This is a genomic window from Acidovorax sp. IB03 (assembly GCF_016406015.1).
In the GTDB taxonomy this organism is placed as follows: Bacteria; Pseudomonadota; Gammaproteobacteria; order Burkholderiales; family Burkholderiaceae_C; genus Acidovorax; species Acidovorax temperans.
The window spans coordinates 1-57,671 of sequence record NZ_JAEFCH010000013.1 but is presented as its reverse complement, the minus strand read 5'-3'; the positions used below and the strand labels follow the sequence as shown (position 1 = coordinate 57,671).

Here is a 57,671-nt window from a genome sequence, read left to right as displayed (position 1 = left end):
CCGTGGGCGGCAAGGGCGAGGAATTTCCACGTTTTACCGAGTTCTGGCTGGTGCGCCCGCAACCCGGCGACACGCAGGCCACCGTGTACGCGCTCATGGATTCGCCCCGCGCCACCGGGGCTTACCGCTTCGACATTCAGCCGGGTGCGCAGACGGTGACCACTGTGCGTGCGCGCATCTTTGTGCGCGGCGGCAGTGCAGGCCCCATCAAGACGCTGGGCATTGCGCCGCTGACCAGCATGTTCCTGTTTGGTGAAAACCAGCCGCGCAAGGACGACTTCCGCCCCGAGGTACATGACTCCGACGGCCTGATGGTGGCCACGGGCGAAGGCGAATGGCTGTGGCGCCCGCTGCAAAACCCCCGGCAGGTGCTGGTCACGTCGTTCGCCACCACCAACCCCAAGGGTTTCGGGCTGATGCAGCGGGACCGGCAGTGGAGCAGCTACGAAGACGTGGAAGCCCGCTACGAACGCCGCCCCAGCGCCTGGGTGCGCCCCCTGCACCACTGGGGCCCCGGCCGTGTGGAACTGGTGCAACTGCCCACGCCCGACGAAACCCATGACAACGTGGTTGCCTACTGGGTGCCGCAGCAGTTACCCGCCCCCGGCACGCCGCTGGAAGTCAGCTACGAGCTGGCATGGCAAGGCGATGAGCAGCAACGCCCCCCCAGCGCCTGGGCCACACAGTCGCGCAAAGGCGTGGGCTACACGCAGCAAAGCGCCGAAGCGCTGCGCACGCAGGTGCAGTACGTGGTCGATTTCACCGGCCCGGCATTGCACGACCTGAAGGCCGACGCACCCGTCAAAGCAGTGGTGACCAGCGACGCCAACGGCCGCGTGCTGGAAAGCGGCGTGTACCGCAACCCAGCCACCGGCCAGTGGCGCATGACGCTGCGCGTGGAGCGCCTGCGCAAAGACCAGCCCATTGAATTGCGAGCCTTTCTTCAACACCTCCAACACGCTGTGAGCGAAACATGGACCCACGTCATTCTTCCCGAGTAGGCCCGAGTGCACCCCGTTTGCAGACACAGGAGCCGCCGATGCATCACCCCCACACAGCTCCCCGCAGCCTTGACCCGCACGCCACCGCTGCGCGCAGCCCCGTGCGCGAAGTGCGCCACCCCAACAGCGTGACGGCGCCCCCGGTGCACCGCGGATCGATGCCTGCGCTGCCGTGGCAGGGTTTCTGGAAAAGCGTGGCACGCGCGCTGACAGGCCGCACACCCCGAGTAGAAGGCGCAGAACCCGCCGCCCCGGCCCAGCCCTGGCAGGCCGCCGCCCAGCGCCGCCGCTGGACCTTTGTCCTGCTGGTGCTGTGCAGCACGGTGCTGGCCAGCGTGCTGTTTGCCCAGGTGCAGCCCGCGTATGAAAGTGCATGGCTGGGCTGGGGGCAGATCGCCCTGTTTGCCCTGCTCTCGGCCTGGGTGGTGTCCGGCTTCATGACCGGGATGATGGGTTTTTGGGTCATGCTGCGCGGCGACAAGCATTCGCTCTCGGCCCGCAGCGTGGCGGACCACGCACTGTCGCCCGAGGCGCGCACCGCCATCATCATGCCCATCTGCAACGAAGACGTGGCCACCGTGTTTGCCGGGCTGCGCGCCACCTGCGAATCGGTGGCGGCCACCGGCCACGGGCAGACGTTTGACGTGTTCGTGCTGTCCGACAGCTACGACAGCGACATTGCCCGCGCAGAACGCGCCGCCTGGGAAGACCTGCGCATGGCACTGGCTGCCAACCCGCAGCAGCCGCAGGTGCAGGTGTACTACCGCCTGCGCAAGCGCCGCACCCACCGCAAGGCAGGCAATGTGGCCGACTTCTGCCGCCGCTGGGGCAAGGACTACCGCTACATGGTGGTGCTGGACGCAGACAGCGTGATGAGCGGCGACTGCATCGTCTCCATGGCCAAGCTCATGGAAGCCAACCCTACGGCAGGCATCATCCAGACGGCTACGCAGGCCATTGGCCACGTCACGCTGCACGCGCGTGCGCAGCAGTTCGCCTCGCGCGTCACCGGCCGCCTGTTCACGCTGGGCATGCAGTACTGGCAACTGGGTGAATCGCATTACTGGGGGCACAACGCCATCATCCGCGTGGAACCCTTCATGCAGCACTGCGCGCTCGCGCCCATCCCCGGCAAAGGGGGCCTGGCGGGCGGCATCATGAGCCACGACTTTGTGGAAGCCGCCCTCATGCGCCGCGCGGGCTACCACGTGTGGCTGGTGGCCGACCTGGTGGGCAGCTACGAGCAGCAACCGCCCGACCTGCTGGCCGAACTGCAGCGCGACCGCCGCTGGTGCCAGGGCAACCTGCAAAACGCACGCCTGATGGCCGAGCCCGGCATCCACCCCGTGCACCGCTCCATGTTCGTGACGGGCGCCATGGCCTACCTGTCCGCCCCGCTGTGGCTGGCCTTCATGACGCTGGGCACCGCCCTGTGGGTGTCTGACGCGCCAGTGCTGACCGACTGGCACATCCTGCCCACCGAACTGCTGGCGCTGTGGGCCTGGACGCTGAGCATGCTGTTCCTGCCCCGCGTGCTGGGGGTGCTGGCCGTCTTCATGCGGCGTGAGCAGCAGCAGTATGGCGGCGGCTGGAGCCTGCTGAAAAGCGCCTTACTCGAAAGCATGCTGGCACTGCTGCAGGCCCCTGTGCGCATGCTGGCCCATTCGCTGTTTGTGCTGGTGGCGCTGACGGGCATTGCGCTGGACTGGAAGTCTCCGCCCCGCGAGGCGCAAGCCGTTCCATGGCGCCACGCCATGGCGCAGCTGGCCCCCATGACCGGCGTGATTGCCTTGCTGGCGGCGGGCATTGGCGCCATCGACAGCGGTGCCCTGCTGTGGCTGGCGCCCGTGGGGGTGCCGCTGGCCCTGGCCATTCCCATGGCCGTCATCACCAGCCAGATCGCCCTGGGCCGGTCGATGCGGGCGCAGCGCTTCTTGCTTATTCCCGAAGAGGCGTGGTCGCCCCCGGTGTTGCGCCGGGCCTGGCGCCATGCCCAAAGGCTGGCGCAGCCGGGGCCTGGCCTGGCACCCGCAGGGGCCATGGCCTGATCCAAGCCGTGAGCGAGGCCAAGAACATCCGTTCTATGCGCCCTCGCCTCCCTCCCGTTGGTGGTTTTGTGACAAATGCCACACATCCTTGAAGCCGGTGCATGCACCGGCTTTTTTGCTTTCTGCTATTTATTTGATAGCTTGCTGCGCCTACCCCGCATGCCTCAAACGCCTAAAAGGCTTGTAAGAACGCCTGTGACTGGGAACTCAGCGCCTTGTGCCCGTCACGTACGATACGGCCCCGACAGCCCGCACGGCCTGCCACTGGCCACCGCAGCCAGCCCTGCAGGGCTCAGGGCAACGCCGGGCCAGATCAACCGAATGCCACCGCACCGGCAACCCTGCAGGCCCTGCCTCCATTCACCATTCTTCGCAAAACCACCACCATGTTCTCCACTGCCACAGCATCCTCCCGGCGGGGCCTTCTTTCTGCTGGAGCCTTGTGGGCCGCCCTGCTGGCTGCGGGCTGCGCCACCGCCCCCGAGCCTGCACCAGAGCCCATGGCACCGCCGCCACCAGCGCCTGTGGCCGAAGCGCCCGCCCCCGTGCCCCCACCCCGGCTGATCTTCGCGGGCTTTGCCTTGCACTCGCAGGCCAAGGCTTTCCGCAACGATGTGCTGGCCGCCGAAAAACTGGCCAGAAAGATGGACCCCAACGCCCTCATCCTGAAGCTGGCCAACCCCGCGCGCGACCAGCCCAGTGACTGGCCCCAAGCCACGCTGGAAAACTTTGAACTGGTGATGACCAAGATGGCCGAAGTGGCCCGGCCGCAAGACCGGGTGATGTTGCTGATCTCCACCCACTCCAACCCCGGCACGCTGAACATCAACATCGCAGGCAAAAACGCCGCGCCCATCACCGCCCGGGGCTTGAGCGATGCGCTGGCCCCGCTGGCCAAGACGCCCACGCTGGTCGTGCTGTCTGCCTGCTACAGCGGCGCCTTTCTGGAGCCCCTGCGCGCGCCCAACCGCGTTGTGCTGACGGCCACCGATGTGCACAAGGCTTCTTTCAAATGCCAGTACCCCGGCGAATACACCTTCTTTGCCGACGCTCTGTTCAACCAGGCAGGCGCCGAGCAGTTGTCGATCACGGACTGGATGGGCGCAGCCCAGAAGTCCATCCAGGCGCAGGAAAAGCGCAAGCGCCTGGCGTCATCGGCGCCCAAGATGTTTGTGGGGGACGAAGCCAAGGCCTGGGCCAGCCAGCCGCTCAAGAGCTGGCTGCAAGCCCGCTGAGCCGGGGTCGAAACAGCCCCAACGGTCGGCGCACAAACTGACAGGGCTTTGCTCAATGCGCAATAGCCCTGCGCGCCTGCCCATCAGCCCATCAACTCATTCAAGCTCGTCACATCCTTGAACTGCAAGTCGTTTGCCAGCGCGAAGTGCTCCCGCGCGCAGTCGATTTTCAGATTCTCCGCCGGTCGCCGGTTAGCGCGCACGGTGGTGGATTTGGTTTCTGCCACGAAGTACACCCGCTCGTCGTTCTCCAGCACCACCGCCCAATCGGGGTTGTAGCTGCCCAAAGGGGTAGCAACCTTGAAGCGGCTGGGCAGCTTGAAGAAGAACTTCACACGTTCATCCACCGTGCAGTCATGGGCGAACTGGCTTTCGGTGTCGCTCTCGCTCAGCACACAGGTAAATGCATCACCCACAGGTGCTTTTTGTTCATCCACGGGCTGAGCCTGCAACAAGGTTTTATCCACTGGCGTGGTCAGGTCGTCATTGGCGGGCGGGTACACGCTGCTCAAGTACGTTTCCAACTCTTCGTCAAACAGGCTCATTTCATACTGGCGCCCGTTGATAGTTTTGTACTTGATGCCCTTGACCATCAGCGCCTGCAAACAAGTGGTCATGGCCGCAATGGCAGTATCCAGAAATGCCTGTGGGTTGACCAGCAATTCGCCCAAGCGCCCTGAGCCGTCCAAAATGGCAAAGATGCTGGACCGCGACAGGTGCACCCGGTTCTGGATGTACGCGTACACATCAGGCACCGTGGTGCCATACACCTTGGCGTCGGTGTCGCCGGTACCAATGTGCAGCCCCTCCACCCCTTCGCTGCGCATGATGATCTTTGCTTTGTCAGCACGTATCTTGGGCGGCCGCACTTTGGGGTATTGCTTCAAGTCACCCAGGGCTTTGACGCACTCCGCAATCAGCGCTGGGGTATCCAGCGTCACGCTATAGGAGGTCTGGTAGTTGATCTTTTTCCAAATGGCCTGAAACAGCGCTTCCTCCTCGGCGGACAAGGCTTTGCGCTTGATGCGCGCCTTGGCGCGGGCATTTTTCACCCGCCCGCTAAAGCTCACACCAGTTTCGTCCTCAATCTCCTGCTGCAGCGCCTTGGCGAAGGCTTCGTAGCTCTCGTTGGGTATGACCGTCAACACGTTCACCCGCTTGTCCTGCACACGTTCACCATCCTTGTTCACACACAGGCGCAGACCACGCCCGATTTCCTGGCGCTTCTTCATGGCGCTCTTGGTCTCGTTCAGCGTGCAAATCTGGAACACATTGGGGTTGTCCCAGCCCTCGCGCAGCGCCGAGTGGCTGAAGATGAACTGCAAGGGCACATCCGCGCTCAGCAGGCGCTCTTTGTCTTTCATGATGAGCTGGTAGGTGCTGTCGTCCTTGGCTACCGTGCCCGATGTATCCACCCACACCGTTTTGGCCTTCACACCCTTGCCCTTCTTGTCGCCCGAAAAATAGCCGTTGTGTACCTCGCTGGCACTGTGCGCAATGAGCCCACGGTATTTGGGCATGCTGGCGTACTTGTTGAACGCCTCTTCAAACCACACACCAAACTTGCCCAAGGTGGCATTGCCATCCTCGTCATACGCCCGGTAGTTGGCTACCTTGTCGATAAAAAACAGGCTCAACACCTTCACACCAATGGGCTGCACGTTCTTGAGCTTGGAAAAGTGCGCCGCCACCGTGCGCTCAATCTGGAAGCGCATCACATCGTCAGCCAGCCCCCCGTGGGCTTGGTGGATGCGAATCACCCGCCCACCAGAGAACTCAATCTCCCCGTCGTCTGCCCGGATTTCGTTCAGGATGTAACCGTCCTCATAAACATCGCGCTGCTTAGACTTGGCATACAGGTCATCGCCCAGCTTCAGGGTCAACTCGGAACGCTTGGGGCCCGTCTTGCCATTCACATCAATAATGACCTTGACCTTGACAGAAGCAGGGCGAGCCTCAATGCCCACCAGCTCCACAAAGGCCTGGTTGTGGTCTTCATCGGCCAGCACGCCGTCCACCTCAATCTGCTTCACCAGCCCCAGGTCATACGCCTGCACGGGGTTGAGCGAATACAGCAGGTTGTAGGGGTTCTTGTGCGTAGCCGAGTAGCGCAGCGTGCACAGCGGGTTCAAGTCAAACAGCGCGCGGCGGCGTACATCGGTCTCAAAGTTTTGCGGTTCGTCCACGATGACGATGGGGTTCACCGCCCGGATGTATTCAATGGGCGCAAACGCCTTTTCGCCCTTCTGGTTGATCTTATTGTTGTCTTTGGTAAAGCTGTCAATGTTGATGACCAGCACGCTCAGCGCATCGCTCTGCGCAAAGTGGCGCAAGTCTGTCAGCTTGGTACTGTCGTACAAAATCGGCACGCAGGGTACATTGGCATAGTCCGCTGCAAAGTGGCTGCGGGTGATCTGCAGGTTCTTCATGGTGCCTTCGCGTATGGCCACACTGGGCACCACCACCACAAACTTCTTGAACCCGTACACCTTGTTCAGCTCATACATCGTCTTGATGAAGCTGTAGGTCTTGCCCGTGCCGGTTTCCATCTCAATGGTGAAATTCAGCGGGCAAAACACCTCTTTGCCATTGTCTGAGCGAGACTCGGCCAAAGTGGCAGATGGCTCCAAGCCATTGTCCTTTTGCACCGCCTGCACATTGGCCAGCAGTTGCTCGTCCGAGAGCTTCAGCGCGTTGCCAATGCTGCCGTCCCCCGCATAGGCCACGCTGCCTTGCTGCACAGCCAGAGCAAAGTCGCCTTTGGCTAGTGGCTGGCCATCAAACACTTTCACCACCGCATCGACTGCCTTCTTTTGGTAGTCCTGGTGGGCAAATTGCAACTTCATCGTCATGTCTCATCCTTGTTATCGGGCGGGGCCAGCCGGGCCTGCCGCTCGCGCGCCAGTTGCACCACGCGGTGCAGCTGCGCTTGCAGTACCTGCACATCGGGCAAGGCGTGCAGGTACTGCGCCACGCGGATGTTGGCGCTGTCCAAATCCATCAGCTCCACCTGCTCGCGGTCGGCGCTGGCGCACAAAATCAAACCAATGGGCGAAGCCTCGCCCTCGGCACGGTCGTTCTGGTCCAGCCAGCGCAAGTACAGCTCCATCTGCCCCTTGTGCGCAGGGGAAAACTTCTCCAGCTTCAGCTCCACCGCCACCAAGCGGCGCAGGTGCCGGTGGTAGAACAGCAAGTCCAGATAAAAGTCGTCCGCCCCCACGCTGATGCGCTTTTGCCGCGCCACAAACGTAAAACCTGCCCCCAGCTCCAGCAAAAAGCGCTCCATCTCACGCAGGATGGCGCTCTCCAGGTCGCGCTCGCTGTAGCCATCGGGCAGGCCCAAAAAGTCCAGCATGTAGGGGTCGCGAAACACCAAATCAGGGGTTATCTGCCCGCCTTCGCGCAGGTGGCTTAGCTCTTTGGCAATCACGCCCTCTGGCTTTTTGGCAACGGCCGAGCGCAGGTACAACTGGCTGCCAATGCGCTCGCGCAGGGTGCGCACGCTCCAGCGCTCAATGCGGCACATCTCGGCATAAAACTCGCGCTCCAGCGGCTGCTTGAGCGGCAAGATTTCAATGAAATGGCTCCAGCTCAATTCTCGCGACAGTGTCGCGACAATTTGTGCATCAGCAAACACCTCTGCGAACTGAATCATGCGCCGAAGGCTTTTTTCAGAAAACCCTCTGCCATACGCCTGCACCAATTGTGTCGACAGCGTCGACACAATCTGTTCACCATAGTCGGCGCGGGCCTCGCCCAACACTTCACGGCGGATGCGCTCACCCACCTGCCAATACAGCAAGGTCTGCGCACTGTTGGCCGCGCTGGCCACATGCGCGCGCGCCTGCTCAATGAGCTGGCGCACATCGTTCAACAAAGCAGGGGCGGCGTCACCGGATGCATGCATGGGCTTCATCATGGCCCCTTTCAAATCACCGTCAGGCCAATACCCCGCCCAGGCGCACCCAGCTCCAACTGCAAATTGGACAACTGCTCATCCGCTTTGTCACCCACAAAGCACGAGTTGAGCATCACCACCTGCGCGGGTTGGGCTTTGACTATTTCGTCCTTCAGCGCATCGGTGTACGTGTCAAAACACAGCCACATGGCTTTGTCGTCTGGCATGAGCACGCGGTGTACCGTCACCCCCGCCACCTGCTTAGGTGCGCTGACTGCATGCACCCCCAGTGCGCCCAAGCCGTGCTTGAGCAACAGCTCGGTCAGCATGGCGGTCTGCGCGTCGGTGGCTTGGGGCTGCCCGGCCTTTTCGGCGCTTTGGAACAAGGCCAACTGCTCGCGCAGCGCGTCGGCACTGCCCACATCGCCACGCCATACCTTGAAGTTGGACGGGGCCAGCGTGAAATGGGCGCAGGCCAAATCAGCGGTTTTATCGGGGTGCTCGGCTTTGAGTTTGGCAATCACCTTGTCGATGCGGGCGCGGGTAATGTCGGCAATGGTGCGGTAACCCGCTTTGTAGGCTTCGCTGGTTTCATCCAGCACTTCGGGCATTTGCACGCTGATGCATTGGCGGTTGCCGTCATCTATTGCATTCAACTCCATGATTGACTCTGCTGTAGTACCGCTACCAGCAAAAAAATCTATTGAAATGAAGTCATCTCCACTGACCATACGGGACAGATATCTAATCAACCCAACGGGCTTTGGATAGTCAGTGAACGGAACTTCCAAAGCCTGAAGACTTGCAGTGGCCTTTTGCGGCCCACCGAATCCTGTCAGCACAGAAATTACATGACTTGGAGAACCACGAACCTTGACCGCCTCAATAGCCCCCGACTCAATAATTTCAAATGTAGTTGCCTGACCTTTTGAATCATCAACGGTGTTGCATCCATTTGAGATGAATTCCTCAAGCAGATCTTTGGAACTCCACCCGCTAAAAACTCGGGCATCTCTAGTTAATAGTCCATCCACCACAACAATCTCATCCAAAATATGCGGCCATGCATCTTGCCTCGGCTTTATCGTGCCAACTCGAAATGCCGCGGGGAATCCCTTAGGTAGAGTCACCTCACTTGTTGGGTTTTTGGGACCGTTCTTTACGATCGTATTTCTAATTTCTGGTCGGAAAATTTTGCTGTCACTAGGTGTATTCGGATCGACAGTTATCGGATGGGGAAACGAATCTTCTTTCTTTGCATAAGCCAATATGTACTCATGGCAGCGCTTAAACTTCGCCTGATTGTCGAAATTTCCGTCAGTACGCCATGCAAATTGACAGAGAAAGTTTCCCTCACCGAACACCTCGTCACATAAGACTTTTAAGTTCGCCGCTTCATTGTCATCAATCGAAATAAAAATAACCCCGTCATCACGCAACAAGTTTCGCGCCAAATACAGGCGCGGGTACATCATGCTCAGCCACGCGCTGTGGTACTGGCCGCTTTCCTTGCTGTTTTTCTTCCACAGGCTTTGCTTGTTCAAATACCCTTCAGCGCTTTTCTCGCCCGTGCGTTTTTGGTATTCGTCCAGCGTTTCTGAATAGTCGTCGGGGTACACAAAGCTGTCGTTACCCGTGTTGTACGGCGGGTCGATGTAGATCATCTTGACCTTGCCGTAGTAGCTTTTTTGCAGCACGCGCAGCACTTCCAGGTTTTCACCCTCTATGAGCATGTGCTGGGCGTGGGCCGGGTTGTTGGCGTCTGGCCGCAGGGTGTGGCTGCTGGTTTTTTGTATTTCACGGCGGGCTTCGGTTTTGCCGGCCCAGTTCAGCTCGTAGTGCTCCGCTGGCGCTATGCGCTCTTCGCCCAGCAGCTCTTTGAGTTTTTCAATATTGATTTGGTTGTCGCTCAACACTTCGGGGGCAGTCTGGCGCAGCAGGGCCAGCAGGTCGGCCTGGCGCTGGGCCAGTGCGTCGGGGCTGTGGCCGAGTTCGGTGAGGTGGGCGGTGTTGGTCATAGCTTCTTATGGGTGCTGGCAGGTGTATTCGGGATGTGGCGCAAGTCTGGCGTGGCTAATGGGGTGTGCGGTACATGTACGCGGCATCGACATATGGCGAAAACGTGTCGATATTTTCGGGTTTTGGCGACACGTCACACCACGCTCCAGCGCAGCACAAACAGGCTTTGGTTGCGGCTGGCGCGGTGCAGGCGCTTTTGCAGAGCGGCAATGAGCGCGTCGCGCCGGGCTTCGATTTCGTCTTCCACAGCAAATATCTCTTGCCGCTGGCGGCGCTGCTCGGATTCGGTCCTACCAATGTCTCGTTGGAGGCGCTCTGCGTCTTCCATGCTTAGGGCCATGCGGGCCTGGCGTTTCAGGCCTTTGAGCTTGAGCTTGGTGTCTTTCAGGGCCTGCTCGGCAGAGGCGATGCGGTCGTCGGCCCAGGCTTCGAGCTTGTCGCGCTCTTGCTGGAAGAACTGGTCGTTGAGCTCCAACGCGCGGCTGAGGGTGGCCTCAAGCTGGCGCTGGGCATTGGCCTGCAGCTCCATGGGTGGGCTGGCTTGCAGGTCGGTGGTGGTGGCCAGCAGGTAGAAAAGCTTTTCGCAGCTTTCCTGATCCAGCACTTCGCCGGTGTCGGTCATGCCGGTGAACACCAGGTGCTCTTCGTGCTGAAAGCTGTCCAGCTCCAGCAGGCTGAGCTGCATCCAGCCGCTTTGACCCACCAGGCGCTCCACCATGCTGATGCGGGGTTTGTGGCTGCCGTAGTGGAAGGTAAGGCTTTGCAGGGGCGCTGGCAGGTTGCGCCCGGTGTCGAGCACGTATTGGCCCAGCGGGTGGGTCAGGCGGTAGATGCGGGCGTGCTCGGGCGGGGTTTCGCCCTTGCGGATGAGTTGGTAAACCCCTGCGGGCGCTTGCACTACGGGCGGGGTTTGCAGCTCGAAGCCCAGCTTTGCGGTGTCAAACCGCGCCTGCCCTGCCAGCACGTACTGCGTGAGCCACCAGAAGAAGCGGGTCACGCGGTCGAGCTGGCTCTCGGCGCGCTCTTTCTGGCTGCGCAGAAGGTCGTGGATGTCGGCGTCAAAGTGCTCCAGCAAGAGTTTTTCGGTCTCTTGCATGCGGGCTTGGATATCAGCGTCCAGCTCGGTGCGGAGCTGCGCAAAGGCGGCGTCGATGTCGGCAGGGGTGCGGCAGCGGTCGTAAATTTCAGCAATGCGCTTTTCAAAGTCGATGCCGCCCTCAATTTGGCCGAGCACTTGGTCCGACGCGCCAAACACGCCGTCGAACAGGTGGAACTTGTCTTGCAGCAGCTCCAGCACGCGCTGATCAGCCGCATTGCGCTGGTTCAAGAAGTTGATGACCACTACATCGAACCGCTGGCCGTAGCGGTGGCAACGGCCAATGCGCTGCTCCACACGCTGGGGGTTCCAGGGCAGGTCGTAGTTGACGACGAGCGAACAGAACTGCAGGTTCACGCCCTCGGCCGCAGCTTCGGTGGCGATAAGGATTTCTGACTCTTGGCGGAAGTGGTCGATGAGCGCGGTGCGGCGGTCAATGGCGGGGGAACCGGTCACCCGGTCACTGCCAGTGTATTGGGCCAGCCAGCGCTGGTAGATGCCGGTGGATGCGGGGCCTTGGTTGCCACCGCTGAACTGGGTAACTTTGCCCGCATAGCCATGGGCCTCCAAGTAGCGGGCCAGGTAGTCTTGGGTGCGGCGGGACTCGGTAAAGATGACTGCCTTGCGGGCCGCGCCCATGGCACCCATGCGCTCAAAGCCCTGTTGCAGCGCGGACAACAGCGCGTGTGACTTTTGGTCTTCGCGGATGTTGCGGGCAAGGCGTAGGTATTCGTCCAGCTCGGCCAGCTCTTCGCGCACCAGGGCGTAGTCCACGGGCGGTGTGCCGTCGGCTTGCGAGGCAACCGGGTCATCTTCCTCCAACAAATCTTCGTCGAGGTCTTCGTTTTCAATGAGTTGTTGAATCCACTCTTCGTCGATGGTCTGTTTGTCGAGCAGGCGCTGCAGCCGGGTGCGAATGGCATCCAGCGTGGCCACTACGGCTTCGGTGGAAGAAGCCAGCAGCTTGCGCAAGATGAGGCCGACCAAGTGTTTTTGTCGGGTTGGGAAGCCGTAGCTGAAGTCGCGCTGCAGGTAGGCGGAGATCAGCTCGTAAAACCGGACTTCCTCCTCTGAGGGGGAGAACGGCGTGGTGAGTGCATGGCGCTGGGTGTACGGCACGTACTCCAGCACGTCGCGGCGCAGGGTGCGCTTGATGAAGGGCTGCAGGCGGCGGCGCAAAGACTGGATGTCGCCATCGATACTGCTGTATTGCGAGCGAAAGCTGCGCTCGTCGCCAAAGATTTCTTCGTCAATGAGCGAGGTAAGGCCGTACAACTCCATCAAGGAGTTTTGCAAAGGTGTCGCTGTCAACAGCAATTTTTTGCGGCCGCCCAATGCACGCTTGAGCGCTTGCCCGGTTTCATGGCTCTTGCGGTGGGCGTTGCGCAGTTTGTGGGCTTCGTCGATGACGACCACATCCCACGGCACGGCGGCCAACTGGGCTTCCATGCGGGCGGCGAAGTGGATGGACATGACGCTGATGACGTCGCGGTCCAACGGGTCGTAAATACCGCCTTCACGAAGCCGGTGCCAGGTGCGTGCATCCAGCACCTCTGCGGGTAGGTTGAATTTATCTGACAGCTCTTGCGCCCACTGCTTGCGCAAGGCTGCTGGGCAAATCACCAGCAGGCGGCGCCTGCGCTCGGCCCACAACTGGCACAACACCAGCGCGGCTTCAATGGTCTTGCCCAGCCCCACTTCGTCGGCCAGCACCACGCCTTTGCTCAGGGGGTTGTTGAGGGCAAAAAGGGCTGCGTCAATCTGGTGGGGGTTTAGGTCCACACTGGCATCGAAAAGCGATTGGGCCAGGCGGTCTTCTTCAGATGCAGCACGACGGCGCGTCAGCTCCCACGCAAAGTACTTGGCGTGATGCGCTGTGGTGTGCGGAACCTGGATGTCGTGTTCGCCGGAATATGTCATGCAACGTCTCTTTGGTGGTGCCCAATCAGATCGGAGGGGTCGCCACTGCGCAGGCCGCTTTGACCTTGAAATATCCGCTCGGGTTGAGCTTATCGGCGCCTTGCACAGCGCATCGACGACCCTCAGTGAGCGGTTCAATGCGGTTCGTGCCTGATCCACCACATGGCGCGAGTGCCTGAATCTATCCGCCAAGCCGCCTTTGTAGCCGGGGGTGTTGAGTCAACCTGCGACGATACCCACTGGCACCCGCCCGCGCATCCCCCCCTCACCCGCCCGTCACGGGCGGGAAAAAAGCTACCTCGGCACCGTCGGCCAGCGCGGCGGCTTCGTCGCTCAGGTTCTGGTTCAGCGCCATGCGCACCGCGCGGCCGCGGGCCAGGCTGCTGGCGTGGGCGCCGCCCCGGGCGATGAGTTCATCACGCAGCGCGCCCAGAGTAGTGGCCGGGGTGTCCACCGACTCACTGCCGTGGCCGATGGCCTCGCGGATGGAGGCGAAGTAGCGGACGGTGATCTTCATTGCAGCAGCTCCGAAAAAGCGAGGTATTGCACGGTGTCGCCCACCGCAATGGTCTGGCCTGCGGGGTTGTCCACCAGGCCATCGCCCCAGGCCGCCGAGGTGAGCACGCCCGAGCTTTGGTTGTGGAACAGCTCCAGCCCGCCATCGGGGTGCTGGCGCACCCGCAGAAATTCACGGCGTTTATCGGCCTTGGGCCAATCAAATCGGGCGGTGGCAGCTATTTTTTTAGGAGCAATATCGCGCACGCCTTGCAGCCGCAGCACAAAGGGCCGCACCAGCACGGCAAAGGTCACGAAGCTGGACACCGGGTTGCCCGGCAGGCCCATGAAATGCGCCTTGCCCACAGTGCCGTAAGCGAAGGGTTTGCCGGGCTTCATGGCGATTTGCCACAAGTCCAGGCGGCCCAGCGATTCCACGGCGGGCTTGATGTGGTCTTCCTCGCCCACACTCACGCCACCGCTGGTCAGGATCAGGTCGTGGTCGCAACTTGCCTGGCGCAGGGCTTCGATGGTGGCCTCGCGCCGGTCGGGCACGATGCCGAAGTCCGTCACCTCGCAGCCCAGGCGCAGCAGCATGGCGCGCAAGAAGAAGCGGTTGCTGTTGTAGATCGCGCCGGGGCGCATTTGCTCGGGCGGCACTTCACCGGGCATAACGAGTTCATCACCGGTGGAGAACAAGGCCACACGCGGGCGGCGCGCCACCTGCAGCTGGTGCATGCCAATGCTGGCGGCCAGGCCCAGCTCGGCGGGCGACAGGCGCGTGCCTGCCTGCAGCACCACCGCGCCCTGGGTGATGTCTTCGCCGGCGCGGCGAATCCACTGCCCGGCAGCCGGCACGGCATTGATGCGCACCTGGCCCAGGCCTTCAGCCACGGCCAGCGCTTCGCAGTCTTCCTGCATCAGGATGGCGTCAGCCCCCTCGGGCACCGGCGCGCCGGTGAAGATGCGGGCGGCCGTGCCAGCAGCCAGCGGCTCGCCAGCGCTGCCCGCAGCAATGCGTTGCGACACGGGCAGCACCACGCCCACAGCGGCCACATCGGCAAGGCGCACGGCGTAGCCGTCCATCGAGCTGTTGTCTTGCGGCGGCACGTGCAGGGCCGACACGCAGTCTTGCGCCAGCACACGCCCGTCGGCGTTGAAGGTGTCTACAGTCTCCAGCCCCGGCAGCGGCTGCGCGTGGGCCAGCAGGTCGGCCAGTGCTTCATCCAGGGGCTTGAGGGGCGAGCGGGGTTTCTGGGGGGCGTTCATCGCAGGGTTTCTCCGTGCATTTCCCAGTCGTATTCAAAGCGATCGGCGTTCTGCAACATCCAATCGACCACTTGGGCGGGAGCGTTCAAATCGAGCACCGGCCGCAGGGTGGGCTCGGGCAATTGGTCAGGAGCGTCGGTGGCAATGGCCACGACAAAGCCGTCTTCCGGGTAGCGCACGGGCCGCTCAGATTTGCCGGGCTCTGGCGCGCGCCAGACTTCGATCTTGAGCAGATCGCTTTCCTTGAAGCCTTCCACCAGCACCCAGTCCACCCCTTGGTACAACTCTGCCAGCAGGTGGTGCACGCTGAGCACGGCGGGCTGTTCAAACTCGCGCACCAGCATCAGGCGCTTGTCCGACGCCGCCACCACCTCAAAGGCACCGGCCTCGCGGTGGCGGTAGGTGTCCTTGCCGGGGTGGTCCATATCGAAGCTGTGGTGGGCATGCTTGACCACCGACACCCGCAGGCCGCGCAGGCGCAGCTCGGGAATCAATTGCTCTACCAACGTGGTTTTGCCACTGCCGGAGAACCCGGCAAAGCCTACAACCTTCATCCCATGCTCCTTGGTGGGCACCTGTCCGTGCGGGCAACCAGTGGCACCGCAACGCAAACAGACACCGCTATGCTATTTATAGCTGCTAGCGCTTATCCAGTAAGCGCCAGGGGCATTTTTGACTCATATCACTACCCACACACGCCAGCAGCCCGCTGGGGCTGAAGGCGGTGGCACTCTGAAAAACTGCCTTCAGCCCAACACGGCCGGGGCGCAGTGCCGCTCAATGTAGGCCTTGATCAGGGTGACATCAGCGGGCATCACCTGCACGCGCTTGGGCAGGGCTTCAATGCCTTCAAACTTCGCGGGCCGCTCGGGCGAATGGCCCAGGGCTTCCTCGATGGTGGCCGCGAACTTGATGGGCAGCGCCGTCTCCAGCACGATCATGGGCACGCTCGCGTCGCTGTGGTGTTCCAGCGCCACCTTCACGCCGTCGGCGGTGTGGGTGTCGATGGTGACGCCGTGGCGCTGGTAGTTGTCCTTGATGGTGGCGAGGCGATCCGCGTGGGTGCTCTTGCCGCTTTCAAAGCCGTATTTGGCGGCGGCGTCGGCAAAGCGGGGGTCCTGGCTCAGGTCGAACTGGCCCGATTGCGACAGCGCATCGCCAAACAGCGCCTTGGTCTTGGCACCGTCGCGGCCGAGCAGGTCGAACACAAAGCGCTCGAAGTTGCTGGCCTTGCTGATGTCCATGGACGGGCTGGAGGTTTCGTGCGTGTCGGCACTGCCGCGCACGCGGTACACGCCGGTGCGGAAGAACTCGTCGAGCACGTCGTTCTCGTTCGTGGCCACCACCAGCTTGGCAATGGGCAAGCCCATCATGCGCGCCACATGGCCTGCGCAGACGTTGCCAAAGTTGCCCGAGGGCACGGTGAAGCTGACCTTCTGGTCGTTGGTCTCGGTGGCCTGGATGTAGCCCGCAAAGTAGTACACCACCTGCGCCAAGAGGCGCGCCCAGTTGATGGAGTTGACGGTGCCGATCTTGTACTTGCGCTTGAACTCCAGGTCGTTGGAGACGGCCTTGACGATGTCCTGGCAATCGTCGAACACGCCTTCGATGGCGATGTTGTGGATGTTCTCGTCCTGCAGGCTGAACATTTGCGCCTGCTGGAAGGGGCTCATGCGGCCGTGCGGGCTGGTCATGAACACGCGAATGCCCTTCTTGCCGCGCATGGCGTATTCGGCCGCGCTGCCGGTATCGCCACTGGTGGCGCCCAGGATGTTCAGCTCGGCACCACGGCGGCCCAGTTCGTATTCGAACAGGTTGCCCAAGAGCTGCATGGCCATGTCCTTGAAGGCCAGCGTGGGGCCGTTGGACAGGGCTTCGAGCCACAGGCTGTTTTCGAGGTGGCGCAGGGGCACGATCTCGCCGGTGCCAAACACCTCGGCGGTATAAGTCTTGGCGCACAGGGCTTTCAGGTCGGCCGCCGGAATGTCGTCGATGTACAGCGACAGGATCTGGAAGGCCAGCTCGGCGTAGCCTTGTTCATGGTACGCCTTGCGCAGGCGCGTGAGCATGGCGTCGTCCACCTGCGGGTAGTGCTCGGGCAAGTACAGACCGCCATCGGGCGCCAGGCCTTCGAGCAGGATGTCGCAGAACTGTTTGCGGTCTGCGTGGCCGCGCGTGCTGAGGTATTTCATGAGAGGGTCCCGTGAGGGTTCAAAAACTGATGCCGTAGGCGCGGATGTCGATGAGCATGCGCGCCATGATGATGAGACCGAAGCCCCCGATGAGGATGAGCCAGTGCCACACGCGGTCCAGGCGGTTGTCGGTGCGGTCCAGCAACACAAAGTACACCCAGGCCTGCACAAAGCTCAGCAGGCCATGCCACACCGCGTGCAGCCGGGGCATGTGCCCCATGAGCGCCGCCCCCACCAACACACCGAACCAGAAGGCCAGATGCCAGCGCGGCATGTCCACGTTGGACAGCTTGAGCAAAGCGACCAAGGTGAGAACTGCAACCAGGGTGGGCATGGCGGGTGCGCATGGAGATTGCCGTCAATGCCCGCGGGTCAGCCGCTGTGCGCGGCCTTGCCACGGGGTGGGATCAGTTCAGCTCTTCCTTGCGGATGCGGGTGATGGGGGCCAGCACGGTGGGCAGCGCCTGCATCTGGGCGATGACGGCATCCATGGTGCCTTCGCGGGTGTCGTGCGTGAGGATGATCAGGTCCGTCTGGGTGGAGCCTTCGCCGCCCACTTCATCGGCCTCGCGCTGCAGCACGGCGTCGATGCTGACACCGGCTTCGGCCAGCAGACCCGTCACCTTGGCCAGCACGCCCGCCTGATCGGCCACGCGCAGGCGCAGGTAGTAGCTGGTCACCACTTCGCTCATGGGCAGCACGGGCAGGGCGCCCATGGCATCGGTCAGTGTGTGGGGCTGGAAGGCCAGGTGCGGCACGCGGTGCTCAGGGTCGGCGGTGTGCAGGCGGGCAATGTCCACCAGGTCGGCGATCACGGCGCTGGCGGTGGGCTCAGAGCCCGCACCCTTGCCGTAGTACAGCGTGGTGCCCACGGCGTCGCCCTGCACCACCACGGCGTTCATCGCGCCTTCCACATTGGCAATCAGGCGCTTGGAAGGCACCAGGCTGGGGTGCACGCGCAGCTCAATGCCCTTTTCGGCACGCTTGGTGATGCCCAGCAGCTTGATGCGGTAGCCCAGTTGCTCGGCGTACTTGATGTCGGCCGCACCCAGTTTGGTGATGCCTTCCACATAGGCCTTGTAGAACTGCACCGGAATGCCGAAAGCGATGGCCGACATGATGGTGGCCTTGTGCGCGGCGTCCACGCCTTCGATGTCGAAGGTCGGGTCGGCCTCGGCGTAGCCGAGGCGCTGGGCTTCCTTGAGCACCACGTCAAAGTCCAGGCCCTTGTCGCGCATCTCGGACAGGATGAAGTTGGTGGTGCCGTTGATGATGCCGGCAATCCACTGGATGCGGTTGGCCGTAAGACCTTCGCGCAGCGCCTTGATGATGGGAATGCCACCAGCCACGGCAGCTTCAAACGCCACCATCACGCCCTTGGCAGATGCCGCAGCAAAAATCTCAGTGCCGTGCACGGCCAGCAAGGCCTTGTTGGCAGTGACCACATGCTTGCCGGCGGCGATTGCCTCCAGCACCAGCGCCTTGGCCACGCCATAGCCGCCGATCAGCTCGATCACGATGTCGATGTCAGGATTAGCAATGACAGCACGGGCGTCGTTGACCACATGAACCTTCGAACCCACCACGCTCTTGGCGCGCTCCACATCCAGATCAGCCACCATGGCAATCTCAATGCCCCGGCCAGCGCGGCGGCTGATTTCGTCCTGGTTGCGTTGCAATACGTTGAACACGCCGCTGCCGACGGTGCCGATGCCCAGCAGGCCTACTTGGATGGGTTTCATGGTCATAACTTTTTTGCTCTTAATCGGTAATTCACTCGGCGCTCTTCATCAGCGCCATGGTCACGCGTTCCCGCGGGCCCGTCTGCGGCCCGTTCACATTACGCAGCGGCCAATTGGCTGCGCTTGCGGTACTGTTCCAGGAACTTGGCCACGCGGCCAATGGCCTCACGCAGATCGTCCTCATGGGGCAGAAACACGATGCGGAAGTGGTCTGGCGCGCCCCAGTTGAAGCCGGTGCCCTGCACCAGCATGACCTTGGTCTCCTGCAACAGCTCCAGGAAAAACTGCTGGTCGTCCTTGATCGGATACACCGCAGGATCGAGGCGGGGGAACATGTACAGCGCGGCGCGCGGCTTCACGCAGGTAACGCCCGGGATGGCAGTGATCAGCTCATACGCCAGATCGCGCTGCTTGCGCAGGCGACCGCCTTCGCACACCAGGTCGTTGATGCTTTGGTAACCGCCCAGCGCAGTCTGGATGGCCCACTGCCCCGGCACGTTGGCGCACAGGCGCATGTTCGACAGCATGTTCAAACCGTCGATGTAGTCCTTGGCAGGTTTCTTGTCGCCGGAGACGACCAGCCAGCCAGCGCGGTAGCCGCACGAGCGGTAGCTTTTCGACAGCGAATTGAAGGTGAGCGTGAGCACGTCTTCACTGAGCGAGCCCAGCGCGGTGTGCTTGGCACCGTCGTACAGCACCTTGTCGTACACCTCGTCCGCAAACACCACCAGGCCATGCTCACGTGCGATGGCCAGAATGCCTCGCAGCAGTTCTTCTGAGTACAAAGCACCGGTGGGGTTGTTGGGGTTGATGACCACAATGCCCTTGGTGCGGGGCGTCACCTTGGCGCGGATGTCGTCCAGATCCGGCATCCAGCCATTGGCCTCATCGCACAAGTAGTGCACCGGGGTGCCCCCCGACAGGCTGGCGGCCGCCGTCCACAGCGGATAGTCGGGCGAAGGCAGGAGCAATTCGTCGCCGTTGTCCAGCAAGGCGTTGGTGGCCATCACAATCAGTTCGCTGGCCCCATTGCCCAGGTAGATGTCATCCAGCGTGACACCCTTGATGCCCTGCTTTTGGGTTTCATGCATCACGGCTTTGCGCGCGGCAAAAATCCCCTTGCTGTCCGAATAGCCCGCCGAGTTGGGCAGGTTGCGGATCATGTCCTGCTGGATTTCCTCGGGGGCATCAAAACCAAAGACCGCCAGATTGCCAATATTGAGCTTGATGATCTTGTGACCGTCTTCCTCCATCTGCTTGGCCGCGTCCATGATGGGACCCCGGATGTCGTAACAAACATTGGCAAGCTTGGCGGATTTATGAACGGTTTTCATGGCGGGCGGGAATGACGGGGACAAAGGCCAACCCAGGCACGGCGTGCCTTGGCGAAACCTATAATTTGACCACAGTTCAGAACCCACCCACTCCCCAGGTGTCCCGCCAGCCAAGGCACACGACGCACCTCGCACTCAGGCACACCATGAAATTCCAGCCCGACCGTTCCGACGCCCAAACCATCCACGGATATGGCCCCGGCTGGATTGGCGTGGATGGCGAAAAGCACACCCAGAGCCTGATCGTGGGCTCGAGGGGGCTCCTGCAGCCGTGGAACTGCTCGCGCTTTGAAGAGTTGACACCCGCTCACTTCGAACACTTGGCCACACTCGACACCGAACTGATCATCTTCGGAAGTGGCAACCGCAACCGGTTTCCCAACCCCGCATGGCTGCAGCCTCTGATGGCGAGAAGGCTGGGGTTGGAGACGATGGATACCGCAGCCGCATGCAGAACCTACAACATCCTGGCCGGCGAGGGCCGCAATGTAGTGGCGGCACTTATTCTTGAAACCGGCGCCTGAGCAGGGCGCCTGCGATCAGCCAAACCCAGCACAACGAGATGACCAATGTATGAAGACCTGTGCATACATACAGGCCTTGCATTTGGTCTTGTAGCATTTTCAGAGTAAAATCGCGGGTTGCGGTCGGGGGCACCACCAAAAACAATAACACACCCGCTCCCCCGGCTTATCAACGACTACATCCTGAGAGATTGAAGTGATATGGCGATCGTTGTCAACAAACCCCTCCCTGAATTTGAAGCCAACGCGACCGGCGGGATCAAAGTCTCTAACACCTCCCACACGGGCCAGATTCTGATTCTGTACTTCTATCCCAAGGACAACACGCCCGGCTGCACCACTGAAGCCATGCAGTTCCGCGACAAGTACAAAGATTTTGCCAAGGCTGGCGCTGCAGTATTTGGCGTTTCTCGCGACAACATGAAGTCCCACGACGACTTCAAGGAAAAGCTGGAATTGCCCTTCGAACTGATCGCAGACACCGAAGAAAAAATGTGCCACATGTTCGGCGTGGTCAAGAACAAAATCATGTACGGCAAGAAGGTCAAGGGCATTGAGCGCAGCACCTTCCTCATCGGCCCTGATGGCCTGCTGCTGCAAGAGTGGCGCGGCCTGAAAGTGCCCGGGCATGTGGACGAAGTGCTCAAGGCCGTGAAATCCATCAAGGCCCTCAAAAAAGCTGCCTGATCGGCACTTGTATTGGCAACACCCTACGGAGTGCTGGCGCGCACAGCGCTCCGTCACACGAGATGGGCATAATGGGTTGATGCCTTTGCACCTTGCAACGCCCCATTCCCTCCTAAAAAGCCGCCTTGGCCTCCAGGCGGCTTTTTGCTTTCTGAACACTTTTGCTTGAGGCCTTCGCACACCATGCCATTGCCACCCGCCCCTGGCCGCCGCGCCGCCCGTCTCTCGCCCGAAGCCTATGAAAACAAGGTAAATCCGGCCCGCGCAAGCTCTCGCACAGTCGCTGCAGAGCCTGAAGAAGTCAATGAGACCATTGCACCGGAGGCGCCCACTGCTGCTGCACCGGTGCGCCGACGCACGCACAACACTGCGGAGGCTGCCACCAAGGCCGCAGCCCCTGCCGTGGCGACGCCCAAATCTACGACTTCTACGCGCCAGGCTGCTGCGAAGAAAACCATCAGCAATACCCCAGTGACCGCAAGCAACGGCAGCCAGGGCAGCCAGGGCAAGAGCCTGCCACGCAGCAAAAAAACGCAAGGCCCAGCCAAGCTGTTTGTGCTCGACACCAACGTCCTTCTGCACGATCCCACCAGCCTGTTCCGCTTTGAAGAGCACGACATCTTCCTGCCGATGATCGTGCTGGAAGAGCTGGATGCCCACAAGAAGGGCATGACCGAAGTGGCGCGCAATGGCCGCCAGACCAGCCGGACACTGGATGCGCTCGCGGGAGTCGAGGGGGCGGACATCGGACGCGGGCTCAAGCTGGATTCCACAGGGCAGCGTGCCGCCGGTGGATGCCTGTACTTCCAGACCGCACCGCTGGACTACAGCCTGCCCACCAGCCTCCCAGCTGGCAAGGCCGACAACCAGATTCTGGGCGTTGTGGCGGCTTTGTCCAAAGAGCACGCACCGCGCGAAGTGGTACTGGTTTCCAAAGACATCAACATGCGCGTCAAGGCGCGTGCGTTGGGGCTGAACGCTGAGGACTACCAGAACGACAAGACCCTGGACGATGGCGACCTGCTGTATGCGGGCGTGCTCGCGCTGCCGCAAGACTTCTGGTCCAAGAGCGGCAAGAACGTCGAAAGCTGGCAAAGCGGTGCACACACGTACTACCGCATCGGTGGCCCGATCGTGCCGCAACTGATGATCAATCAGTTTGTGTACTTTGAGGCACCTGGCGAGCCCAGCCTGTTCGCCCGGGTGAGCGAGATCCGCGAAAAAACCGCTGTGCTGCAAACCCTCAAGGACTTCGGCTCCGCCAAGAATGCCGTGTGGGGCGTGACCACCCGCAACCGCGAGCAGAACTTTGCGATGAACCTGCTCATGGATCCTGAGATCGACTTCGTGACGCTGACCGGCACCGCCGGCACCGGCAAGACGCTGCTGGCCCTGGCTGCAGGACTGACCCAGGTGCTGGACGACCGCCGCTACACAGAGATCATCATGACCCGCGCCACCGTGAGCGTGGGAGAGGATATTGGCTTCTTGCCAGGCACCGAAGAAGAAAAGATGGGCCCCTGGATGGGTGCGCTGGACGACAACCTGGAGTTCTTGGCCAAGGGAGACGGCGGCAATGCAGGCGAATGGGGACGCGCCGCCACCAACGAACTGATCCGCAGCCGCATCAAGATCAAGAGCATGAACTTCATGCGCGGGCGCACGTTCCTGAACAAGTACGTGATCATCGACGAGGCACAGAACCTGACGCCCAAGCAGATGAAGACGCTCATCACCCGCGCAGGCCCTGGCACCAAGATCATCTGCATGGGTAACCTGGCGCAAATCGACACCCCGTACCTTACCGAGGGCTCCTCGGGCCTGACCTATGCGGTGGACCGCTTCAAAGGCTGGCCTCACAGCGGGCACATTACGCTCGCACGCGGCGAACGTTCGCGCCTGGCAGACTTCGCCAGCGAGGTGCTTTGACCATGGTCGGCTGGGTGACTGCACTCAAACTGGTGCCCTGGGGCGATGTCATTGAGGCCACCCCCCAGATTCTGCAAGCCGCCAAAAAGCTGCTGGGCGCCACCCGCAAGGGCAAAGCAGAGGCGACGGCATCAGGCTCTATCGCAGACGCCGGGACGGAAGCCGCCCTGCCTACCGATGTACAGCTGCAGCATTTGCGTGAACGCGTGCTGCAGCTGGAGCAGGAACAACTGGACGGGGCGGCGCTGATCCAGTCCCTCGCTCAGCAAAATGCCCAAGTGATCCAGGCGGTGGAAGACTTGCGCCAGCACAATCGCCGCTTGACCTTGGCCCTTACCATCGTGGCATGCGCCTGTGCGGGGCTGCTGGTATGGGCGCTCAAGCAGTAAAGGTAAATGGGCTGCGCGCCCAACCTCGATTCCGCTAGCTATAATTTTTATAGCTACTAGCGCTTATTCAACAAGCGCCAGCGGCGATTTTCATCAATAGTCGTCACCCGAACCCATGGCCAGATTCTCGAAGCGGGTCTGGTTCTTCTGGAAGAACAGCTTTACGGTACCGGTGGGGCCGTTACGCTGCTTGCCGATGATGACTTCCGCCACGTTCGGCTCCTTGCTGTCCTTGTTGTAGTAGTCATCGCGGTAGATGAACATGATGATGTCCGCGTCCTGCTCAATGGCGCCCGATTCACGCAAGTCGGACATCATTGGACGCTTGTCAGTGCGCTGTTCCACCGAACGGTTGAGCTGCGAGAGTGCAATCACCGGACATTGCAGTTCCTTGGCCAGCATCTTCAAACCCCGGGAGATTTCCCCCAGTTCGGTCGCACGGTTGTCGGCGCTGCCCGCGCCCGAGCCGCTCATGAGCTGCAGGTAGTCCACCACGATGAGCCCGAGCTTGCCGCATTGGCGCGCCAAGCGCCTAGCGTTGGCGCGCAATTCGCCTGGCGTGAGGCCAGGGGTTTCATCGATGTGCAGCGAGACCGTACGCAGCTTTTCAATCGCCTCGGTCAAGCGCGGCCACTCGTCGTCTGTGAGCTTGCCGGTTCGCAAGTTGCCCTGGTTCACACGTCCAATCGAACCCACGATACGCACGGCCAATTGAGCAGCGCCCATTTCCATGGAGAAGATGGCGACAGGCAGGCCTTCGTTGAGCGCCACGTGCTCGGCAATGTTCACCGCGAACGAGGTCTTCCCCATCGAAGGGCGAGCCGCCAACACGATCATGTCGCCCGCCTGCAGCCCCGAAGTCATCCGGTCCAGATCAGCAAAGCCTGTGGGCACCCCCGTCACGTCCGCCGGGTTGTCAGCCATCTCCTGCACTTTGTCGAGCAGGTCAATCACCAGCGTATCGAGCGACTGAAACCCCTGCTTGTTGCGCGAGCCTTCCTCGCCAATGGCGAAGATCTTGGCTTCCGCTTCATCCAGGATGCGCTCGACGGTCTTGCCCTGCGGATCAAACGCGTTCGTGGAAATCTCATCGCTGGCGGTGACCAGCTTGCGCAGGATGGATCGCTCCCGCACGATTTCGGCATAGCGACGGATGTTGCTGGCACTGGGGACGTACTGCGCCAGATTATTCAGGTACGCCAGCCCTCCCACCTCTTCCGCCTTGCCCAGGCTGCGCAGGTGTTCAAACACCGTGATCACATCGGCGGGCTTGCTGGCATTCACCAGGCTCGCAATCGCGGTGAAGATCAGTTGATGTTCATGGCGATAGAAGTTGCTTTCGGTCAGCAAATCTCCCACGCGGTCCCAGGCATTGTTGTCGAGCAGCAACCCACCCAGCACACTGGACTCAGCTTCCACCGAATGGGGCGGAATGCGCAAACGAGCCACCTCACTGTCCTGAACATTGGGTACAGCAAAGCCTTGGTCATCTAGGGGAGGAAAGACTGCGGACATAGGAAATTCTCCGAACGATGTCTGGATGCTATTCCTCTCACAGGCACATTACCTGCGGGGATAAGCCTGTGGGCAATCTGTGGACTGCAGGTGGGCAATCCTGTACAAATCAGGCCGACCCAATGACAAAAGCCGCCCGAGGGCGGCTTTGCTTGGATTGCCTGAAGAAGATCAGGCAGTTTCGCCGTAGACCGAAACCGTCACTTCCACCACCACGTCGGTGTGCAGAGCAACGCTCACAGTGCTTTCGCTCACGACCTTGATAGGGCCGTTGGGCAGGCGGATCTGAGACTTGGCAACCTTGTAGCCTTGCTTGTTCAGCTCTTCAGCGATGTCATGGTTGGTCACAGAACCAAACAGACGGCCGTCCACACCAGCTTTTTGTGTCAGCTTGATGGTGGTGCCAGCCAGCTTTTCGCCTTGGGCTTGGGCTTCTGCCAGCTTGGCGGCAGCAGCTTTTTCGAGTTCAGCGCGCTTGGCTTCGAACTCTGCCTTGGCAGCTTCGGTGGCGCGACGAGCACGGCCCGAAGGAATCAGGAAGTTACGGGCGTAGCCGTCTTTCACCTTGACGATTTCGCCGAGGTTGCCGAGGTTCACAACCTTGTCGAGCAGAATGATTTGCATGGGTTGTGCTCCTTAGATCTTGTGCTGGTCGCTGTAAGGCACCAGGGCCAGGAAGCGAGCGCGCTTGATGGCGGTGTTCAGCTGACGCTGGTAGATGGCGCGCGTGCCGGTCAGGCGCGCGGGAATGATCTTGCCGTTTTCGGCGATGAAATCACGCAGGGTATCGACATCCTTGTAGTCGATCTCTTCCACACCGGTCACTGTGAAGCGGCAGAAACGCTTGCGCTTGAACAGCAGGGACTGGGTGTTGCGCTTTGGGCGCTTGTCTTTATTGAACTTCTTGAACGTGGCCATTGCGGACCCCTTGAAAATTAATTTTGTTGAATATCCTGGATGTGGAGCACTGCGTTTTTGCCGTTGCGCGGGGTGGCCAGAAAACCTGAAAAAGTCCAGAGACTTCCGATGTTCTGCCTCGCCAGCCGCTCGGCCATTGCACCAAAGGCAACGGCCTTGATGGCAGCCTTGACAGCCCGGGGGTGACCTGCTTCTGTCTGTTGCGACTCGTGTTCGAGCCGCAGGTTGATGGCAGGCAAACCGGCGGGGGTGTAGCGCAGGGACTCAGCCTCTGCGATGCATGCTGTCAAGACGACGCGGTTCTCCACTCCAAAGTGGATGGATCAGCGCTCGCCAGCCGCTGCGTACTCGGCTTGGCTGGCCTTGCGGGCTTCTTCGCGCTCAACAGTCTTCATCATGGAAGATGGGCCGGTTTCAGCCTTCTTCTTCTTGACAGTCAGGTGGCGCAGCACGGCGTCGTTGAACTTGAAGGCATGCTCCAGCTCAGCCATCACAGCTTGGTCGGCTTCGATGTTCACGCACAGGTAGTGGGCCTTGGCCAGCTTGTTGATCAGGTATGCCAGTTGACGACGGCCCCAGTCTTCCACGCGGTGCACCTTACCGCCGCCGGCGGTGATCATGCCCTTGTAGCGCTCCAGCATGGCTGGAACTTGTTCGCTTTGATCCGGATGGATCAACAAAATGATTTCGTAATGACGCATGCATACTCCTTTTGGATGAAGCCGCCCGCTGCGTCCCAATCTTTTCGAGATTGTGCGGTGTGGCAAGGCAAAGCCGGAAATTATAGCCTTTGGCAGCACACTTGTACACTCTGGCTGGTTTTTGCCTTTCCCATACTGGGCAAGCGCCTGGAAAAACAGCCGCTCCAAGGGCCAAACCAAGGTTCTTTTGCCCCCACGACTTGAAATTCAGCGAAAGCCCCCAAGCTCTCGCGCGTACTGTTTTATTTACAAAGACTACGACATGTCCGACAACAGCCAGAACACATCTTCATCAGCCGCCCCGTCCCCCGAGGAAGTGGAAGCCGCCATGGCCGCCAATGCCTCCGACGAGCTGGCGCGCCTGCAAGGCGAGTTGGCTGAGCTCAAGGCCAAGAGTGCTGAATTGGCAGACCAGTTCCTGCGCGCCAAGGCAGAGGCGGAAAACGCCCGCCGCCGCGCCGAAGACGAAGTAGCCAAAGCCCGCAAGTTCGGGATCGAGAGCTTTGCCGAAAGCCTTCTGCCCGTGGCAGACAGCCTGGATGCAGCCTTGGCCATCAAGGAAGCCACGCCCCAGCAACTTCGCGAAGGAGCAGACGCGACCCTGCGCCAGCTCACCTCAGCTCTGGAACGCAACAAGGTGCTGGCCATCAATCCCGCAGCGGGCTCCAAGTTCGACCCACACCAGCATCAGGCGATCAGCGTCGTGCCTTCTGAGCAAGAGCCCAACACCATCGTGACTGTGCTGCAAAAGGGGTATGTGATTGCGGAGCGTGTGCTGCGCCCTGCACTGGTCACTGTCAGCGCCCCCAAATAAATTTTTCAAGGTAAATCGAGAGGGACGACTTGAACTAACGCAAGTTATCCACAAGTTACTAGCCATCCAAACTATTCAAGCATTCGGAGAAAAATCATGGGAAAAATCATCGGCATTGACCTGGGCACCACCAACAGCTGCGTCGCCATCATGGAGGGCAACACCACCCGCGTGATCGAAAACAGCGAAGGTGCACGCACCACGCCTTCCATCGTCGCCTACCAGGAAGACGGCGAGATCCTCGTCGGCGCATCGGCCAAGCGCCAGGCCGTGACCAACCCCAAGAACACGCTGTTCGCCATCAAGCGCCTGATTGGCCGCAAGTTCACCGAAAAAGAAGTGCAAAAGGACATCGACCTGATGCCCTACTCCATCGTGGCCGCCGATAACGGTGACGCCTGGGTGGAAGTGCGCGGCAAGAAGCTGTCGCCCCAGCAAGTCTCGGCCGACATCCTGCGCAAGATGAAGAAGACCGCCGAGGACTACCTGGGCGAGCCCGTGACCGAGGCCGTGATCACCGTGCCTGCGTACTTCAACGACGCACAACGCCAGGCCACCAAGGACGCTGGCCGCATTGCCGGCCTGGAAGTCAAGCGCATCATCAACGAACCCACTGCCGCAGCCCTGGCCTTTGGCCTGGACAAGCAGGAAAAGGGCGACCGCAAGATTGCCGTGTATGACCTGGGCGGCGGCACATTTGACGTGTCCATCATTGAAATCGCCGATGTGGATGGCGAAAAGCAGTTCGAAGTGCTGTCGACCAACGGCGACACCTTCCTGGGCGGCGAAGACTTCGACCAGCGCATCATCGACTACATCATTGGCGAGTTCAAGAAAGAACAAGGCGTTGACCTGTCCAAGGACGTGCTGGCCCTGCAACGCCTGAAGGAAGCCGCTGAAAAGGCCAAGATCGAGCTGTCGAACTCCGCATCGACCGACATCAACCTGCCCTACATCACCGCTGACGCCTCAGGCCCCAAGCACCTGAACGTGAAGCTGACCCGCGCCAAGCTGGAAGCCCTGGTGGAAGAGCTGATCGAGCGCACCATTGCGCCTTGCCGCACGGCCATCAAGGATGCCGGGATCAGCGTGTCGGACATCAACGACGTGATCTTGGTCGGTGGCATGACCCGTATGCCCAAGGTGCAAGAGAAGGTCAAGGAATTCTTCGGCAAGGAGCCCCGCAAGGACGTCAACCCTGACGAAGCCGTGGCCGTGGGCGCCGCCATTCAGGGCCAAGTGCTGTCGGGCGACCGCAAGGACGTGCTGCTGCTGGACGTGACTCCCCTGTCCCTGGGCATCGAAACCCTGGGCGGCGTCATGACCAAGATGATCACCAAGAACACGACCATCCCGACGAAGTTCGCACAGACCTTCTCGACGGCCGACGACAACCAGCCCGCCGTGACCATCAAGGTCTACCAGGGTGAGCGTGAAATGGCTTCGGGCAACAAGCTGCTGGGCGAGTTCAACCTGGAAGGCATTCCACCGGCAGCCCGTGGTGTTCCACAGATCGAAGTGTCGTTCGACATCGACGCCAACGGCATCCTGCATGTCGGCGCCAAGGACAAGGGCACCGGCAAGGAAAACAAGATCACCATCAAGGCGAACTCGGGCCTGTCGGAAGAAGAGATCCAGCGCATGGTCAAGGACGCCGAACTGAACGCGGCCGAAGACCACAAGAAGCTGGAACTGGTCCAGGCCCGCAACCAGGGTGAAGCCGCTGTCCACAGCGTGAACAAGAGCCTGGCCGAGCATGGCGACAAGCTCGAGGCCGCTGAAAAGGATGCCATCACCGCTGCCGTGAAGGACCTGGAAGAGGCCCTGAAGGGTGAAGACAAGGCTGCCATCGACGAAAAGACGACCGCGCTGATGGCTGCCAGCCAGAAGCTGGGCGAGAAGATGTACGCCGAGTCGCAGGCCGCGCAAGCAGCCCAGGCAGCAGGTGGTGCAGAAGGCGCAAGCGCTTCGGCCGGTGCCTCGGCCAAGCCCGCTGACGACGACAACGTGGTCGACGCAGAGGTCAAGGAAGTCAAGAAGGGCTAATCGCCCCTCGCGTTGACCCCAGCCGCCGCGCGGGGCCGAAAGAGCTTGCACACACAGGCTCCCAGGCTTGCGCGGCGTTCCTGTTCCAACCGGGCCAGAGATCACCATGTCGAAAAGAGACTTTTACGAAGTCCTGGGCGTTGCCAAAAACGCTTCGGACGAAGAAATCAAGAAGGCTTATCGCAAGCTGGCGATGAAGCACCACCCCGACCGCAACCAGGGTGATGCAGCCAAGCCCGCCGAGGAGAAATTCAAGGAGGCCAAAGAGGCCTACGAGATGCTCTCCGACCCGCAAAAGCGGGCCGCCTACGACCAATACGGCCACGCGGGGGTAGACCCCAACATGCGCGGCCCCGGTGGTGGGGCAGAAGGGTTTGGCGGCTTTGCCGAGGCGTTTGGCGACATCTTCGGCGACATGTTCGGCCAGCAGGGCGGACGCCGTGGCGCGGGTGGCCGCCAGGTGTACCGTGGCAGCGATCTCAGCTACGCCATGGAGATCACGCTGGAAGAAGCAGCACGCGGCAAGGATGCGCAAATCCGTATCCCGTCCTGGGATTCGTGCGACACCTGCCACGGCAGCGGTGCCAAGCCAGGCACCAGCGCCAAGACCTGCGGCACCTGCCAGGGCTCTGGCACCGTGCAGATGCGCCAGGGCTTCTTCAGCGTGCAGCAAACCTGCCCGCACTGCCGCGGCACGGGCAAGATCATTCCTGAGCCTTGCACCGCGTGCCATGGCCAGGGCAAGATCAAGAAGCAGAAGACGCTGGAAGTGAAGATTCCTGCGGGCATCGACGATGGCATGCGCATCCGCAGCACCGGCAACGGCGAGCCAGGCACCAACGGCGGCCCACCGGGCGACCTGTACATCGAAATCCGCATCAAGAAGCACGACATCTTCGAGCGCGATGGCGATGACCTGCACTGCCAGGTGCCGGTGAGCTTCATCACGGCGGCCCTGGGCGGCGAGATCGAAGTGCCCACGCTGGCGGGCAAGGCGGCCATTGATATCCCTGAAGGCACGCAGGCTGGCAAGCAGTTCCGCCTGCGCGGCAAGGGCATCAAGGGCGTGCGCTCCAGCTACCCTGGCGACCTGTACTGCCACATTGCGGTGGAGACGCCGGTCAAGCTCACCGAGCACCAGCGCAAGCTGTTGCGCGAATTGGAAGAGTCCCTGAAAAAAGGCGGCTCCCGCCATTCGCCCAGCGGCGAGAGCTGGACGGATCGCCTGAAGAACTTGTTCAGCTGATCGGTTTCTGTGCGCTGCACCAGCGCACAGCCAGGCGGCAGCGCTGTAGCCTCCACAAAAAGCGACCCGGTTTACGCCGGGTCTTTTTTTTCATGCATCGCCCGCAAGAACGAACCGCCAATCCCAAGTCCCATCGTTGATGACCATCAAGACTCCCCAAGGACTGAGCAGCGGCCCCGCTGAGAGCCATCGACGCAGCGCATACCATGGAGGCTTGCAGCAACGGGAGAAACACACATGAGCGTGAGCATCACCTTTCTGGGCGGATCCGGCACCGTGACCGGGTCGAAGTACCTGGTGCGCCACAACGGCAAAAGCATGCTGATGGATTGCGGGCTATTCCAGGGCTACAAGCAACTGCGCCTGCGCAACTGGCAGCCACTGCCCTTGTCGCCCCACGAGATCGACTCGGTGGTTCTCACCCACGCCCACCTGGACCACAGCGGCTACCTGCCCCTGCTCGCCCGCGACGGCTACCACCGCGACATCCATGCCACGCGGGGCACCCGCGACCTGTGCGCCATCCTGCTGCCTGACAGCGGCCACCTGCAAGAAGAAGACGCGGCCTTCCTGAACCGCCACAAACTCAGCAGCCACAGCCCTGCGCTGCCGCTGTACACCCGGCTGGATGCCCTGCACTGCCTCAAGCAATTCAAGCCCCATGGCCTGCACCAGCGCTTTGAGCCCCTGCCCGGCTGGTACGCCACGTTTTCGAACGCCGGGCACATCCTGGGCGCGGCCAGCGTGCTGCTGGAAGTGGGCGGGCGCCGGATTCTGTTCTCGGGCGACCTGGGGCGGCCCGATGACATGCTGATGAACCCGCCCGACGCGCCGCCCAAGGCCGACACGGTGCTGGTGGAATCCACCTACGGCGACCGGGAACACCCGGCCGAAGACCTGTTGAGCGAACTCGGCCCCGCGCTGGCGCGTCTGGCTGCACGCGGGGGCGTGGCCGTGGTGCCGGTGTTTGCCGTGGGGCGCGCGCAGGTGGTGCTGCATGCCATCGGCTTACTTAAAGCGCAGGGCGTAATTCCAGCCTCACTCAAGGTGTTTCTCGACAGCCCCATGGCCGTCAGCACCACGGGGCTGTACCAGCACCACCTGGGCGAACACCGCCTCAATGCCCGGGAAGTGAACGCACTGGAGCATGGCGCGACGATGGTGCAAACCCCAGAACAATCCAAAGGCTTGGCGCGCTTGCATGGCCCCATGGTCATCCTGGCAGCCAGCGGCATGGCCACGGGCGGCCGTGTGCTGCACCACCTGGCGCTGCACTCTGGCGACCACCGCAACATGATCATCCTGACAGGCCACCAGGCCCCCGGAACCCGTGGCGCACGCCTCGCCGACGGCGAGCGATCCATACGCATTCACGGGCAAGACGTTGCCGTACGGGCGGAAGTGGTCAAGCTCAACTCCGCCTCCGCCCATGCCGACAGCCACCAGCTCATCGCCTGGCTGCGCAGCATGGAGCACGCACCCGACCGGGTGTTTGTCGTGCATGGCGAAATGAGTGCATCAGACCAGTTGCGACAACGCATCTCGCACGAGCTGCACTGGCAAGCCCAAGTGCCCGAGCACGGCTGCACCGTCGAGCTGTAGGCTGGGGCTTGGCCTGCGTTGGGTGCGGCAACACCGCACCCAACAGCCGAAATTTTTCAAAAAAGAGAGCGCCTGGCGCTTATCCAGTGCGGCCTAGAGGCATATTTCATTAGAAATTTGCCTCTGGCCGTGGCGTCCCAGTCAAAACCCGACAACGATGCAAGTCATCGCGTTTGGCGATGGCTTTCGATGAAAATTGGGTGGAAAATAGAAAGCCTTCTCCGAACAAGAAGGCAAGCCCTTTCAACGCCCGCCATGAAAAGCTCAGAGCGCAACTTTGCGCGCCGCATTGACCTCACCTCGCTGCAACTGTTTGTGGCGGTGTGTGAGCTGGGCAGCATTGGCCGCGCGGCGGAGCGGGAATTCATCGCCGCATCGGCCGTGAGCAAGCGCCTGTCCGATCTGGAAGCCGCGGTAGACACCGCCCTGCTCTACCGCCACAGCCGCGGGGTCACCCTCACCCCGGCGGGCGAAAGCCTGCTGCACCATGCGCGCACCGTGCTTTTCGGGCTGGAGCGCATGCAGGGCGAATTGAGCGAATACGCCGAAGGCGTGCGCGGCCATGTGCGGGTGCACGCCAACATCTCGGCCATCTTCCAGTTTCTGCCCGAAGACCTGGGCGCGTTTGCGCGCCAGCACAGCCAGATCAAGATCGACCTGCAGGAACACCTGAGCACCGCCGTGCTGCACGCCGTGCAGGAAGGCGCCGCTGACCTGGGCATTTGCAACGTGGGCATGGGCAGTGGTGGCACGCAAGAGCTGCCCAGCCGCCCTTACCGCTCTGATCGCTTGATGCTTGTGGTGCCCGCAGGGCACGAGCTGGCAGCGCTGGACGCTATTGATTTTGAAGCAGTTCTGGACTGGGACATCGTGGGCCTGCATGCCAACAGCAGCATCAGCCTGGCCATGCGCGCAGCAGCCGCTGCCGCTGGCCGCCCCTTGCGCCAGCGCATCCAGGTCACGGGGCTCGATGCCATGTGCCGCATGATCGACAACGGCCTGGGCGTAGGGCTGCTGCCCGACCGCGCCTTTGCGCTGATGCGCAGCGTGGGCCGCCTCACGGCCGTGCCCCTGACGGATGCCTGGGCCCGCCGCGAACTGCGCGTGGTGGCCCGCGACTTTGACGCTCTGCCCGTGACATCGCGCCTGCTGGTAGAACACTTGACAGCACCGCGCCAAGCCCCGACACCAGCCACCGTGGCCACCCCGGAATTGGCACCGCAACACTAGAATCATTGACCCACCTGAAAGAAGACCACGCTATGGGACGCACCCTCTACGACAAGATCTGGGACGAGCACGTTGTCCACACCGAAGAAGATGGCACGTCCATCCTCTACATCGACCGGCATCTGGTGCACGAGGTGACCAGCCCACAAGCCTTTGAAGGACTGCGCGAAGCCGGCCGCAAGGTGTGGCGCACCAGCTCCATCGTGGCCACCGCCGACCACAACACGCCCACCACCGGCTGGGAAAAGGGCTACGACGGCATCACCGACCCGATCAGCAAAGAGCAGATCACCACGCTGGACAAGAACATGGCGCAGATCACGCCCGCCGCGTTCTTCCCCTTCATGCACAAGCGCCAGGGCATCGTGCACGTGATTGGCCCTGAAAACGGCGCCACCCTGCCCGGCATGACGGTGGTGTGCGGCGACAGCCACACCAGCACGCACGGTGCGTTTGGCGCACTGGCCCACGGCATTGGCACTTCGGAAGTCGAGCACGTGATGGCCACGCAAACCCTGCTGGCCAAGAAGGCCAAGAACATGCTGGTGCAGGTCGATGGCACGCTGGCCAAAGGCGTCACGCCCAAGGACGTGGTGCTGGCCATCATCGGCAAGATCGGCACCGCTGGCGGCACGGGCTACACCATTGAATTTGCAGGCTCTGTCTTCCGCGCCATGAGCATGGAAGGCCGCATGACCGTGTGCAACATGGCCATCGAAGCCGGTGCCCGCGCAGGCCTGGTGGCGGTGGATGACAAGACCATTGAATACGTGAAGGGCCGCCCCCTGTCGCCCACGGGCGTGGAATGGGATCAGGCCGTGGCGTACTGGAAGACGCTGCACTCTGACGCCGACGCGAAGTTTGACGCCGTGGTCAAGCTCGACGCCTCTGAAATCGTGCCGCAAGTCACCTGGGGCACCAGCCCCGAGATGGTGCTGGGCGTGGACGCCCGCGTGCCCGACCCTGACAAGGAAAAGGACGCCACCAAGCGCGGCGCCATTGAGCGTGCCTTGACGTACATGGGCCTGCAGCCTGGCAGGCCGATCAACGACATCACCATCGACAAGGTGTTCATCGGCTCTTGCACCAACAGCCGCATCGAAGACATGCGCGAAGCCGCTGCCGTGGTGAAAAGCCTGGGCCGCAAGGTGGCCAGCAATGTGAAGCTGGCGATGGTGGTACCAGGCTCGGGCCTCGTCAAAGAGCAGGCCGAGCGCGAAGGCCTGGACCAGATCTTCAAGGCCGCAGGCTTTGAATGGCGCGAACCCGGCTGCAGCATGTGCCTGGCCATGAACGCCGACCGCCTGGAGCCCGGCGAGCGCTGCGCATCCACCAGCAACCGCAACTTTGAAGGCCGCCAGGGCAACGGCGGCCGCACCCACCTGGTGAGCCCCGCCATGGCCGCAGCGGCTGCCGTTCATGGCCACTTTGTGGACATCCGTCAATTCGCCTGACCCTCAACCAAGGAGCACACCATGAACAAGACTGTCGCCTTCATCACCCTCGCGCTGGCCTTCGTGCTGGCGGGTTGCAACACCGTCAAGGGTGTGGGCCAAGACATTGAACGCGCAGGCAACGCCATTGAGCGCGCTGCCAAGTAACACAAGGCCATCCATGCAGAAATTCACCTTGCTCAAGGGCCTCGTCGCCCCCATGGACCGCGAGAACGTCGACACCGACGCCATCATCCCCAAGCAGTTCCTCAAGTCGATCAAGAAGACAGGCTTCGGCCCCAACCTGTTTGACGAGTGGCGCTATCTGGACAAGGGTGAGCCCGGCATCCCCGAGAGCCAGCGCAAGCCCAACCCCGACTTCGTGCTGAACCAGCCGCGCTACCAGGGCGCCAGCATCCTGCTGGCCCGCAAGAACTTCGGCTGCGGCTCCAGCCGCGAGCACGCGCCCTGGGCGCTGGACCAGTACGGCTTTCGCGCCATCATCGCGCCCAGCTTTGCCGACATCTTCTTCAACAACTGCTTCAAGAACGGCCTCTTGCCCATCGTGCTGCCCGAAACCACCGTGGCCCAGCTGTTTGACGAGGTGGCCGCCTTCCCCGGCTACCAGCTCACCATCGATCTGGAGCGCCAGGTCATCGTGCGCCCACAGGGTGAAGAGATCCCGTTCGAAGTGCAGGCTTTCCGCAAATACTGCCTGCTCAACGGCTTTGACGACATCGGCCTGACCCTGCGCCAGTCTGACAAGATCCGCGCCTTTGAAGCCCAGCGCCTGGCTACCAAGCCCTGGCTCGCGCACTCGATGGTTTCCTGATCAGACATTAAGCAAAAATGGCCTCCAGCGCTTATCTGATAAGCGCTGGCAGCTATCAAAAGTAAAGCACCAAACAATGAAAATCGCAGTTCTGCCGGGTGACGGCATCGGTACCGAAATCGTGGCCGAGGCCGTCAAGGTCTTGAAGGCACTTGACCTGAAGTTTGAAATGGAATCCGCTCTGGTGGGCGGCGCCGCATTCGACGCCCATGGCCACCCCCTGCCCGAAGCCACCCTCAAGCTGGCCAAAGAGGCGGATGCCGTGCTGTTTGGTGCCGTGGGCGACTGGAAATACGACAAGCTCGACCGCCCCCTGCGCCCGGAGCAAGCCATTCTGGGCCTGCGCAAGAACCTGGGCCTCTTCGCCAACTTCCGCCCTGCCATCTGCTACGAGCAGCTCGTCGGCGCCTCGAGCCTCAAGCCCGAGCTGATCGCGGGTCTGGACATCCTCATCATCCGCGAACTGACGGGCGACATCTACTTCGGCCAACCGCGCGGCCGCCGCACTGCCGTGGACGGGCACTTCCCCGGTGCTGAGGAAGCCTTCGACACCATGCGCTACTCCAAGCCCGAAATCGAGCGCATCGCCCACGTCGCCTTCCAGGCCGCCCGCAAGCGGAGCAAGAAGGTCACCAGCGTGGACAAGGCCAACGTGCTCGAAACCTTCCAGTTCTGGAAGGACGTGGTGACTGAAGTGGGCCAGCAGTACCCCGATGTGGAACTGCAGCACATGTACGTGGACAACGCCGCCATGCAACTGGTCAAGGCCCCCAAGGCATTTGACGTGGTCGTGACCGGCAACATGTTTGGCGACATCTTGAGCGACGAGGCCTCGATGCTCACCGGCTCCATCGGCATGCTGCCCTCGGCCAGCCTGAACAGCAGCAACCAGGGCCTGTACGAACCCAGCCACGGCAGCGCCCCCGACATCGCCGGCAAAGGCGTGGCCAACCCCCTGGCCACCATCCTGAGCGCCGCGATGATGCTGCGCTTCAGCCTGAACCAGGAGGCCGCCGCCCAGCGCATCGAAGCCGCCGTGCAAAAGGTGCTGGCCCAAGGCCTGCGCACGCCCGACATCTACAGCGAAGGCACCACCAAGGTGGGCACCGCGCAGATGGGCGATGCCGTGGTGAAGGCGCTCGCCTGATCCCAGGTTTGCCATGACATTTCAAGGGCGGCTGTGGCCGCCCTTTTTCTTTGCACAATCGTCGTATGCAATTCCCGCATTGGCCCATGCACGCAATCGGCTAGAATCTGCGCATGTTTGCCGCCCGCCCGTTCGTCCTGAACACCGCTACTGCCGCCCTGGCAGGCGTGGCTGTGCGCGCAATCACCACCAAAACCACGACCATTATTAAGGGCTGATCCAGCTCCGGTACCGTCGTGCGCCCTCCCTGGCCAGACGAGCCGGGGCAAACAGTCTGGTCTGGCACTGTTTCTTAATCTGAAAGGGCGTTGAAATGAGCAAGTTGGTAGGTTTGGTCGGCTGGCGCGGCATGGTCGGCTCGGTGTTGATGGACCGCATGATCGAAGAAAAAGACTTCGACCTGATCGAGCCATTGTTCTTCTCCACATCCAACGCAGGCGGCAAGGCCCCCGCACAAGCCAAGAACGAAACCACCCTGCAAGACGCGTACAACATCGACGCCTTGAAGCGCTGCGACATCATCATCACGGCTCAAGGCGGCGACTACACCACGCAAGTCTTCCCCAAGCTGCGCGCAGCGGGCTGGAACGGCCACTGGATCGACGCAGCATCGACCCTGCGCATGGAAAAAGACGCCGTCATCATCCTCGACCCCGTCAACATGCCCGTCATCAAAGATGCGCTGGCCAACGGTGGCAAGAACTGGGTGGGCGGCAACTGCACCGTGAGCTGCATGCTGATGGGTGTGGGCGCGCTCTACAAGGCCGGTCTTGTCGAGTGGATGAGCACCCAGACCTACCAAGCCGCATCGGGCGGTGGCGCGCAGCACATGCGTGAGCTGCTCACGCAATACGGCACGTTGAATGCCGAAGTGAAGTCTCTGCTGGATGACCCCAAGAGCGCCATCCTGGAAATCGACCGCAAGGTCATCGCCAAGCAGCGCAGCCTGTCTGCCGCTGAAACCGCCAACTTTGGCGTGCCCCTGGGCGGCTCGCTGATCCCCTGGATCGACAAGGACCTGGGCAACGGCCAGTCCAAGGAAGAGTGGAAGGGCATGGCCGAGACCAACAAGATTCTCGGGTTGGGCGAAGGCTTCAGCTCTGCCGCCATCCCGGTCGACGGCTTCTGCGTGCGCGTAGGCGCCATGCGCTGCCACAGCCAGGCTCTGACCTTCAAGCTCAAAAAGGATGTGCCCGCGGCCGACCTCGAAGCCATGATCGCCGCCGATAACGAGTGGGTGAAGGTGGTGCCCAACACCCGCGAGGCCACCATCAAGGATCTGACCCCCGTGGCCGTGACCGGCACCATGACCATCCCTGTAGGCCGCATCCGCAAGCTGGCCATGGGCCCCGAGTATGTGGGTGCCTTCACTATTGGCGACCAATTGCTGTGGGGCGCTGCGGAACCCCTGCGCCGCATGCTGCGGATTTTGTTGTCCGCCTGATTTCAAAGGCCTGCACCCAGCGCGCAAAACCGACGTTTTGCGCGCTTTTTTCATTCTCGAGCGCAGAAACAACCAGTTACGCCACGTTGTCGAATGGCAACAGGTTTACGCCTCAAATGAGAGCCCATGGTTGCCCACCAAAGCTTCGACGCCACCTCAGCTTGTCACTGCAAAACATTGCTGCTATGGTGCTTTTTACATATTTTCACGCTCCGGGGCGGGAACAGCACATGAGAAAAACAACACCGCTCGACCGAGCCGCACCACCTAATCAGTTGATGGCAAACATGCATCGTTGGAAATTTTCAGCTCTGGCGGCTGCTGCCGTGCTTTGCGTCGGCCTGCACGCAGGCGAGGCGTCTGCTTTGGCCCTGGGGCGAATCACGGTGCAATCAGCGCTGGGTGAGCCTTTACGCGCCGAGATCGACGTACCTCAAATCACTCAGGCGGAAGCTGAGACCCTGCGTGCCACCGCGGCATCACCCGAGGTGTTCCGATCCCAAGGCATGGAGTTCAATCCGCTGATGAACGCCTTGCAGATCCAGCTGCAACGCCGTGCGGATGGCAGCGCCGTGCTGCGGGTCTCCAGCGACCGCCCGGTCAACGACCCGTTTCTCGATCTGGTCCTGGACACCACCTGGGGCACAGGCAAGATTGTTCGCAGCTACACCCTGCTGCTGGACCCACCGGCATTGCGCAGTGCAGCACCTACAGCCACAGCAGCGCCCCAGATCACAGTGCCAGCCGCCGCGGCACAGCAACGCCCCGTCCCTGCGCGTGTAGCGACTCCAGCCGCACCCGCCGTGCGTGCACCCGCAGCATCGCGCCCCGCCCCCGCCGACGGCGTGACCGTCAAGCCTGGCGACACGGCCGGTCGCATTGCAAATGCCCACCGCCCTGCAGATGTGTCTCTGGACCAGATGCTCGTGGCCCTGATGCGCGCCAACCCCGACGCATTCATCCAGGGTAACGTGAACCGCGTACGCGCCGGCTCTGTGCTGCAGATTCCAGATGAAGCCACCGCCAAGTCGGTGTCCAACACCGAGGCTCGCCAAATCCTGGCAGCCCAAAGCCGCGACTTCAACACCTTCCGCCGCAAGTTGGCTGATGCCGCACCGAGCGCAACAGTGGCCTCGGCCGAGCGCTCGGCCAGTGGCAAGGTGCAGGCCCAGGTGGAAGACCGCAAGCCCGCAACAGCTGCCCCAGACAAGCTGACCCTCTCGAAGGGTTCTCTCAAGGGCCAAAAGGCTGCTGAAGACCAGTTGGCGAAAGACAAGCAAGCCAGCGAGGCCAATGCCCGCATGGCCGAGCTGTCCAAGAACATCAGCGACCTGAACAAGGTCAGCGCGGCCTCTGCTGCAGGCGCGGCTCCAGCCACCGCCCCAGCGGCCAGTACGCCTGCGGCGATCAAGGCAGAAGTGCCCGGCGTTCCCGCCACCCCGACAGCCCCGCAAGCACCTGCTTCGACACCCGAGGTGCCAGCCGAAGCGGCCAGCACCCCTGAGGATGCTGCGTCCGCTCCTGATACCACTGCGTCTGCACCTGCCGCCGAGGCATCTGCACCTGCAGCGCCCGCACCCAAGGTGGTCGTGCCTCCTCCACCACCCATCGAAGAGCCCAGCTTCCTTGATGGGCTGATGGAAGACCCCATGATTCCATTGGCCGGTGGCGGCCTGCTGGCTCTGTTGATCGGTTATGGCGCTTACCGTGTCGTGCAGCGCCGCCGTGGCGCTGGCGGCGTAGACAGCTCCTTCATGGAAAGCCGCATTCAGCCTGACTCGTTCTTCGGCGCCAGCGGTGGCCAACGCATCGACACCGCCAACAGCGAAATGACCACGGGCGGCTCTTCCATGGCCTACTCGCCCAGCCAGCTGGATGCTGGCGGCGATGTGGACCCTGTTGCAGAAGCCGACGTCTACCTGGCCTATGGCCGCGACCTGCAAGCGGAAGAGATTCTGAAAGAGGCGATTCGCCACAACCCCGCACGGGTTTCCGTCCACGTCAAGCTGGGCGAAATTTACGCCAAACGCCAGGACCGCAAGGCCCTGGAAGCAGTGGCAGGCGACGTGTTCAAGCTCACCCAGGGTGAGGGCCCCGACTGGGCCCGCATCACCGAACTGGGCCGCGGCCTGGATCCGGAAAATGCCCTGTACCAACCCGGTGGACGCCCCGGCGGTGAAGTCGCTCAGCCCGCCCCCGCCGGCGGCTTTGCGAGCACGATGCCCGCCGCGATGGGTGCCGTTGCGGCTGCTGCACTGCCTTCTGATCTCGACCTGGACCTGGATCTCGACCTGCCAGACGATGCCCTGACGGATGCCCCCGCCGCCGGCGGGTTCGCCGCAGCGGCTGCGGCCTCTGGCCTGGCTCCCGAAATGGAACCGCCTTCGCTGGATGACGAGCCAGAAACGGCCCGCCCCCCTATGGCTGAAGCCGCTCCGACGCTCGACCCACTGGGCGCCGCAGATGATCTGAGCATTGCACCCTCTGGCCTCGCGCCTTTGTCGTCTGACACCCCAGACAACAACACGCTGGAATTCGATCTGGGAGATCTCTCGCTCGACCTGACAGCGCCTTCCACCCTCAGCACGCCCACGCCGAGTACACCATCGGTCAGCGAAGAAATCACCACGGCATCTGCACCAATGGGTGACGATGACGATGATGGCGAGGCTGCTGCTCATGACGATCCTCTGGCGACCAAACTGGCGCTGGCGGAAGAGTTCAACGCGATCGGCGATACCGATGGTGCCCGCACCCTGATCGAGGAAGTGGTGGCAGAGGCAACAGGCGCACTCAAAACCCGCGCCCAGCGCTTGCTGGCTGATCTGGGCTGATGCCGCCAGAGCTGACACCCGAGAGCCCGACCAACGCCGCCCCCTCCAACGCCACCGTGAGGATGGCGTTGGGCGTCAGCTACAACGGGCAAGGCTACAACGGCTGGCAGAGCCAGTTATCTGGCAACACTGTTCAAGACAAGCTCGAAGCGGCCCTGGGCCGCTTTGCTACGCATGCACTGAGCACCCTGTGTGCGGGCCGCACCGACAGTGGGGTGCATGGGCTGATGCAGGTCGTGCACTTCGATACCCCCCTGCGCCGCCCCAATGCATCGTGGGTTCGGGGCACCAACACCTTTTTGCCACCCGACATTGCGGTGCAATGGGCACAGCAGGTGCCTGACAGCTTCCACGCACGCGCCAGTGCAACGGCCAGGCGCTACGCTTACGTGCTACTGCAGTCGCCCGTGCGCCCCAGTGTCGAGTCTGGTCGCGTGGGCTGGGTACACAACCCACTCGATGGGGAAGCAATGCGGCAGGCCGCCAGCATCTTGCTCGGTGAGCACGATTTCACATCGTTCAGGGCATCTGCCTGCCAGGCCAAGACGCCGGTCAAAACGATCAAACGCATAGAGATCACTGACAGCCGTGCAGTAGCGCCGCACCCCGAACTGGGCTGGAGCCCCTGCTATTGGCGTTTCGAGTTCGAAGCCAACGCCTTTTTGCACCACATGATCCGCAACATCATGGGCTGCCTGATCGCCGTCGGAAGTGGCAAGCAGCCAGTAAGCTGGATGCAGAGCGTGCTCAATGCGCGGTCGCGCGATGCGGCAGCACCCACCTTTTCCCCAGACGGGCTGTATTTTCTGGGCCCGGTCTACGATGCGCAGTGGAAGCTTCCTCAAAGCACCCCTCCCTTTGCCTGGCTGCCATGACCACCCACCACTCTGCTGAAACCGCCTCCACACCCCACCCGCATGGCTTCGCAACGAAACCCCGTGCCATGACCAGCGAGCGCACGCGAATCAAAATCTGCGGCCTGACCCGGGAACAGGATGTGGATGCCGCCGTGGCGGCGGGTGCCGACGCTGTGGGTTTCGTGCTGTATGCACCCAGCCCCCGCGCAGTCACCCCTGAGCGCGCTGCGCAATTGGCACGCAGACTCCCCCCATTCGTCACCCCCGTTCTGCTGTTCGCGAACGAAAGTGCTACCAATATTGCAGCTGCCAGCGCAATGGTGGCGGGCGCTATCGTGCAATTTCATGGTGATGAAACGCCGGCCGATTGCCTGCTGGCCACAGGCCACGGGTTGCGTCCATTTTTGCGGGCGGCACGCATACCCCTAGGCGATGGGGCTGAACGCTTCGACCTCGTAAAATACGCGCAGGATTTTTCACACGCCCAGGCCATCCTGCTCGACGCCCATGTCGACGGTTATGGTGGTGGCGGCAAGGCATTCAATTGGTCACTCCTTCCACCAAGCGTCAGCTCTCACCTCGTTTTGTCTGGTGGACTCACGCCTGCAAACGTGACCGATGGCATTTTGCAAGTCCGCCCGCGAGGCCTCTCGCTGGCGGTTGATGTCAGTTCTGGCGTTGAAGCCGATGGCCCTGATGGCAAACCCATCAAGGGCATCAAGGACGCCGAAAAAATCCAACGCTTCGTTGCCGCCGTGCGTGCGGCCGATGCCCAACTTGCAAAGAATCCCCATGAGCTCTTATCAGCAACCTGACGCCTCCGGGCACTTTGGCCCCTACGGTGGCAGCTTCGTCAGCGAAACCCTGACCCACGCCATCCAGGAACTGCGCGAAGCGTATGCGCGCTACCAGAACGACCCAGAGTTCCTGGCAGAATTTCAGTACGAACTCAAGCATTTCGTGGGCCGCCCCTCGCCCATCTACCACGCGGCACGCACCAGCCGTGAAATGGGCGGTGCGCAGATTTACCTCAAGCGCGAGGACCTGAACCACACCGGCGCGCACAAGATCAACAATGTGATCGGCCAGGCCATGCTGGCCAAGCGCATGGGCAAGCCCCGTGTGATTGCCGAAACCGGCGCAGGCCAGCACGGCGTGGCCACGGCCACCATCTGCGCGCGCTACGGCCTGGAATGTGTGGTGTACATGGGCGCCGAGGACGTGAAGCGCCAGAGCCCCAACGTGTACCGCATGAAGCTGCTGGGCGCCACCGTGGTGCCCGTAGAGTCTGGCAGCAAGACCCTGAAGGACGCCCTGAACGACGCCATGCGCGACTGGGTGGCCAATGTGGACAACACCTTCTACATCATCGGCACCGTGGCAGGCCCGCACCCGTACCCGATGATGGTGCGCGATTTCCAGAGCGTGATTGGCAAGGAATGCATTGATCAGATGCCCGCCATGCTGGCCGAACAGAAAGTGCTGGGCGAACAACCTGATGCCGTGATCGCCTGCGTCGGCGGCGGCAGCAATGCCATGGGCATTTTCCACCCCTACATTCCGTTCGAGAAAACCCGACTGATTGGTGTGGAGGCTGCGGGCGAGGGGCTGGACTCTGGCCGCCACTCCGCATCGCTGCAAAAAGGCAGCGCCGGCGTGCTGCACGGCAACCGCACCTTCATCCTGCAGGATGACAACGGCCAGATCACCGAAACCCACAGCATCAGCGCGGGTCTGGATTACCCCGGTGTGGGGCCAGAACATGCGTGGCTGCAGGAAATCGGCCGTGCCGAATACGTGGGCATCACCGACAAAGAGGCGCTGGACGCCTTCCACTACCTGTGCCGCACCGAGGGCATCATTCCCGCCCTTGAATCGAGCCATGCCGTGGCCTACGCCATGAAACTGGCCAAGACCATGCGCCCTGACCAATCCATCCTGGTCAATCTCTCCGGGCGCGGTGACAAAGATATTGGCACCGTGGCCGACCTCAGTGGTGCCGATTTCTACTGCCGCCCCAGCTGCCAGGGGCAGTCCGTCAAGGGCGGCGAGCAACCCGTCAAGGTGGTCAAATGAGCCGCATCGAAGCAACGTTTTCCGCCCTCAAGGCCCAAGGCCGCAAGGCGCTGATTCCCTATGTGACCGCAGGCTTTCCCTTCGCAGACATCACCCCGGCCCTCATGCACGGCATGGTGGAAGCGGGCGCTGACGTGATCGAACTGGGTGTGCCTTTTTCAGACCCCATGGCCGATGGCCCGGTGATCCAGAAGGCGGGCGAGAAGGCTTTGAGCCTGGGCGTTGGCATGGTGCAGGTGCTGGACCAGGTGCGCGAATTCCGCAAGCGCAACACCACCACCCCCGTGGTGCTGATGGGCTACGCCAACCCCGTGGAACGCTACGACCAGAAGCACGGTACGCCGGGCACGACCGGCAGCGCCTTTGTGCGCGACGCAGCCGCAGCCGGTGTGGATGGCGTGCTCATCGTGGACTACCCGCCCGAGGAATGCGAAGCCTTTGCCGCCGACCTGCGCGCCCACGGCATGGATCTGATCTTTTTGCTGGCCCCCACTTCTACCTCCGAACGCATGGCCCAGGTGGCGCGCGTGGCCAGTGGCTACGTGTACTACGTGTCGCTCAAGGGCGTCACAGGTTCGGGCGCGCTGGACACAGCGGCTGTCGAACAGATGCTGCCCCGCATTCGCCAGCACGTTCACATTCCGGTGGGCGTGGGTTTCGGCATCCGCGACGCAGCCACCGCCCAGGCGATTGGCAAGGTGGCTGATGCCGTAGTGATCGGCAGCCGCATCATCCAGCTGATTGAAGACCAGGAACACGCCAAGGTCGTCCCCATGACCATGGATTTCCTGCGCGGCGTGCGCAAGGCGCTCGACGCATAATAGAGGGCATCCCCCTGAGCGGCTTTGCCGCTTCCCCCTTCTCCTTGTGCTGCGCACAGGAAGGGGGACGCTCCCAGCGCGGCGGGGCGGCCCTTGCGCGGGAGCCCTGATTGATGGGCAGCGCTAGCGTTAAGGCCGCGCCGCCACAGGCTCATTCATACAGAGGAAACCATGTCCTGGCTCGAAAAACTCCTGCCCTCCAAGATCCAACAAACCGACCCCACCGAGCGCCGCCAGGTGCCCGAAGGGCTGTGGATCAAGTGCCCGAGCTGCGAAACCGTGCTCTACAAGGCCGACCTGGAGCAAAACCAGAACGTCTGCCCTAAGTGCAGCCACCACCACCGCATTGGCGCCCGCGCACGGCTGGACGCCTTTCTGGACGCCGAAGGCCGCTATGAAATCGGCCAGGAAGTACTGCCCGTGGACGCCCTCAAGTTCAAGGACAGCCGCAAGTACCCCGAGCGCCTGAAAGAAGCCCTGGAGAACACGGGCGAAACCGATGCCCTCATCGTCATGGGTGGTGCGGTCAAGAGCATCAATGTGGTCGCTGCGTGCTTCGAGTTCGACTTCATGGGCGGCTCGATGGGCTCTGTGGTGGGCGAGCGCTTTGTGCGCGGCGTCGAAACTGCCATCGAACAAAAGGTGCCCTTCATCTGCTTCACCGCCACCGGCGGTGCCCGCATGCAAGAAGGCCTGCTGTCGCTCATGCAGATGGCCAAGACCAACGCAGCGCTGACCCGCCTTGCCAAGAAGGGGCTGCCCTACATCAGCGTGCTGACCGACCCGACCATGGGCGGCGTGAGTGCTGGCTTTGCCTTCGTGGGCGACATCGTGATTGCCGAGCCCAAAGCCCTCATCGGCTTTGCCGGCCCCCGCGTGATCGAATCCACCGTGCGCGTGACCCTGCCTGAAGGCTTCCAGCGTGCTGAATTCCTGCAGACCAAGGGTGCTGTGGACTTCATCTGCGACCGCCGTGAACTGCGCAGCACCGTGGCCAGCAGCTTGGCCATGCTGCAGCGCCTGCCAGCCGACGCGGTGGTGTAAGGCCACGCTACTGCGGTGCGGGGCGATTTTGAGAGATCGCCCTACCGCAAACGCTATTAAATTCATAGCTGCTAGCGCTTATCCAGTAAGCGCTAGCAGCTATTTTTATTGATATTCAGGGAAAGGAGTCGCAAAGCGTCAACCAAGCGCCTTTGCGACCCAGCAACCGATGGCCATACATCGGTTGAAGCAGCAGGGCAGCGTGGCCCCTGCCCAGACTCAGCCCTGCAAGGCCCCCGTCAACACCGCTGCCTGCAAGTGGCCCAGCACGATCATGGCGATCTGCAGCAGCACCAGCAACACCAGGGGCGACAGGTCCAAACCGCCCACCAGCGGCACGAACCGCTGCACAGGCCTGAGCAGCGGCGCACACAACCGACCCATCACATCCGACATGGGAGAGCGCGTCTGCACCCAGGACAGGATCGCGTGCACGATCAGCAGGCCGATCAAGCCCGAAATCGCGACCCGCACCAGACCGAAGGCCGCCAGCAAAGGCACCACAGCGCCCGAGATGGCGCCGCCTGCAATGAGCCACAGCAGGCCATATTGCACCTGCTGCACCAGCAAGCCCCCCACCAGGCTGGAGATGTCCCACTGGCCTGTGGGCGGAATCAGCCGGCGCAGCGGCATGATGAACCAGTCGGTCAACGCAAACACCAGAGCCCCCACCGGGTTGGAAAAAGGCACACGCTGCCACTGCATGTACAGGCGCAACAGGCAAGCACCGGTCAACAGCCCACCAATGACATCGAGCAGCAAAGTAGCGATTTGATACAACATGGAAATCCACAAATGAAGGGGTGCCCCGGCGGAAAACCGGCTGCGCCGTGGGATGATAGCGGCCCAAGATTCAGCGCCAGACCGCCTGGGGGATTGGGCCATCGGCCCCACCCCATTCTGACCGCTGGGCAGCCCAGGGCCAGCAACCCAGCCAGGCCCGGCAGATCTTGACCAGGCGTTCCACCCCGGCCCATGACCCAGACCCTGACCCTTTCATCCCTGCCCTTGTTTCCCCTGGCGTCGGTGCTGTTCCCCGACGGGGTGCTGGCCTTGCGCGTGTTTGAGGTGCGTTACCTCGACATGGTGCGCAAATGCCATCAAACAGGCGCCCCATTTGGCGTGGTGTCGCTGACACAGGGCAGCGAAGTGCGCCGGGCTGGGGCGCCGGATGAGCAGTTTCACGACGTGGGTACGCTGGCGGTCATCGAGCAACTCGCAAGCCCCCAGCCTGGATTGATCACCCTGGTGTGCAAAGGCACTGAGCGGTTTCGGATCACCCAGCGCAACCACCTGGTTCATGGCCTGTGGATTGCCAGCGTGTCGCAACTGGACAGGGATTTGTCCATCCCCATCCCTGAAGACCTGAAGAAAACCGCCACAGCCCTGACCCAGGTCTTGCACACCCTGCATGCGCGCGATGCGCTGAACCCAGCAGCCAAGTTGCCCACGCCGGAACAACTGGACGACTGTGGCTGGGTGGCCAACCGCTGGTGTGAACTGCTGCCCGTGCCCATGGAGTTGAAACAGCGACTGATGGAACTGGACAACCCGCTGGTACGGCTGGAGCTGGTGGGCGATGTGCTGGAGCGCACGGGAATTGCACAGTGACCGCACGCAGGGCAACGGCCTTGCCCGCAGCCCCGGTGCCATGAAAGTGCTTCAGGTCATCACCAAAGGAGAGGTGGGAGGCGCCCAAAGCCACGTACTGACGCTGTGCCGCGAATTGCGCGACCGACAAGGCATTGAGGTGCAGGTGGCCATCGGCGGAGACGACGGCCTGCAGACCCCTCTGGCGTGCGCGCTGAACGCTGCGGGCATTCGGGTGCATTCCATTCCTTCACTGGGCAATGCTGCAGGCATCGCTGGCTTGGCGCAAGCCGTGCGGCGCCTGCAAGCCATCGTGCGAGAGCAGTCTCCAGACCTTGTGCACGCCCACAGCGCGATGGCGGGTGTGGCGGCACGACTGGCGGGAGCGCGAACCCGCAAGCCGGTGATTTACACCGTGCACGGATTTGCATTCAAGGCAGGAAACCCCTGGAAGCGGCGCGTGGCCGCTTTTGCCGTCGAATGGCTGCTCGCACCCCTGGCACGGCGCATGGTGTGTGTGTCAGAGCACGAGCGCAGGCTGGCACGCGCACTGCCACTTTCATCCGGGCGGGTGGTGGTCGTTCACAACGGTATTGAAGAGGCACCCGCATCCACGCACCTCGCCACCGAGCTGGCGGTCGCACCACCCCGCATCGCCATGGTGGCACGCATGGCCCCACCAAAGCGCCCTGACCTGCTACTGCAAGCACTCGCACGTTTGCGAGATGATTTGGGGTGTGAAGTGCCAGCCACGTTTTTTGGCGGAGGCCCTCAACTTGCCAGCCACCAGGCCATGGCCAGGCGGCTGGGACTGCAATCCGTTGTGTTCGCCGGAGATGTGGGCGATATTTCTGCACAGCTGATGAAGCACAGCATTTTTGTGCTGACCTCGGACCACGAGGGCTTACCCATTTCCGTGATTGAGGCGATGCGCGGTGGACTGGCCATCGTGGCCAGCGACCTTCCCGGCATGCGCGAGCTGTTGCCCGACGCCACCCAAGCCCGCCTGGTTCCCAATGACGCAACAGCATTGGCACTGGCCCTGCGACAACTGGTAGAGTCGCCCGCGCTACGCACCAGCCTTGGCCGTGCAGCAAGACAACGCTACGAGCAGCACTACACCGCAGAACGCATGGGCATGGAGGTGATGGCAACCTACCAGAGCGCCCTCACCCCTTCTCCAAGCCATCCATGAAGAGCACCTCTCACAGCCCCCTCGACTCCTCCACAGCACACCGCCAGAGTGCCGTGCTGGGCTGGGCCTTGAAAGGCATCTTGGTGCTGCTATTGAGCTACGCCATCGGGTGGATGCTGGAGCAATGCCAGTGGGCAACGTACCAGTTCCCTCAGACGGTCTTGTGGTGCAGCGTGCCTTACGCCATCACCGCTTACTGGCTGTACAACGGAGCGTACCTGCCCCAGTTCGAAGAACGGCGCTTTCTTCTGGTGGCCACGGCGGCACCGTACCTGGCGGCCCCGCTGGGGTTTGCACTGCTGCAACAACCCTATTCGCGCGGCGCTGTGCTGCTGGTCTACCTGCTGTCTGCCGCCTGGTTTACTTTGGGGCACTGGCGAGAGCGAGGGCGCTATGCGCTGTCACTCGCCTATCTGGATTCCTCTGTACCCATGCGGCTGAAAGAACTGCTGGGGGATGCCTCGGAATTCAGCCAGCAAGACATCCAGCTGCGGCCCTTGGCCATTCCAGCCGCATCGGATGCAGCCCCCAAAGTCACGGATGACCCATCGGCCCTGGCTGGCGTGGTCATCGACCCGCAAGCGCCCACCGACGCGGTTCGCGAACGCTTGATCAGCGACTTGCGCCTGCAGCATGTGAGGCTCTACAGCGTGGAAGCCGTGGCAGAACTGATCAGCGGCCGAAAAATGTTGTCCAACCTGCAAGCCCAGGACTTATGGGCGCTGGACGGCAATCCAGCATACGACACCGTCAAGCGCCTGACCGACATTGGCTTGACGCTGGCTGCGTTGCCCCTGTGGCTTCCGCTATGTTTGGCAGCTGGCCTGGCCGTGAAGCTGAACACGCCAGGGCCGATGCTGTTTTCCCAAATTCGCATCGGTCGCAACGGCCGCGAGTTCCGCATCTGGAAACTGCGCAGCATGCGGCACGAAGAAGCCACCACTGCGCGATTCGCCCAACCCAACGATGACCGGGTGACTTCCGTGGGCAAAATCATCCGCAGAACCCGCCTGGACGAACTGCCTCAACTCTGGAATGTGCTCAAGGGCGACATGAGCCTGATTGGCCCCCGACCGGAACAGGCCGAGTTTGTTCGGGTGTTCGCCCATCGGATTCCCGCCTACCCTTACCGTCATCTGGTGCGCCCAGGCCTGACGGGTTGGGCACAGGTGCAGCAGGGTTACGCGGAAGGAGAGGAGCAGACGGCAGTGAAACTGAGCTACGACCTGTACTACGTGGCCCACTATTCGCTGGCGTTGGATCTGCTGATCGCCTACAAGACCGCACGTATCCTGTTCACCGGATTTGGTGCACGGTGACGCACTCGCCCTTCCATCCCGCCCTGTGGCCCATGGTGTGATCTTTTCGATGTTGCCTCCCCACACGCACCGCCGCATTCTGCTGCTGAAGGAAAATCTCGAAACGGGAGGAGTACACACCGTTTCCGATGCGCTCGCGCACGCGCTGGAAGCGGCAGGACACCGCTGTGACACCCAGGTGATTCGCGCCACACCTCTGTCCCGCCTGTGGAAAGCTGCCAGCCAGGCTGATGTGATCATTGCCACGCACAACTTCCTGCCAGCCTATGTCGCCTGGCTTCTGGGCCAATGGCACCGAAAACCGGTGATCACCTGGTTTCATGGCCCGCTGCTGGAGGTCCTGGACACAGCCCATGCTTCCGCCGCCAAACGCCGCTGGTTACGCTGGCTGTATCGGCGGCTGCCTTGGCTGGTGTTTGTTTCAAACCATGGGCGCGACTCCTTCATGGAATTCATGGGAGGCGACGCGTCAGCACACCAGTGTCTGCAGGTCATTCCCAACCCGCACCCTGCCTGGCCCGCAGCGCGCCCCGCGCCCCCACCGGCTGCGCCGCACACGGTGCGATGTGGCTATGTGGGTCGCCTGTCACCAGAAAAGCGCCCCGAGCTGCTGATCGACACGTTGACCCAGTTGCCGCAGCACTACGCGTTGCAGATCACTGGGGAGGGCCCCTTAGCAAGGGCTCTGCAACATGAATCTGCGGTTCGAGCCCCCGGACGGATTCAATGGCAAGGCTTCCAGCCCGCAACACCGGCGCTGTACCAAGCCCACCATGTGACGCTGCTGACGTCTGCGTATGAAGGCTGCCCCATGGCCGTACTGGAATCGCTGGCGGCCGGCGTGCCCTGCGTTGGTGTGCCGATCCCTGCACTGCGCGAAATGCTGGGCAGCCACATGCCCTACGCCTTGGCGGAAGACCACAGCGGTAGCGCACTGGCCCAGGCAGTGCTTCGCGTGACGTCCACACCGGCCGAACTTCTCCAGCGGGATATGACTCAGGTGCTTGCGCAATACACGCCCCAGCGGTTTGCCAGCGCTTGGGCTCACCTCATTGAACAGGTGACTGCCTGATGCAAGTGCATTTCATCCATCCCGGTCACTCCTACCTTCCGGAGCTGGAAGCCTACACCGCCCACTTGCGGCCGTGGGGGCATGAGGCCCGCACGCACCAAAATGCCAGCACGGTGCCCGCAGATGCGCGTGTCGTTTGGTGGATGTGCGGCCGGGTGCGCGCAACGGACCACCAGCGCTTTGCCCAGGCCTTTCAGGTGCATGAATATGCCTCAGCCTCCGTGCCCCCTTGCGCCTGGGCCAAGGACCAGATCAAGCGCTGGACCCAGCCCAAGCCCGATTACCGACTCTTCCAGAACGAGTGGGTTCGACAGCGCCTGGGATTTGCCGACGATGTCCCGTGGGAATTCAGAGAGATGGGCGTCTCATCCACTTTTCTGACACCGCCCGCCATCCAGGGTGCAGCAGAATTTGACATGGTGTACCTGGGCGACATGGCGCGGCTGCGGCACTTTCTCCCCGTCTTTGAAGGGCTGGAGCAGGCAGGCATGCGCACCCTGCTGATCGGCAGCATGCCCGCCCTATTGCAGCGCCAGTTTCAAGCCTTCAAGCACATCGCCGTGACGGGCAAGGTGCCACACCATGAGGTGCCCACCCATTTGCGACGGGCGCGCTGTGCGCTCAACCTGGTGCCCAATCAGATTCCTTACAGTGAGCAGACCTCGACCAAGCTGCTCGAATACTGCGCCATTGGTCTGCCGGTGATCAGCACGAACTACCGCTGGGTGCGCAAGTTTGCAGCGTCAAACAAGGCAGCTATCGCGTATTTGCCAGCCCAGGCCAGCGCTAGCGCCTATGCAGATTTTTTTCGAGAAACGAGAGACATGGCGAGTGCGCCATCCCCAGACATGGGAGGCTGGGCCTGGGCCCGCACCCTGGGGCGACTGAACATCTGGAAAGCCGCAGGACTGGCCCCGTGAAGCAGCCATACCGCTTTGCATCCACCTCGGTCATCATGGCTTTGGGCAGCATGGTGTCGCTGGCAGCCCAGGCCCTGGTGGGCGTGGCCATGCTGCATTTTTTTACCCCCCAGGCTGCCGGTGGTTTTGCCATCACGGCGCAGGTGGCATTTTTCTGGGTGTCCCTGTCGCTCGCGCAAGGGCCTTTGCAGTTCCTTGCAGACGCCCATCATCCGCCCCGTGCGGCGCTGCAGGCTGTTTTGCGCTCCAGCCTTTGGCGCTGGTTGGGGCTTGCACCGCTGGTAGCGCTGGCCGTATGGTGGTCTGCCATCGCGGCCCCATTCGCTGTGATGGGCTGGGCCGCCTTGCTGGCTCTGTTGCAACTCGCCTGGTATCTGGCCCAGCCCTGGACGTTGAGGACGGCATCGCCCCTGTCGGCTGCGCTGGTTCGCGCGGCTCCCCCCGTGGTGGCGCTGCTGTTGACCGTGACCGTGGCACGGGCTTGGCCTGAGCAAAGCGCGCACGGTCTTTTATTGGCTGCCGCCTGCGGCTACGCGGTGGGTGCACTGTGGCTGCGGTCAGCACGCCTTGAGGGCCACACCACCCAGCCCCCACAGCAGCATGCCCCAGAGCCCCCCGCCGCCACGGCGCAGGCAGACCGCCGCAGCACCAGCCTGCGCCTGGCCCACACCGCGATAGACGCCATCGCAGGTACGGCATTGCTTTTGGTATGGCAACGCTTGCACGGGCTGGCCGATGCCAGTTATCTGGCCATGCTGCTGCGATTGTTGGGGTTTATTCCCGCCGTCGTTCACACCGCCTGGGCGCAGGTGCTGCTTGCCCGGGTGGAAACCGCTCAGTGGCGATCACTGGCGGTGGGCCTGGGCGCCGCCGCTGCGGCAGCTTTGGCAGGATGGGTGGGCTTTTTGGTGCTGGACGCCACTTCGCTTGCCACCGCGTGGCAGGGCATGCGCCCCTACCTCCTGCCTCTGGTGCTGTGGCAAGGAAGTGCCTGTATTTCCGCTGCACTCAGCCACCGGCCATTCCAGCACGCCCAAGAGCGCCAGTACTCGTGGCTGGCCATGGCGCTGCAGGCTTTGCAACTGGTGGTGTTGGTGGCGCCGTTGTGGGCGCCTCAGGGATGGAGCGCGGAAGTCCACCTTTGGTGGCTGGCGGGCACCTCCGCCATCGGCTTGCTGGTGCTGTCCGCCTGGATGCTGGCGCTGCCACGGCGCTAAGCCGCTTTTCGTGGGCTCAATCCACTCATTTTGGGTCTGAAAGCGCTGGGTACGCACCTTTTCTGGCGCTCAAAGGGCCATGAAACCGGCGCCGCGCTGCGTTAAACCTAAAATAGAAGGTTTCCCCCCACCAACCCTGGTCCCGCTCTATGTCTGACGCAGTCAACGCCGCCGCAGCCCCTTTGTCCCCCCAGGACGACAACCAACTCATCGCCGAACGCCGGGAAAAACTCCGCGCTCTGCGTGAAGCCCAGGCCCAGGGTGGAGGCGTGGCGTTTCCCAACAACTTCAAGCCAGCCCACAAGGCCGCCGACCTGCACACCGCCCACGGCCATGTGGAAGCCAGCGTGCTGGAAACCCACCACGTCAGCGTGAGTGTGGCAGGCCGCATGATGCTCAAGCGCGTGATGGGCAAGGCCAGCTTTGCGACCGTGCAGGACGGCTCGCTGGGTGAAACGGGTGGCCGCATCCAGCTCTACATCACGCGCGACGCGGTGGGCGAAGAGTTGTACGCTGCCTTCAAGCACTGGGATCTGGGCGACATCGTGGGCGCTGAAGGCACGCTGATGAAAACCAAGACCGGCGAGCTGTCGATCAAGGTCACTGCACTGCGCCTGCTCACCAAGAGCCTGCGCCCCATGCCAGACAAGTTCCACGGCATTCACGACCAGGAAGTGAAGTACCGCCAGCGCTATGTGGACCTGATGACCGACGAAGCCGCCCGCAAGCGCTTCGCCGCACGCAGCAAGGCCGTGAGCGGCATTCGCGAATTCATGGTGCACCACGGCTTCCTGGAAGTGGAAACGCCCATGCTGCACCCTATTCCTGGCGGTGCCAACGCACGGCCTTTCATCACCCACCACAACGCGCTGGAGCAGGAAATGTTCTTGCGCATCGCGCCCGAGCTGTACCTCAAGCGCCTGCTGGTGGGCGGCTTCGAGCGGGTGTTTGAGATCAACCGCAACTTCCGCAACGAAGGCATCTCGGTGCGCCACAACCCCGAGTTCACGATGATGGAGTTCTATGCAGCGTACTGGAACTACCAGGACCTGATGACCTTCACCGAAGCCCTCGTCCGCGACGCCGCGATGAAGGCCGTGGGCACCCTGCAACTGACTTACCAGGGCCGCGAGGTGGACCTGAGCCAGCCCTTTGCCCGCCTGACCATTCGCGAAGCCATCTTCCAGTACACCGAAGCCGGTGCCCATGTGGACGATGCCGAGTGGCTGATCAGCGCCCTCAAGAAGCTGGGCATGTCGGAAGCCAAGAACAAGCTCTCTACCCGCAGCCTCGCTGGCCTGCAGGTGCTGTACTTTGAAGAGACGGTGGAAGACAAGCTGTGGCAGCCCACCTTCATCATGGAGCACCCCACCGAAATCAGCCCGCTGGCGCGCGCCAACGACGCTCGCCCCGAAGTGACCGAGCGCTTTGAGCTGTACATCACCGGCCGCGAGTTCGGCAACGGCTTCAGCGAATTGAACGACGCCGAAGACCAGGCCGCACGCTTCCACGCCCAGGTGGCCGCCAAGGACGGTGGCGACGACGAAGCCATGTACTACGACCACGACTTCGTGCGTGCGTTGGAATACGGCATGCCCCCTGCCGGCGGCTGCGGTATCGGTATCGACCGCTTCATGATGCTGCTGACCGACAGTCCCAGCATCCGCGACGTGATCCTGTTCCCGGCGCTGCGCCGCGAAGGCTGACCGACTGCCCACGCAATCCATGGCGATTCCCAAACACCGCCTGCCGGAGTGGGTGCAGGACTGGCTGGACGTGATCGTGCCCGGCAGCCAGATTCTGGGCATCTTGCTGGTCGCGTACCTGCTGCAGCGCCTGCTGCGGCGCCTGGTGCGCAAGGCGGCCGTGCGCTACCAGTTGCCAGGGCAACTGGTGGTGCCCATCAACGGGCTCATCCGCTGGACCATCATGGCCAGCGCACTGCTGTTGTCGCTGGAACGGCTGGGCGTTTCTGCCGCTGTGCTGTGGACGGCATTCACCGGGTTCGCCACGGTGGGCGCCGTGGCGTTTTTCGCGGCATGGAGCGTGCTGTCCAACTTGTTCTGCGCTCTGCTCATCTTCACCGCGCGACCGTTCCGCATTGGTGACCATGTGGAGATTCTGGACACAGCCGAAAAGCCGGGCGCCAAAGGCCGCGTGGTGGACGTGAACCTGCTCTACACCACACTGGAAGAGTTCAACACCCCGCCCGGCAGTGCGTGGATACAGATCCCGAACGCGCTGATTTTCCAGCGCGTGCTGCGGCGCTGGAGCGGGGAGCCCCCTGCCCCATCGGCAGTCACCGCCGCCGAGCCAGAAGCCCAGTCAGTGGCTCCCAAAGCCACGGTTTCGCCCGTGCCTTGACCCTCTCGGGTCTACACGGCGCGAGACTCCCCCATCAGGGCAAAAGATCGAGCGCCTGCATGTAGGCAGGCTGCAGCATCAATTCATCCCAGGGCTGGGGCAGTGTTTCGGGCAGCAGCGCCAGGCGGCGCGATTCGCTGTCCACGTTCGGGTGCCAGCGGCCTTTTGCCTGCGCGGCGGCCAGCCCGTCGATCAGCTCATCCACCGCTTTGCCTTCACCCAGGCTCTGGTTGCACAGCAATACCAGGTCGCAACCTGCCGCCAGCGCGGCCAGCGCGGCGTCGGTGTAGCTCACCACCTGGCCGTCAATGCGCCGTGCGCCTTCCATGCTCAGGTCGTCGCTGAAGATCGCGCCGTCAAAGCGCATCTGGCGGCGCAGGATGTCTTGCAGCCAGCGCTGCGAAAAGCCTGCTGGGCGGCTGTCTACCTTGGGGTAGATGACGTGGGCGGGCATCACGCTGGTGAGCGTGGTGCTGAGCCAGGGGTATGGCGCCGCGTCGTCGGCCAGGATGGCTTTGAGGCTGCGCTTGTCCACCGGCACTTCGGTGTGCGAATCGGCCTTGACGAAACCGTGGCCCGGAAAGTGTTTGCCGCAGTTGGCCATGCCCGCCTGCAGCAGGCCGTGCATCAGGCTCTTGGCCAGCAGGGCCACCACGCGCGGGTCACGGTGGAAGGCACGGTCGCCAATCACGCCGCTTTCGCCCCAATCCAAATCAAGCACCGGCGTGAAGCTGAAATCCACCCCACACGCACGCAACTCGGTGCCCAGCACATAGCCCGCTGCGGTGGCCGCATTGGTGGCCCGCAGTGCACCGCTGCCGGGCACGGCTTTAGCCCCCTTGCCGTCATCCATCCACATCTCGCCCAGCGCGCGCATGGGCGGCAGGTGGGTGAAGCCATCGGTGCGAAAACGCTGCACGCGGCCGCCTTCGTGGTCCACGCAGATCAGCAGGTCGTCACGCACCGCCTTGATGCTGCTGGTGAGCTGCAGCAACTGGGCGCGGTCCACCCAGTTGCGGGCAAACAGGATGATGCCGCCCACCAGTGGGTGGACCAGGCGGCGGCGGTCGGTGGCGGTGAGTTCGGTGCCAGCGATGTCGATGATGAGGGGGGCGTGTTCGGTCATGGAAGATCGGAGGGGATAAATTGCTATCAAATCAAGAGCTGCTTGCGCTTATGGGGTAAGCGCTGGAGGCTGATTTGCCTCCAAACGCTCCACCACGCAGAAGCTGGCGGCGTAGTCGGTCTCGTCGGTCACGCTCAGGTGGGCGCGCAGGCTGCGTTCTTCAAACCAGGCTTTCAGGGCCCCGTGCAGCACGATGACGGGCTGGCCACTGGGCAGCTTGGCTACCTCACAGTGCCGCCAGGTCATGGGCATGCGCATGCCCAGCCCTACGGCCTTGCTGAAGGCCTCTTTGGCAGAGAAGCGAGTGGCCAGGTAGCGCAGGCCGCGGTCGGGCCAGCGCTCGGTGCGCTCGCGCCACACGGCCAGTTCGCCCTTCGCCAGCACCTTTTCGGCAAAGCGGTCGCCGTGGCGCTCCAGGCTTTCGCGGATGCGGCGCACATCGCAGATGTCGGTGCCAATGCCGTAGATCATGGTTTTGAGTGAAATAGGGCTCTTCTAGCGAATAGTAGTGATGGAAATCGCCGCACGTC

50 protein-coding genes (1 of these 50 running past the window's edge) are annotated in these 57,671 nt (G+C 62.2%); 31 read left to right on the top strand and 19 right to left on the bottom strand.

The annotated features are described in order from the left end of the window. From IHV84_RS09645 to IHV84_RS09635, 3 genes are all read left to right on the top strand, one after another. A protein-coding gene (locus IHV84_RS09645) for a glucan biosynthesis protein G (protein ID WP_198846702.1) crosses the window boundary here: on the top strand, window positions 1-1,001 show its 3' portion. The gene continues 568 nt to the left of window position 1, outside the view; the window shows 1,001 of its 1,569 coding nt (coding positions 569-1,569); its start codon lies off the left edge, out of view; the stop codon is at window positions 999-1,001. A 38-nt stretch (window positions 1,002-1,039) separates the two neighbouring features. Then, window positions 1,040-3,049 (top strand): glucans biosynthesis glucosyltransferase MdoH, encoded by a 2,010-nt coding sequence (mdoH, locus tag IHV84_RS09640; protein WP_233099933.1) that lies wholly within the window; start codon window positions 1,040-1,042, stop codon window positions 3,047-3,049. Between the two features lie 386 nt (window positions 3,050-3,435). Further along, on the top strand, window positions 3,436-4,284 hold the full coding sequence (locus IHV84_RS09635) for a C13 family peptidase (protein WP_198846700.1): 849 nt from the start codon (window positions 3,436-3,438) through the stop codon (window positions 4,282-4,284). 83 nt (window positions 4,285-4,367) lie between these two features. Here IHV84_RS09635 and IHV84_RS09630 read toward each other — a convergent pair whose 3' ends face one another. From IHV84_RS09630 to IHV84_RS09580, 11 genes are all read right to left on the bottom strand, one after another. Continuing rightward, window positions 4,368-7,136, bottom strand: coding sequence for a DEAD/DEAH box helicase family protein (locus IHV84_RS09630; protein ID WP_198846699.1), 2,769 nt, complete (start codon window positions 7,134-7,136; stop codon window positions 4,368-4,370). Next, entirely contained in the window at window positions 7,133-8,191 is a 1,059-nt protein-coding gene (locus IHV84_RS09625) for a YhcG family protein (RefSeq protein WP_233099932.1), read from the bottom strand. The genes IHV84_RS09630 and IHV84_RS09625 overlap by 4 nt, the downstream gene beginning before the upstream one ends. A 20-nt stretch (window positions 8,192-8,211) precedes the next feature. After that, on the bottom strand, window positions 8,212-10,200 hold the full coding sequence (locus IHV84_RS09620) for a site-specific DNA-methyltransferase (protein ID WP_198846698.1): 1,989 nt from the start codon (window positions 10,198-10,200) through the stop codon (window positions 8,212-8,214). Window positions 10,201-10,334: 134 nt separating this feature from the next. Beyond that, window positions 10,335-13,217, bottom strand: a complete 2,883-nt coding sequence (locus IHV84_RS09615) for an SNF2-related protein (RefSeq protein ID WP_142083648.1) — start codon at window positions 13,215-13,217, stop codon at window positions 10,335-10,337. A gap of 265 nt (window positions 13,218-13,482) precedes the next feature. Continuing rightward, window positions 13,483-13,734, bottom strand: a complete 252-nt coding sequence (gene moaD, locus IHV84_RS09610) for a molybdopterin converting factor subunit 1 (RefSeq protein ID WP_198846697.1) — start codon at window positions 13,732-13,734, stop codon at window positions 13,483-13,485. After that, window positions 13,731-14,981: a gephyrin-like molybdotransferase Glp gene (glp, locus tag IHV84_RS09605; protein ID WP_198846696.1), complete on the bottom strand. Its 1,251-nt coding sequence runs from the start codon at window positions 14,979-14,981 to the stop codon at window positions 13,731-13,733. The genes moaD and glp overlap by 4 nt, the downstream gene beginning before the upstream one ends. Then, complete coding sequence (gene mobB / locus IHV84_RS09600; RefSeq protein WP_066691965.1) at window positions 14,978-15,535, bottom strand: molybdopterin-guanine dinucleotide biosynthesis protein B; 558 nt, start codon at window positions 15,533-15,535, stop codon at window positions 14,978-14,980. The genes glp and mobB overlap by 4 nt, the downstream gene beginning before the upstream one ends. Before the next feature lie 192 nt (window positions 15,536-15,727). Then, complete coding sequence (gene thrC / locus IHV84_RS09595; RefSeq protein WP_044397961.1) at window positions 15,728-17,173, bottom strand: threonine synthase; 1,446 nt, start codon at window positions 17,171-17,173, stop codon at window positions 15,728-15,730. Window positions 17,174-17,192: 19 nt separating this feature from the next. Then, a complete protein-coding gene (locus IHV84_RS09590; protein ID WP_198846695.1) occupies window positions 17,193-17,507 on the bottom strand; it encodes a response regulator in 315 nt (104 codons plus the stop codon). A 73-nt stretch (window positions 17,508-17,580) separates the two neighbouring features. Further along, window positions 17,581-18,915 carry a homoserine dehydrogenase gene (locus IHV84_RS09585; RefSeq protein ID WP_198846694.1) on the bottom strand — a complete coding sequence of 445 codons (1,335 nt, stop codon included), beginning with the start codon at window positions 18,913-18,915 and terminating at the stop codon, window positions 17,581-17,583. A gap of 98 nt (window positions 18,916-19,013) precedes the next feature. Further along, window positions 19,014-20,249 (bottom strand): pyridoxal phosphate-dependent aminotransferase, encoded by a 1,236-nt coding sequence (locus tag IHV84_RS09580; RefSeq protein WP_044397957.1) that lies wholly within the window; start codon window positions 20,247-20,249, stop codon window positions 19,014-19,016. A 146-nt stretch (window positions 20,250-20,395) separates the two neighbouring features. Here IHV84_RS09580 and IHV84_RS09575 point away from each other — a divergent pair, with 146 nt between their 5' ends. From IHV84_RS09575 to IHV84_RS09560, 4 genes are all read left to right on the top strand, one after another. Then, entirely contained in the window at window positions 20,396-20,773 is a 378-nt protein-coding gene (locus IHV84_RS09575; RefSeq protein WP_198846693.1) for an Mth938-like domain-containing protein, read from the top strand. A gap of 201 nt (window positions 20,774-20,974) precedes the next feature. Then, window positions 20,975-21,460 (top strand): peroxiredoxin, encoded by a 486-nt coding sequence (locus IHV84_RS09570; RefSeq protein WP_044397955.1) that lies wholly within the window; start codon window positions 20,975-20,977, stop codon window positions 21,458-21,460. Window positions 21,461-21,643: 183 nt separating this feature from the next. Next, window positions 21,644-23,389, top strand: a complete 1,746-nt coding sequence (locus IHV84_RS09565) for a PhoH family protein (protein WP_198846692.1) — start codon at window positions 21,644-21,646, stop codon at window positions 23,387-23,389. A 14-nt stretch (window positions 23,390-23,403) separates the two neighbouring features. After that, the gene (locus IHV84_RS09560; RefSeq protein ID WP_370541239.1) at window positions 23,404-23,778 is read left to right on the top strand and encodes a hypothetical protein; all 375 of its coding nucleotides are present in this window, start codon (window positions 23,404-23,406) and stop codon (window positions 23,776-23,778) included. 93 nt (window positions 23,779-23,871) lie between these two features. Here the strand turns inward: IHV84_RS09560 and dnaB are convergent, their stop codons facing one another. From dnaB to rpsF, 5 genes are all read right to left on the bottom strand, one after another. Further along, window positions 23,872-25,293 (bottom strand): replicative DNA helicase, encoded by a 1,422-nt coding sequence (gene dnaB / locus IHV84_RS09555; protein WP_198846690.1) that lies wholly within the window; start codon window positions 25,291-25,293, stop codon window positions 23,872-23,874. 171 nt (window positions 25,294-25,464) lie between these two features. After that, entirely contained in the window at window positions 25,465-25,917 is a 453-nt protein-coding gene (gene rplI, locus IHV84_RS09550) for a 50S ribosomal protein L9 (protein WP_198846689.1), read from the bottom strand. A 12-nt stretch (window positions 25,918-25,929) separates the two neighbouring features. Then, the gene (gene rpsR / locus IHV84_RS09545; protein ID WP_044397946.1) at window positions 25,930-26,211 is read right to left on the bottom strand and encodes a 30S ribosomal protein S18; all 282 of its coding nucleotides are present in this window, start codon (window positions 26,209-26,211) and stop codon (window positions 25,930-25,932) included. Window positions 26,212-26,228: 17 nt separating this feature from the next. Beyond that, window positions 26,229-26,519, bottom strand: coding sequence for a primosomal replication protein N (gene priB, locus IHV84_RS09540; RefSeq protein WP_044397944.1), 291 nt, complete (start codon window positions 26,517-26,519; stop codon window positions 26,229-26,231). A gap of 15 nt (window positions 26,520-26,534) precedes the next feature. Continuing rightward, window positions 26,535-26,912 carry a 30S ribosomal protein S6 gene (gene rpsF, locus IHV84_RS09535; protein WP_142083640.1) on the bottom strand — a complete coding sequence of 126 codons (378 nt, stop codon included), beginning with the start codon at window positions 26,910-26,912 and terminating at the stop codon, window positions 26,535-26,537. A 262-nt stretch (window positions 26,913-27,174) separates the two neighbouring features. Here rpsF and grpE point away from each other — a divergent pair, with 262 nt between their 5' ends. The 16 genes from grpE to accD all read left to right on the top strand — a co-directional run bounded on the left by grpE (window position 27,175) and on the right by accD (window position 46,338). Then, window positions 27,175-27,726 (top strand): nucleotide exchange factor GrpE, encoded by a 552-nt coding sequence (gene grpE / locus IHV84_RS09530; protein WP_066690788.1) that lies wholly within the window; start codon window positions 27,175-27,177, stop codon window positions 27,724-27,726. Between the two features lie 96 nt (window positions 27,727-27,822). Further along, window positions 27,823-29,772: a molecular chaperone DnaK gene (gene dnaK / locus IHV84_RS09525; RefSeq protein ID WP_198846688.1), complete on the top strand. Its 1,950-nt coding sequence runs from the start codon at window positions 27,823-27,825 to the stop codon at window positions 29,770-29,772. Between the two features lie 106 nt (window positions 29,773-29,878). After that, a complete protein-coding gene (gene dnaJ, locus IHV84_RS09520) occupies window positions 29,879-31,018 on the top strand; it encodes a molecular chaperone DnaJ (protein WP_198846687.1) in 1,140 nt (379 codons plus the stop codon). Window positions 31,019-31,255: 237 nt separating this feature from the next. Further along, window positions 31,256-32,620, top strand: a complete 1,365-nt coding sequence (locus IHV84_RS09515; RefSeq protein ID WP_044397935.1) for an MBL fold metallo-hydrolase RNA specificity domain-containing protein — start codon at window positions 31,256-31,258, stop codon at window positions 32,618-32,620. 255 nt (window positions 32,621-32,875) lie between these two features. Beyond that, window positions 32,876-33,850, top strand: coding sequence for a LysR family transcriptional regulator (locus tag IHV84_RS09510; RefSeq protein WP_044397933.1), 975 nt, complete (start codon window positions 32,876-32,878; stop codon window positions 33,848-33,850). Between the two features lie 32 nt (window positions 33,851-33,882). After that, the gene (leuC, locus tag IHV84_RS09505; protein WP_142083634.1) at window positions 33,883-35,304 is read left to right on the top strand and encodes a 3-isopropylmalate dehydratase large subunit; all 1,422 of its coding nucleotides are present in this window, start codon (window positions 33,883-33,885) and stop codon (window positions 35,302-35,304) included. A gap of 21 nt (window positions 35,305-35,325) precedes the next feature. Beyond that, window positions 35,326-35,451, top strand: a complete 126-nt coding sequence (locus IHV84_RS09500; protein WP_044397931.1) for an entericidin A/B family lipoprotein — start codon at window positions 35,326-35,328, stop codon at window positions 35,449-35,451. A 13-nt stretch (window positions 35,452-35,464) separates the two neighbouring features. Next, window positions 35,465-36,115: a 3-isopropylmalate dehydratase small subunit gene (gene leuD, locus IHV84_RS09495; protein ID WP_198846686.1), complete on the top strand. Its 651-nt coding sequence runs from the start codon at window positions 35,465-35,467 to the stop codon at window positions 36,113-36,115. Window positions 36,116-36,191: 76 nt separating this feature from the next. Further along, window positions 36,192-37,262: a 3-isopropylmalate dehydrogenase gene (gene leuB, locus IHV84_RS09490; protein WP_198846685.1), complete on the top strand. Its 1,071-nt coding sequence runs from the start codon at window positions 36,192-36,194 to the stop codon at window positions 37,260-37,262. 313 nt (window positions 37,263-37,575) lie between these two features. Continuing rightward, window positions 37,576-38,706: an aspartate-semialdehyde dehydrogenase gene (gene asd / locus IHV84_RS09485; RefSeq protein WP_198846684.1), complete on the top strand. Its 1,131-nt coding sequence runs from the start codon at window positions 37,576-37,578 to the stop codon at window positions 38,704-38,706. A 287-nt stretch (window positions 38,707-38,993) separates the two neighbouring features. Beyond that, window positions 38,994-41,540 (top strand): FimV/HubP family polar landmark protein, encoded by a 2,547-nt coding sequence (locus IHV84_RS09480; protein ID WP_233099931.1) that lies wholly within the window; start codon window positions 38,994-38,996, stop codon window positions 41,538-41,540. 56 nt (window positions 41,541-41,596) lie between these two features. Next, complete coding sequence (truA, locus tag IHV84_RS09475; RefSeq protein ID WP_198846729.1) at window positions 41,597-42,415, top strand: tRNA pseudouridine(38-40) synthase TruA; 819 nt, start codon at window positions 41,597-41,599, stop codon at window positions 42,413-42,415. 68 nt (window positions 42,416-42,483) lie between these two features. Next, complete coding sequence (locus IHV84_RS09470; protein ID WP_198846728.1) at window positions 42,484-43,212, top strand: phosphoribosylanthranilate isomerase; 729 nt, start codon at window positions 42,484-42,486, stop codon at window positions 43,210-43,212. After that, on the top strand, window positions 43,190-44,473 hold the full coding sequence (gene trpB / locus IHV84_RS09465; protein ID WP_198846682.1) for a tryptophan synthase subunit beta: 1,284 nt from the start codon (window positions 43,190-43,192) through the stop codon (window positions 44,471-44,473). The genes IHV84_RS09470 and trpB overlap by 23 nt, the downstream gene beginning before the upstream one ends. After that, a complete protein-coding gene (gene trpA, locus IHV84_RS09460; protein ID WP_198846681.1) occupies window positions 44,470-45,294 on the top strand; it encodes a tryptophan synthase subunit alpha in 825 nt (274 codons plus the stop codon). Before trpB ends, trpA begins: the two co-directional genes overlap by 4 nt. A gap of 171 nt (window positions 45,295-45,465) precedes the next feature. Then, window positions 45,466-46,338 (top strand): acetyl-CoA carboxylase, carboxyltransferase subunit beta, encoded by an 873-nt coding sequence (gene accD, locus IHV84_RS09455; RefSeq protein ID WP_044397915.1) that lies wholly within the window; start codon window positions 45,466-45,468, stop codon window positions 46,336-46,338. A gap of 219 nt (window positions 46,339-46,557) precedes the next feature. On the opposite strand, the gene IHV84_RS09450 is transcribed toward accD, so the two are convergent. Further along, entirely contained in the window at window positions 46,558-47,121 is a 564-nt protein-coding gene (locus tag IHV84_RS09450) for a YggT family protein (protein ID WP_198846680.1), read from the bottom strand. A 192-nt stretch (window positions 47,122-47,313) separates the two neighbouring features. On the opposite strand from IHV84_RS09450, the gene IHV84_RS09445 reads away from it, so the two are divergent. From IHV84_RS09445 to IHV84_RS09410, 8 genes are all read left to right on the top strand, one after another. Then, window positions 47,314-47,949 carry an LON peptidase substrate-binding domain-containing protein gene (locus IHV84_RS09445; protein WP_142083617.1) on the top strand — a complete coding sequence of 212 codons (636 nt, stop codon included), beginning with the start codon at window positions 47,314-47,316 and terminating at the stop codon, window positions 47,947-47,949. A gap of 40 nt (window positions 47,950-47,989) precedes the next feature. Further along, window positions 47,990-49,123 (top strand): glycosyltransferase, encoded by a 1,134-nt coding sequence (locus IHV84_RS09440; RefSeq protein ID WP_198846679.1) that lies wholly within the window; start codon window positions 47,990-47,992, stop codon window positions 49,121-49,123. Beyond that, window positions 49,120-50,442: a sugar transferase gene (locus IHV84_RS09435; RefSeq protein ID WP_198846678.1), complete on the top strand. Its 1,323-nt coding sequence runs from the start codon at window positions 49,120-49,122 to the stop codon at window positions 50,440-50,442. Before IHV84_RS09440 ends, IHV84_RS09435 begins: the two co-directional genes overlap by 4 nt. A 49-nt stretch (window positions 50,443-50,491) precedes the next feature. After that, window positions 50,492-51,514 carry a glycosyltransferase family 4 protein gene (locus IHV84_RS09430; protein ID WP_198846677.1) on the top strand — a complete coding sequence of 341 codons (1,023 nt, stop codon included), beginning with the start codon at window positions 50,492-50,494 and terminating at the stop codon, window positions 51,512-51,514. Continuing rightward, window positions 51,514-52,434: a glycosyltransferase gene (locus IHV84_RS09425; protein ID WP_198846676.1), complete on the top strand. Its 921-nt coding sequence runs from the start codon at window positions 51,514-51,516 to the stop codon at window positions 52,432-52,434. Before IHV84_RS09430 ends, IHV84_RS09425 begins: the two co-directional genes overlap by 1 nt. Further along, complete coding sequence (locus IHV84_RS09420; protein ID WP_370541237.1) at window positions 52,431-53,651, top strand: hypothetical protein; 1,221 nt, start codon at window positions 52,431-52,433, stop codon at window positions 53,649-53,651. The genes IHV84_RS09425 and IHV84_RS09420 overlap by 4 nt, the downstream gene beginning before the upstream one ends. A gap of 149 nt (window positions 53,652-53,800) precedes the next feature. After that, the gene (gene lysS / locus IHV84_RS09415) at window positions 53,801-55,357 is read left to right on the top strand and encodes a lysine--tRNA ligase (RefSeq protein WP_044397905.1); all 1,557 of its coding nucleotides are present in this window, start codon (window positions 53,801-53,803) and stop codon (window positions 55,355-55,357) included. Window positions 55,358-55,376: 19 nt separating this feature from the next. Then, the gene (locus IHV84_RS09410) at window positions 55,377-56,015 is read left to right on the top strand and encodes a mechanosensitive ion channel family protein (RefSeq protein ID WP_198846675.1); all 639 of its coding nucleotides are present in this window, start codon (window positions 55,377-55,379) and stop codon (window positions 56,013-56,015) included. A 34-nt stretch (window positions 56,016-56,049) separates the two neighbouring features. Here IHV84_RS09410 and nagZ read toward each other — a convergent pair whose 3' ends face one another. Beyond that, window positions 56,050-57,141, bottom strand: a complete 1,092-nt coding sequence (gene nagZ, locus IHV84_RS09405; protein ID WP_198846674.1) for a beta-N-acetylhexosaminidase — start codon at window positions 57,139-57,141, stop codon at window positions 56,050-56,052. 48 nt (window positions 57,142-57,189) lie between these two features. Then, window positions 57,190-57,612, bottom strand: a complete 423-nt coding sequence (gene acpS / locus IHV84_RS09400) for a holo-ACP synthase (protein ID WP_066696443.1) — start codon at window positions 57,610-57,612, stop codon at window positions 57,190-57,192. Window positions 57,613-57,671: the final 59 nt, after the last annotated feature.

Coding starts and splice junctions, on each gene's coding strand:
- mdoH (WP_233099933.1), top strand. CDS start 1,040: ATGCATCACCCCCACACAGCTCCCCGCAGCCTTGACCCGCACGCCACC.
- IHV84_RS09635 (WP_198846700.1), top strand. CDS start 3,436: ATGTTCTCCACTGCCACAGCATCCTCCCGGCGGGGCCTTCTTTCTGCT.
- IHV84_RS09630 (WP_198846699.1), bottom strand. CDS start 7,136: ATGACGATGAAGTTGCAATTTGCCCACCAGGACTACCAAAAGAAGGCA.
- IHV84_RS09625 (WP_233099932.1), bottom strand. CDS start 8,191: ATGCATGCATCCGGTGACGCCGCCCCTGCTTTGTTGAACGATGTGCGC.
- IHV84_RS09620 (WP_198846698.1), bottom strand. CDS start 10,200: ATGACCAACACCGCCCACCTCACCGAACTCGGCCACAGCCCCGACGCA.
- IHV84_RS09615 (WP_142083648.1), bottom strand. CDS start 13,217: ATGACATATTCCGGCGAACACGACATCCAGGTTCCGCACACCACAGCG.
- moaD (WP_198846697.1), bottom strand. CDS start 13,734: ATGAAGATCACCGTCCGCTACTTCGCCTCCATCCGCGAGGCCATCGGC.
- glp (WP_198846696.1), bottom strand. CDS start 14,981: ATGAACGCCCCCCAGAAACCCCGCTCGCCCCTCAAGCCCCTGGATGAA.
- mobB (WP_066691965.1), bottom strand. CDS start 15,535: ATGAAGGTTGTAGGCTTTGCCGGGTTCTCCGGCAGTGGCAAAACCACG.
- thrC (WP_044397961.1), bottom strand. CDS start 17,173: ATGAAATACCTCAGCACGCGCGGCCACGCAGACCGCAAACAGTTCTGC.
- IHV84_RS09590 (WP_198846695.1), bottom strand. CDS start 17,507: ATGCCCACCCTGGTTGCAGTTCTCACCTTGGTCGCTTTGCTCAAGCTG.
- IHV84_RS09585 (WP_198846694.1), bottom strand. CDS start 18,915: ATGAAACCCATCCAAGTAGGCCTGCTGGGCATCGGCACCGTCGGCAGC.
- IHV84_RS09580 (WP_044397957.1), bottom strand. CDS start 20,249: ATGAAAACCGTTCATAAATCCGCCAAGCTTGCCAATGTTTGTTACGAC.
- IHV84_RS09575 (WP_198846693.1), top strand. CDS start 20,396: ATGAAATTCCAGCCCGACCGTTCCGACGCCCAAACCATCCACGGATAT.
- IHV84_RS09570 (WP_044397955.1), top strand. CDS start 20,975: ATGGCGATCGTTGTCAACAAACCCCTCCCTGAATTTGAAGCCAACGCG.
- IHV84_RS09565 (WP_198846692.1), top strand. CDS start 21,644: ATGCCATTGCCACCCGCCCCTGGCCGCCGCGCCGCCCGTCTCTCGCCC.
- dnaB (WP_198846690.1), bottom strand. CDS start 25,293: ATGTCCGCAGTCTTTCCTCCCCTAGATGACCAAGGCTTTGCTGTACCC.
- rplI (WP_198846689.1), bottom strand. CDS start 25,917: ATGCAAATCATTCTGCTCGACAAGGTTGTGAACCTCGGCAACCTCGGC.
- rpsR (WP_044397946.1), bottom strand. CDS start 26,211: ATGGCCACGTTCAAGAAGTTCAATAAAGACAAGCGCCCAAAGCGCAAC.
- rpsF (WP_142083640.1), bottom strand. CDS start 26,912: ATGCGTCATTACGAAATCATTTTGTTGATCCATCCGGATCAAAGCGAA.
- grpE (WP_066690788.1), top strand. CDS start 27,175: ATGTCCGACAACAGCCAGAACACATCTTCATCAGCCGCCCCGTCCCCC.
- dnaK (WP_198846688.1), top strand. CDS start 27,823: ATGGGAAAAATCATCGGCATTGACCTGGGCACCACCAACAGCTGCGTC.
- dnaJ (WP_198846687.1), top strand. CDS start 29,879: ATGTCGAAAAGAGACTTTTACGAAGTCCTGGGCGTTGCCAAAAACGCT.
- IHV84_RS09515 (WP_044397935.1), top strand. CDS start 31,256: ATGAGCGTGAGCATCACCTTTCTGGGCGGATCCGGCACCGTGACCGGG.
- IHV84_RS09510 (WP_044397933.1), top strand. CDS start 32,876: ATGAAAAGCTCAGAGCGCAACTTTGCGCGCCGCATTGACCTCACCTCG.
- leuC (WP_142083634.1), top strand. CDS start 33,883: ATGGGACGCACCCTCTACGACAAGATCTGGGACGAGCACGTTGTCCAC.
- IHV84_RS09500 (WP_044397931.1), top strand. CDS start 35,326: ATGAACAAGACTGTCGCCTTCATCACCCTCGCGCTGGCCTTCGTGCTG.
- leuD (WP_198846686.1), top strand. CDS start 35,465: ATGCAGAAATTCACCTTGCTCAAGGGCCTCGTCGCCCCCATGGACCGC.
- leuB (WP_198846685.1), top strand. CDS start 36,192: ATGAAAATCGCAGTTCTGCCGGGTGACGGCATCGGTACCGAAATCGTG.
- asd (WP_198846684.1), top strand. CDS start 37,576: ATGAGCAAGTTGGTAGGTTTGGTCGGCTGGCGCGGCATGGTCGGCTCG.
- IHV84_RS09480 (WP_233099931.1), top strand. CDS start 38,994: ATGCATCGTTGGAAATTTTCAGCTCTGGCGGCTGCTGCCGTGCTTTGC.
- IHV84_RS09470 (WP_198846728.1), top strand. CDS start 42,484: ATGACCAGCGAGCGCACGCGAATCAAAATCTGCGGCCTGACCCGGGAA.
- trpB (WP_198846682.1), top strand. CDS start 43,190: ATGAGCTCTTATCAGCAACCTGACGCCTCCGGGCACTTTGGCCCCTAC.
- trpA (WP_198846681.1), top strand. CDS start 44,470: ATGAGCCGCATCGAAGCAACGTTTTCCGCCCTCAAGGCCCAAGGCCGC.
- accD (WP_044397915.1), top strand. CDS start 45,466: ATGTCCTGGCTCGAAAAACTCCTGCCCTCCAAGATCCAACAAACCGAC.
- IHV84_RS09450 (WP_198846680.1), bottom strand. CDS start 47,121: ATGTTGTATCAAATCGCTACTTTGCTGCTCGATGTCATTGGTGGGCTG.
- IHV84_RS09445 (WP_142083617.1), top strand. CDS start 47,314: ATGACCCAGACCCTGACCCTTTCATCCCTGCCCTTGTTTCCCCTGGCG.
- IHV84_RS09440 (WP_198846679.1), top strand. CDS start 47,990: ATGAAAGTGCTTCAGGTCATCACCAAAGGAGAGGTGGGAGGCGCCCAA.
- IHV84_RS09435 (WP_198846678.1), top strand. CDS start 49,120: ATGAAGAGCACCTCTCACAGCCCCCTCGACTCCTCCACAGCACACCGC.
- IHV84_RS09430 (WP_198846677.1), top strand. CDS start 50,492: ATGTTGCCTCCCCACACGCACCGCCGCATTCTGCTGCTGAAGGAAAAT.
- IHV84_RS09425 (WP_198846676.1), top strand. CDS start 51,514: ATGCAAGTGCATTTCATCCATCCCGGTCACTCCTACCTTCCGGAGCTG.
- lysS (WP_044397905.1), top strand. CDS start 53,801: ATGTCTGACGCAGTCAACGCCGCCGCAGCCCCTTTGTCCCCCCAGGAC.
- IHV84_RS09410 (WP_198846675.1), top strand. CDS start 55,377: ATGGCGATTCCCAAACACCGCCTGCCGGAGTGGGTGCAGGACTGGCTG.
- nagZ (WP_198846674.1), bottom strand. CDS start 57,141: ATGACCGAACACGCCCCCCTCATCATCGACATCGCTGGCACCGAACTC.
- acpS (WP_066696443.1), bottom strand. CDS start 57,612: ATGATCTACGGCATTGGCACCGACATCTGCGATGTGCGCCGCATCCGC.